Consider the following 55,933-nt stretch of genomic DNA (forward strand, 5'->3'; position numbering starts at 1 on the left):
GCTGTTGACCCCCCTCGGCGCGGGCGGCGGGGCCCCCTTAAAGCTCGACGACTCCCCCCGGCCCCGGGGCCCCCGGCCCCGGGGGGGCCCGGTCGGAGCGCCCCCCCGGCGGGGGCCCCCCCCCGGGGGGGCCCCCGGGACGGGGGCCCCGGCTCACCGGCCGGTGAGCCACTCCAGGAGCAGGCGCACGCCGTACCCGGTGGCGCCCTTGGCGAAGAGGCCCTCGTCGGCGGTGCTGCGCCCGACGCCGGCGATGTCCAGGTGCGCCCAGGGGCGCTTGCCGGTGAACTCGCGCAGGAACAGCGCCGCGGTGATGGAGCCCGCGCCGTAGGTGGATCCGGCCTCGACGTTGGTCAGGTCGGCCACGGACGACTCCAGGGCCGGCGCGTAGTCGTCGATCAGCGGCATCCGCCACAGCCGCTCGCCGGAGGTCTCGCCCGCCGCGGTCAGGCCGGCGGCCAGGGCGTCGTCGGAGGCGAAGACGGCCCCCAGCCCCTTGCCGAGGGCGATGCCGATGGCCCCGGTCAGCGTGGCGATGTCCACCATGACGTCGGGGTCGAGCTCGGCGTCGGCGTAGGCCAGCGCGTCGGCCATCACCAGGCGCCCCTCGGCGTCGGTGTTGAGCACCTCGACGGTCCGCCCGCCGTACTGGGTGATCACGTCGGAGGGGCGCTGGGCCGAGCCGGAGAAGGAGTTCTCGGCCGCGGCGATCAGCCCGGTGACGCGGACCCGCGCGCCGAGGGCGGCCAGCGCGCCCAGCACCGCGATGACGACGGCGCCGCCCGCCATGTCGGTCTTCATGAACTTCATGCCCTCGGTGGGCTTGAGCGACAGGCCGCCGCTGTCGTAGGTGATGCCCTTGCCGACCAGCACCACGTGCTCGGTGGCTCCCTCCGGCTCGTACGACAGCTGAATGAGGCGCGGCGGGTTGGGCGAGCCCTGGCCGACCGCGAGGATGCCGCCGAAGCCCTCGGCGCGCAACGCCTCGGCGTCCCACACCTTCGCGGTGACCCCCTGCTCCAGGGCGCGCTCGGCGAGCCAGGCGGGGGACTTCACCGACGACGGGGTGTTGGCGAGGTCCCTGGCGAGCGCGACCGCACGGGCGACCGTCTCGCCCCGTTCCACGGCGGCCTCGGCCCCCTCGCCGACGAACTCGATCCGCCCCACCGGGCCGGGCTTCTGCGGCTCGCCCATGCGGAAGGTGTAGGTCGCCAGCAGCGCGCCCTCCACGAACGCCGCGACCGGCCCCTCGGGCAGTACGGCCCGCAGCCCGTCGCGTCCCCTGCCGCGCCGGGCCACGGCGGCGCCCGCCTTGCGCAGCGCGTCGGCCGAGCCGTCGCCGACGCCGTACAGCAGCACCCGGCCGACGGAGTCGCCGTCGGCGACGGGCACCTCGACGATCTCCCCGGCGTCGCCCTTGGCCCGGTGGTGGGCCAGCAGCGCGGCCACGGGCACCGGCAGCGCGACCCCGGCGGCGGCTTCCTGGAGGGCGAGGTCCGGGCCGAACGGCACGGCCAGCAGCCCGGCGTCCCCTGCGGCCCGCTCACCCCCGTCGGCGGGCGCGCCGGCCGGTCCGGCGGCGGGCAGGCCGAGGCCCTCCGCGGGCCGGGAGACGAGTGAGCACGGGGAGATGGGCATGAGAACACTCCAGTCGGATCAGCCGGGACAACACCGCGGCCCCGGCGCGAGCCGCCTCTTCGGGCGGCCCGGCGGCCAGGGCCGTGGTCATGTATTCATCGGTCGCGGTCGCGCGGGTCGTGGCGGGTGTCATGCTCCGCGGGGAGCGTTCAGGAAGACCCGGCGGCACCGCCGTATCGGATCGGGATCAGCCGACGATCTTCTTCAGTTCCTCGCCGAGGGAGACAGCCTCGTCCGCCGAGAGCTCGACGACGAGCCGGCCGCCGCCTTCGAGGGGAACACGCATGACGATCCCCCTGCCTTCCTTGACGACCTCCAGCGGACCATCGCCGGTCCTCGGCTTCATAGCCGCCATGCGTGTATCCCTTCCTGCTTCGGGCTCCGGATCTTCCGTCAGACCCGAGGGTGGCCGACGCATTCACGTCTTCTGTGATGTCCTATTATCCCGCCTCCGCGCTCGGAATGGTAACGATCAGCCTCCGCTTCGGCTCATCCGGCAATGGGCACCGTTGTCCGTGACCCCGTCCGGCGACCAGACTTGTCCCCGTGAACGCCCGCGCCGCACTGTTCGATCTGTACGGGGACCACCTGCGGCCCCGGGGCGGCCGCGCGTCCGTGGCGGCCCTCGTCCGGCTGCTCGCACCCTTGGACATCGCCGGTCCCGCCGTCCGCACGGCCGTCTCCCGGATGGTCCGGCAGGGCTGGCTCGCCCCGGCCAGACTGCCCCAGGGACCCGGCTACGAGGCCACCGGCAAGTGCGTGCGCCGCCTCGACGAGACGGCCGCGAGAATTTACCGAGTTGAGACGATCACCTGGAACGGCCGGTGGCACATCCTCGTGGTGGAACCGGTGCGCGAGCGGCCCCGGCGGGAGCGGCTCCGGGCCGACCTCTCCTTCATCGGGTACGCCCCCCTGACGGAGAGCACCTGGATCGGGCCCCGCCCCTCCCCCGAACTGGACGGGGTCCTCGCCGCCGAGGGCGCGCGGGCCGACCGGTTCGAGGCCGTGCTGGACGGCGACCCCGCGGCGCTGGCCGCCCGCGCCTGGGACCTGGACGGCGTCGGGGCGGCCTACGAGGAGTGGCTGTCCCGGGCGGTCGACCTCGTCGGCGGGCTGCCCGCGGACGCCTCCGACGACCGGGTGTTCGCCACCCGCAGCAGGCTCGTGCACGGCTGGCGCAACTTCCTGTTCCGCGATCCCGGGCTGCCCGCCGGTCTGCTGCCGTCCGGCTGGCCCGGGGAGAAGGCGCGGGCCTACTTCGAGCGGGAGGCCGCCCGGCTCCTGCCCGCCGCCGCCGCGTTCGTCGACCGCCACCTCACCCTCGCCGAGCAACCGCAGGCCGCCGGTCGTCCTCCGGCCGAACCTCAGGAAGCCAAGGAAGCCAAGGAGCCAGCTTCATGAACGACGTGAACGACGTCCTCTACTCCGTCGGCGACGGCGTCGCCGCCATCACCCTCAACCGGCCGGAGGCGATGAACTCGCTGACCCTGCGGGCCAAGGCCGCCCTGCTGGACGCGCTGACCCGGGCCGCGGAGGACCCCGTCGTGCGGGCGGTGCTGCTGACGGGCGCGGGCCGGGCGTTCTGCGCGGGCCAGGACCTCGCCGAGCACGCCGCCTCCCTGGACGCGGGGCAGGGGCTGAACGACACCGTGCGCTCCCACTACAACCCGATCGTCCGGACGATCACCGAGATGAACAAGCCGGTCGTCGCCGCGGTGAACGGCGTCGCCGCCGGGGCGGGCGCCTCCCTGGCCTTCGCCTGCGACCTGCGGATCGCCTCCGAGAAGGCGAAGTTCGCCATGGCCTTCACCGGCATCGGCCTGGCCCCCGACTCCGGGGCCTCGTGGACCCTGCAACGCCTGGTCGGCCCGGCCCGCGCGGCCGAGCTCCTGCTGCTCGGCGAGCCGCTCGACGCGGCCCGCGCGCTGGAGCTGGGGGTCGTCTCCAGGGTCGTCCCGGCTGACGGGCTGGGCGCCGCCGCCCGGGAGCTGGCCGTACGGCTGGCACAGGGCCCGACGAGCGCGTACGGGGCCACGAAGCGGGCCCTGGTGTTCGCCGCGGGCGCCTCCCTGCCGGACGCCCTGGACCAGGAGGCCCTCCTCCAGGACGAGTGCGCGAGGACCGACGACCACGTCAACGCCACCCGCGCCTTCCTCAGGAAGGAGCGGCCCGTCTTCGAGGGTCACTAGTCGAGGACAAAACCAATCCAATAAGGATGGTCCACAACAAAACTATCTGTTAGCGTCTCTCCTGTTGCCCCACGGAACAGGAGACGACCGTGTCGTTCGCATCCCCTCCCAGATCCCTGGCCCTCGGCGTGCTGTCCGCCGCGGGACTGATGACGATCCTGGACGGCAGCATCGTCACCGTGGCGATGCCGGCCATCCAGAAGGACCTGGACTTCTCGCCCGCCGGCCTCAGCTGGATCGTCAACGCCTACCTCGTCGCGTTCGGCGGGCTGCTCCTGCTGGCCGGGCGGCTGGGCGACCTGATCGGCCGCAGGACGATGTTCCTGGCCGGGAACGCGGTGTTCACCGCGGCCTCCGTGCTGGCGGGGACCGCGGACGGCCAGGGCATGCTGATCGCGGCGCGGTTCGGCCAGGGCGTCGGCAGCGCGATGGCCTCGTCCGTCGTGCTCGGCATCCTGGTGACGCTGTTCACCGGGGAACGGGAGCGCGGGAGGGCGATCGCGGTCTTCGCCTTCACCGGGGCGGCGGGCGCCTCGCTCGGGCAGGTGCTGGGCGGGGTGCTCACCGACCTGCTCGACTGGCACTGGATCTTCCTGATCAACCTGCCGATCGGGCTGCTCACCATCGCGCTGGCGATCCCGGCGCTGCCGCGCGACCGCGGGCTCGGGCTCGCCGCCGGGGCGGACGTCGCGGGCGCCGTGCTGGTCACCTCCGGCCTGATGCTCGGGATCTACACGGTGGTCGGGATCGAGGAGCACGGCTGGCTCTCGGCCCGCACGCTCGGCCTCGGCGCCGTCTCGCTCGCCCTGCTCGCCGGGTTCGTCATCCGCCAGGCCACCGCGCGGACCCCGCTCATGCCGCTGCGCGTCCTGCGCTCGCGCAACGTCGCGGGAGGCAACCTCGTCCAGATGCTCACGCTGTCGGCGATGTTCGCCTTCCAGATCATCGTCGCCCTCTACATGCAGAAGGTCCTCGGGTACGGCGCCCTCGAAACCGGCCTGGCGATGCTCCCGGCCGCGGTGTCCATCGGCGCCGTCTCGCTCTTCGTCTCCGCGCGGCTCAGCGCCCGGTTCGGCGCGCGCTCCGTCCTGCTGGGCGGCCTGCTCCTGCTGCTGGCCGCCATGCTGTGGCTGACCCGCGTCCCGGTGGACGCGCGCTACACGATCGACCTGCTGCCGGTGATGGTGCTGATCGCGGGCGGCGGCCTGGTCCTCCCGGCGCTGACCACGCTCGGCATGTCCGGCGCGAGCGAGGACGACGCGGGCCTGGCCTCCGGCCTCTTCAACACCACCCAGCAGATCGGCATGGCCCTCGGCGTCGCGGTCCTGTCCACGCTGGCCGCGTCCCGCACCGAGGAACTGCTCGGGAACGGCGAGAGCCGGGCCGCCGCGCTCACCGGCGGTTACCACCTGGCCTTCGCCACCTCCGCCGGCCTGCTCGTGGCGGCCGTCCTGGTGGCGCTGACCGTGCTGCACCGGCCCGGGGGCACGCGGGCCGAGGCGACCGGGCACGACGGCGGGGTCCCCCTCACCGTCTGACCGCCGCGCCCGGCGGACCGGCTCCTGGAACCACCCGATCACGGAAAGAACGGATCCCGATGAGCGAGAACGAGTACGGCCCCGGCCAGGGCCCCGGCGCCCGCCCCCTCACCGAGGAGGAGGTGACCCGGATCCTCGGCGGACAGCGGTTCGGCGTGCTGGCGACCGTCAAACGCGACGGCCGCCCGCACCTGGCATCGATGGTCTTCGGCTGGGACGCCGAGGAGCGGGTCATCCGCTTCTCCTCGGCCGAGGGACGCATCAAGGTGACGCACCTGCGACGTGATCCGCGCGCGACCCTGCACGCCCAGGGTGAGAACGTCTTGTCCTACGCCGTCGCGGAGGGCGAGGCGGAGGTGTCGGAGGCGAGCACGGAGCCCGGTGACGCGATCGGGCGGGAACTGCTGGCGATGGCCGGCGGCTTCGGCGATCCGGCGGACGAGACCGCGTTCCTCGAACAGATGGTGAAGGACCGGCGCGTGGTGATCAGGCTCAGGGTGTCCCGCCTGTACGGAACGGCCCTGGACGCGCCCGCGCGGAACTGATCCCCGCGGGATCCCGTCCGGGAAGGCTCACCGGGGCGGCGCCCGGCGGCGTGACCGGGCGGGACCGGAGGTCAGCGGCAGGCGTCGCGGACCCAGCAGTCGGCCAGGTGGTCGTTGACCAGGCCGATGGTCTGCATGAGGGCGTAAGCGGTGGTGGGGCCGACGAAGCGGAACCCGCGCGCCCGGAGCTCCTTGGCGAGCGCCTTGGAACCGGGCGTCTGGGCGGGCACGTCGGCCAGGGTCTTCGGGACCGGGGAGCCGGGGTCGGCGTACCGCCAGACCAGCTCGGACAGGCCCACGTCGAGCGCGACCCGCGCGTTGGCGACCGCGGCCTCGATCTTGGCCCGGTTGCGGACGATGCCCGCGTCGCCCATCAGGCGCTCCACGTCGGCCGGGCCGAACCCCGCCACGGCGGGGATGGAGAACCCGGCGAAGGCGGCCCGGAAGTTCTCCCGCTTGCGCAGGATCGTGATCCACGACAGCCCGGACTGGAACGCCTCCAGGGTCAGCCGCTCGAACACCCGGTCGTCGCCCTCGACCCTGCGGCCCCACTCGTCGTCGTGGTAGGCGATGTACTCGGGGGCCGAACCGGCCCAGCCGCAGCGCACCGGCTCGGTCATCGTGCCTCTCGCATCTTCCGGTCGCCCGTCTCCCGGTCGCCCGCTTCTCTGCCGTCCGTCTCCCTGCCGCCGCGTGCGGGGCCGTCGCCGGGCTCCGGGGCCGCGCCGCCGTCGTCGCCGTCCTCACCGCCGCCGCCGTCGTCGCCCCCGCCGTCCTCTCCGGCCGCGGCGGCCTCCTCCGGGCCACCCCGAGCCGGAAGGCCGGGCTCATCCCGGTCCGGGAAGGCGGACCCGTCCTGGGGCGGGAGATCGGACTCGTCCTGATCCGAGAGGACGGGCCCGGCGCCGCTCGCGGCCATCCGGTCGCCGTACGGCACGGCGGAGGCGTCCGGGGAGCCGTTGGAGACCGCGAGCGTCTCCGGACCGGCCTCCAGCAGCTCCGTGGCGCCCCACGGCGCCTCGGGCTCGTGCTCGGTGCGCGGGCCGCCCAGCGGCCTGGCGTAGGCCTCCTGGCGGGCCTTGAGCCGACCGGCCAGCAGCTCCGACACCCGCTGCTCCAGCACCGCGATCCGGGTGTCGCGCTCGCTCAGCGCGGCGGCGACCCGGTTCAGCGTCTCGTCCACACTCTCGGTGTGGTAGCCGACGAGGCTCACCGGCAGGTGCAGCGCCATGAGATCCACCGCACCGAGCTGCCCGGCTTCGGGCAGGCCGAGCGGCGGGATGTCCGGGATGAATTCCCCCAGCTCATCACCCCGTCCCGTGGCGATCGCCCAGACACCGGCGAGTATGGCGATGGCGGCGAGCGCGAGCGCGAGTACGACCAGCACATACGAATCGTGCCACAACTCCCCTGATCTAAGGTTGGGGTCATGGCAGCTCTTGTTGTGATCGGTCCCGGAGACCCGGGCGATCCCGGCTGGGTCGAGGCCCGCTCCGTCGCCGAGATCGCCGAGCTGACCCGTGCCGGGCACACCGTGTCCGTGACCCCCGCGGCCCTGGCCGGGACCACCGGAGCGACCGGGATGGCCGGGACCGGACAGGCCGCCGGGGCCGAGGAGGCCACCGCCGGGACGTCCGGGAGTGGAGACGCCGGGGAGCCCGGGGCCGGGGACGCCGGGAGCGCCGGGGAGGCCGCGGAGCTGGCCGTGACCGCGGTCTGCGTCTGGGCCGGGGCGCGGGTCCTGCGCACGACCCGCCCGGGCCCGGTACGGCAGGCCGCCGAGATGGCCGACGCCCTCGCCGGACGGCGCCCGCCCGCGCTGACCCGCCGCGGCCTGGCCTGAGACCCGCCACGACCCGCAACGGCCCGTCCTCCGGGCCCGGCCGCCCTGCCGCCGCGCCGTACGGCGGGGTGCCCGCCTCGCCGGCGGCGAAGGGTCCCCGACCGCGGGGCGGCTACGGCGTGGACTCGCCGATCTCCTCGGGGCTCGGCACCAGGTGCCGCGTCCGCCTCTCCAGGTGCTGGAACGCCTCCTCGACCGTGGTGGTCCAGGAGATCGCGTCGAAGACGTTCGGCCGGGTGAAGCCCGCCTCGTGCAGGTCGTCCACGAGCTGCCGCAGCGGCGCGTAGAGCCCCCAGGGGTCGAGGATCACGAGCGGCTTGTCGTGCAGGCCCAGTGTGCGGGCCGTCCAGATCTCGAACAGCTCCTCCAGCGTCCCGATGCCGCCGGGCAGCACCAGGAACGCGTCGGACCGGGCGTCCATGACGCCCTTGCGCTCCCGCATGTCGGTGGTGACGATCATCTCGTCGGAGTCCTCGTCGGCGACCTCGATGTCGACCAGGGCCTGGGGGATGATCCCGACGGTGCGGCCGCCGCCCGCGCGGGTGGCGCGGGCCACCGCGCCCATGCAGGAGACCCGGGCGCCGCCGCTGACGAGCGTGTGCCCCCGCCGGGCGATCTCGGCCCCCACCTCCTCCGCCAGCGTCAGGTACTTAGGGTCGATCTTCTGGCTCGACGCCAGGAACACGCATACGAACACGATGAGACCCTACGGCGCGCCTTCCACCGGCTTCCACCGGATTCCGGCTCCGCCGCGCGACGGCCCCCACCGTGCGAGGCCCCCATCGTGCGAGGCCCCCATCGTGCGAGGCCCCCACCGCGCGGGGGCTCCTCCGGGCGACGGCTTCACTGCGCGTCGCCGACCATCTCCGCGGCCGCCCGCTCCTCCTCCTGAAGCCGCCGCGACCGGTTCCGGTCGGCGTCGGTGATGATCCGTACGGCCTCGTCCACGTCGTCGGTGACGTGGATCAGGTCGACGTCGGCCGGGGAGATCTTGCCGGAGCCCACCAGGGTGGTCCTCATCCAGTCGAGCAGGCCGCCCCAGTACTCGGTGCCCAGGAGCACCACGGGGAAGGAGGTCACCTTGCGGGTCTGCACCAGGGTCAGCGCCTCGAACAGCTCGTCCAGCGTGCCGAAGCCGCCGGGGAGCGTCACGAACCCGCACGCGTACTTCACGAACATGGTCTTGCGGACGAAGAAGTAGCGGAACTCGATGCCGAGGTCGACGTACTCGTTCATCTGCTGTTCGAAGGGGAGCTCGATGCCCAGGCCCACGGAGACGCCGCCCGCCTCCCTGGCGCCCCGGTTGGCCGCCTCCATGCAGCCGGGCCCGCCCCCGGTGATCACGGCGTAGCCGGCCTCGGAGAGCTTGCGGCCGAGCTCGATGCCCATCTCGTACTCGGGCGTGCCCTCCTTGGTCCGCGCGGACCCGAAGACGGTGACCGCCTGGGGCAGCTCGGCGAGCTGGCCGAAGCCCTCCACGAACTCCGCCTGGATGCGCATCACCCGCCAGGGGTCCATGTGCAGCCAGTCCGCCGGCCCCCTGCGGTCGAGGAGCCTCTGGTCATGGGTGGAGTCGGAAACGAGGGCGCCGCGCATCAGGGAGGGACCCTGCCGGCGTTCCGGGCGTGTCTTCTTCATGCCGAACACGCTAGCCCGTTCAACAAAAATCTTGAAAAATCTCCCGGCGAACACGGAACCGGATTTCGCCGAACGCGCGTCTAACCGCCGAGGGTGCTGCTCGGGACTGAAAGTGGCTTTCCCCGTCAAATGGCCGACGAGGAAAGCCACTTTCATTTGGGCCCCGGCCCGTCCGGCTCGCCGGGCGGGCCGTCGGCCCGGACGACCGGGCACGCGGACCGCCGGGCGTGCCGGCCGTCAGCCCAGCCAGTCGAGCATTCTGCGCTCGCACTCGACGATCTTCTCCAGCGTGACATACTCCCCCCGCTGGTGCGCGAGATTGGGATCTCCGGGCCCGTAGTTCACCGCCGGGACACCGAGACCGGAGAAGAGCGAGACGTCGGTCCAGCCGAGTTTGGCCCGCGGCTCACCGCCGACGGCCGACAGGAAGGCCGCGGCCACCGGATGGGACAGGCCGGGCCGCGCGCCGGGTGCCCCGTCGGTGAAACGGACCTCGAACCCGTCGAACACCTCGAGCACGTGGTCCCGGGCCGCCTCCAGCGACAGGTCCGGGGCGAAGCGGTAGTTGACGGTCACCACGCACTCGTCGGGGATCACGTTGCCGGCGACGCCGCCGTTGATCGCGACCGCGTTCAGGCCCTCGTGGTACTCCAGCCCGTCCACGACGGGCCGCCTGGCGCGGTAGCCGTCGAGGATCGCCAGGACCGGCCCGGCCGCGTGGACGGCGTTGACCCCGAACCAGGACCGGGCGCTGTGCGCGCGCTTGCCGCGGGTGACGACCTGCGCCCGCAGCGTGCCCTGGCAGCCGCCCTCGACCACGCCGTCGGTGGGCTCCATGAGCACCGCGAAGTCCCCGGCGAGCCAGTCGGGACACCGGCGGCTGAGCCGGAGCAGGCCGTTGCGCTCGGCCTCGATCTCCTCGCAGTCGTAGAAGACGTACGTGACGTCCCGGCCTGGCTCCGGCAGCGCGGCGGCCAGCCGCAGCGCGACCGCCACGCCGGACTTCATGTCGGAGGTGCCGCAGCCGTACAGCAGGCCGTCCTCGACCCGGCTCGGCAGGTTGCCGGCGACCGGCACGGTGTCGATGTGCCCGGCGATCACCACCCGCTCGCCGCGGCCCAGTCCGGTGCGGGCGACGACCGCGTCGCCGTCGCGGTGCACCGTCAGGTGCGGCAGCGCCCGCAGCGCCTCCTCGACCGCGTCGGCCAGCGCCTTCTCGTGGCCGCTGACCGACTCGACGTCCACGATCCGCGCGGTGAGCGCGCCGACGTCCTGTGTGAGATCCAGACGCGTACTCATGCCCGCGACCCTACCGGCCCGGCCACGGCCCTCCCGAGGGCACGTGACCGTACGGCGGGCCGCCACGGCCGGTTCCGCGGGGAGGGCTCCGTACGACGGACCCCGTACCACGGACCCCGTACCACGGACCCCGGCACGGCGGGCTCCGGCACGGCGGGCTCCGCGTGGGCGCCCGGCCGGTCGGCGGGCCCGCCACGACCGGGTGGACCGGCCCGGGAACGGATCTCCGCACCTCGCCGGACCGGTAGGTTCTTCAGGGTGCGACGGCGCTTCTCCAAAGGGGTCATCGCGATCATCGTGATCGTGGTCGTGCTCGCGGTGGCCATCACCGTGGGCGTCTTCAAGCTGCTCCACCGGGTCCCCACCCTCGCCGGGCCCGGCGAGGGCTGCCGGGTCAAGACCCCGCAGGGCACCCGCGACCTGGACATCGAGCAGGCCCAGGTCGCCGCGGTCATCGCGGCGGTGGCGGCCCGCAGGAAGCTGCCCGAGCGGGCCGTGGTCATCGCCTACGCCACCGGCATCCAGGAGTCCAAGCTCTACAACCTCACCTACGGCGACCGCGACTCGGTGGGGGTGTTCCAGCAGCGGCCCTCCCAGGGCTGGGGCAGGCCCGAGCAGCTCGTGGACCCCGTCTACGCCACGGGGAAGTTCTTCTCGGCGCTGGTGAAGGTCAAGAACTACCGCAGGCTGCCGCTCCACGAGGCGGCCCAGCGGGTGCAGCGTTCGGCCGACGGGTCGGCCTACGCCCAGCACGAGGACGACGGGAAGATCCTGGCCGCGGCGTTCACCGGACGGGTGCCGGGGGCCGTGCACTGCTGGTTCCCCCCGAAGCCGAGCAAGAGCCCCACGGCCGCCCGCGCCACGGCGGCGGCGAGCGCGACACCGCTGCCCGCGGACGAGCGGGCCAGGCGGCGGCTGGCCCGCGCCCTGGGGCCGGGCGCCACGCTCGACACCGACTCGCGCAGGCGTGGCTGGCTGGTGGCCTCCTGGTCGGTGGCGCACGCCCAGGAGTTCGGGCTGCGCCGGATCCGCTACGACGGCCGGGCCTGGACGTCGGCGAAGGGCGAGGACGGCTGGCGTCCGGACGCCGCGGCGTCGGCGGGGCGGGTCGAGATCTCCTGACGGGCCGGGCCCGTCAGGTGAGGTCGGCGCGCCGGTGGAAGGTGATCGACCCGGGCGGCAGCGGCTGGGCGTGGAAGGACCTCCAGCGGTGACCCTGGAGCCGTTCGAAGCTGAGCAGGCGGCCGTCGGCGGCGCGGTATTCGGCGAAGTCGAGCAGTCCCCGCTCGGGCATGCTGACGCCCTCCCCGCGGAAGGCCGCCGTGCCGCGCTCCACCGGGAAGAACTCGACCCCCTCGACGGTCAGCGTGGTCTTCGCGGGGATCATGCCCTGGGTGGGCACCCGCGTCCACAGCAGAACCTCTAGGTGGAGCGCGCCGTCGGAGCCGGGACGCGTCTCGATCGACAGCCACCGGTCGCGGCGGGAGCCGTCGTCGAGGAGGTACTCGACCCACTGGTCGCCCTGCCACGACAGGTACAGGGCGCCCATGACGCGGCTCCGCGCGCCCTGGCACTCGATGGTGTCGCCCACCTTGATGGCGCGGGGGTCCGGGTAGTCGACGCCGGCGTGGCCCGCCTCCGGCCCGGACGGCGACGGCGTGAACGGTAGCGCGGCCCCGGGGGACGGCGGCGCGGCCCCGGTCCCGGTCTCGGCCCCGGGGGGCACGGCTCGCGCGGGGGGTCCGGGGGAACGGCGCGCGGAGCGCCGCCCGCCCCGCCGGGCGGCCACCAGGAGCACACCGGCCAGCAGGACGAGGGCGACCACGCCCAGTCCGACTGCCACGGCGGCCCCAGAGGTCATGCCGCCGGATCCTACTGGAGGCGTCGCACCGCCGCACTTATCCGCTCATCCGTCGCAGTCACCGCGATCCGGACATGCGACGCGCCGGCCGGGCCGTAGAAGTCGCCGGGGGCCACCAGGACGCCCTTCTCCGCCAGCTCCCGGACCTGCGCCCAGCAGTCGGCGCCGTTGGACGCCCAGAGGTACAGCCCGGCGGCGGAGTGGTCGATCTTCCAGCCGGCCGCCTCCAGGGCGGGACGCAGCACCGCGCGCCGGGCGGCGTAGCGGGCACGCTGCTCCTCGGCGTGCCCGTCGTCGTCCAGGGCGGCGGCGGCCGCCGCCTGCACCGGCCCCGGCACGATCATGCCGGCGTGCTTGCGGACCTCCAGCAGCCGCCGGACCAGCGCGGGGTCGCCCGTGACGAACCCGGCGCGGTATCCCGCCAGGTTGGAACGCTTGGACAGCGAGTGCACCGCGAGCAGGCCCTCGTGCGAGCCGCCGCACACGTCCGGGTGCAGGATCGAGATCGGCTGTTCCTCCCAGCCCAGCTCGATGTAGCACTCGTCGGAGGCGATGACGGCCCCGCGCTCGCGCGCCCAGGCGACGACCTTCCGCAGGTGCTCGGCCGGCAGGACCCTGCCGGTCGGGTTGGACGGGGAGTTGACCCAGACCAGCGGCACCCGCTCCGGGCCGAGCGAGAGCAGCCCGTCGGTGGCGTACGGCTCGGCGCCCGCGAGGCGGGCCCCGACGTCGTAGGTCGGGTAGGCCAGCTCGGGGAGGACGACCCGCTGCCCGGGTCCGACGCCGAGCAGCGTGGGCAGCCAGGCCACCAGCTCCTTGGAGCCGATCAGCGGAAGCACGTCCGCCTGGTCGACGGTCACCCCGTGCCTGCGCCGCAGCCAGCCGGCCGCGGCGGCGCGGAGCCGCTCGGTGCCGTGGGTGAGCGGGTAGCCGGGGCTGTCGGAGGCGTCCGACAGGGCCTGCCGTACCAGGGCGGGGACCGGATCGACGGGGGTGCCCACCGACAGGTCGACGATCCCCTCGGGATGCGACCCCGCGAGCTTCTTCAGCGGCGTGAGCCGGTCCCATGGGAAGTCAGGCAGATCGATCACGGCTCTCCCCCGCTGGAGGTCTCCCCCGCCGGCGCGGGAGACGGCTTGTCATCGGTGCGGCCCCGCACGGCGGGGCCGGGCGGCCCCGCCGTGGAGGGCGGAACCTCGCCGGGCGGGGCGGCCAGGGGCCGCCGCCGCCCGCCGGCGTTCGCTCAGTGGTCCTCGGCCTGCGGGGGCAGGACCGAGACGACCGGGTGGTCCTTTTCGATCTTGCCGACCTTGGAGGCGCCGCCGGGCGACCCGAGCTCCTCGAAGAACTCCACGTTGGCCTTGTAGAAGTCCTTCCACTGCTCGGGAAGGTCGTCCTCGTAGAAGATGGCCTCGACGGGGCAGACGGGTTCGCACGCACCGCAGTCCACGCACTCGTCGGGGTGGATGTAGAGCATGCGCTCACCCTCGTAGATGCAATCGACGGGGCACTCCTCGATGCACGCCTTGTCAAGGACGTCCACGCAAGGCTGCGCGATGACGTAGGTCACCTGGGGCTCCTTCTTCCTTTACGCACCTGGGCGCGACTTCGACCGCGGGGTTGCTACGCCCTAGTATTGCCGTGCCCGTCACATGTCCGAAACGGGAGGGGGCAAAAACAGTGGCCCCAGGCCTCGGCGCTCGCCTCGTCATCACCATAACCCCATCCGACGTGGGAAAAAGGGTAACCACGCGACGACGGGTCCCCGAAGGCTTCCGGGACGCGGTGGGCGTGCTGGAGTTCTGGCACGGCGGCACGCTGGGCGTGCGCAGGCGCGACGGCTCCCTGGTGGAGATCGCCGAGGACACGCTCGCGGCGGCCAGGGTGGTGCCGGAACGCCGGGGTTAGGCCCGCTCCCCGAGGCCCGCGTCCGCGCACCGGCGGCACGTCCGCGGGACACCGGGACCCTTTCCGGCGTAACCCCTTTCCCAAGAACGGTCGCGCCTCCTCGACCGCCCCGCGCGTCGCGGCGAGTATCCGGTGGGTGACCGTACGCATCAGCGCCGCCGCCGTGGCCCTCGTCGCCACGATCGCCGGGTGTGGCGCCCCGGCTACCGAGACCAGGCCGCTTCCACCGGTCAAGGTGGACGCCGCCTCCATGCGGGAGGGGTTCTCGACCATGGACCGCCTGGTCGAGGCGGCCCGCAAGGAGGGCACGCTCACCGTGATCGGGCTGCCGCGCGACTGGATCAACTACGGCGAGATCATCGACACCTTCTCCCGGGAGTACGGGATCAAGGTCGAGCAGCTCGAACCCGGCGCGAGCAGCCAGCGGGAGATCCAGGCCGCGGGCCGGCTCAAGCCCGACGTGTTCGACCTGAGCCTGGAGGTCGCCGCCGCCCACGCGGGCTCCTTCGCCCCCTATCGGGTGCAGGGCTGGCTGGACGTCCCCGACCGCGTCAAGGATCCCGCGGGGCGCTGGTACGCCGCGTACGGCGGCTACATGTCCATCGCCTACGACTCCTCGAAGGTCGCGGCCCCGTCGTCCTACGCCGACCTGCTGCGGCCCGGCTACCGCGTCGCGCTGCCCGGCGACCCCCGGCAGTCCGCGGCGGCCTTCGGCGGGGTGATGGCGGTCTCCCTCGGCGACGGCGGCGCCGAGGTGGAGCGGGGCGTGGAGTTCTTCGACCGCCTGCGCAAGGCGGGCAACCTCGCGCCCGGGGAGCGGACGGCCAACGCCGTCATCGACTGGGACTACCAGAACGCCACGCGGGCCGCCGCGGCGGCCGGGGCGGGCCGGCCCGGCTGGAAGGTCGTCGTCCCGGGCGGCACCGCGCTCGCGGGCTACTACGTGCAGGCGATCAGCAGGAACGCGCCGCACCCGGCCGCCGCGCGGCTGTGGGAGGAGTTCCTGTTCTCCGACCGGGGCCAGAACCTCATGATGAAGGGCTACGCCCGCCCGGCGCGGATGGAGGCCCTGCGGATGCGCGACGCCCTGGACGGAGCGCTGGCGGCGAAGCTGCCCGCGACCAGGGCCGATCCCGTCTACCTCACCGTGTCGGAGATCGACGCGGCCAAGGGCTATCTCCGGCACCGCTGGGACGGCAGGAAGACCGGCTGACCCGCGGTTCCGTCGTGCGGAACCTTTCGCCCGCCGCGGTCGTGCAGGCGGCCCCTCACCACGGCGAAGATCCGCGGAGTGGAACCCTGGGGACTCGCGGGACGTCCGCCGGCCGGAGGGGCTCACGGGACTGACATGTCGGGGCATCTCCGAGGCTCTAAAGTGTCCGGAGAGCACCGGCAAGAGGCCCGTGGTGTTCGGAAGAGAGCTGACGTCTTGCTACACGACACCCCCGGCATGACGAGGTGGAGCGCCCACGACACCGGCTTCGGATACGTCTCCGCGTACGGCGCGCCCCTGGTCGACCTGCTGGACCCGCGGCCGGGCGAGCGGGTCGTCGACCTCGGCTGCGGCATCGGGGTGCTGAGCGCCGAGATCGCCGCCCGGGGCGCCCGCGTCCTGGGGATCGACGGTTCGACGGCGATGATCGAGAAGGCCCTGGCGCGGTATCCCGGGATCGACTTCATCGTCGGCGACGGCGGCGACTTCACGGTCGCCCAGCCGTACGACGCGGTCTTCTCCAACGCCGCGCTGCACTGGATGGGCCGCGATCCGGACGCGGTGATCGCCAGTGTGCGGGAGGCGCTGACCCCGGGCGGGCGGTTCGTCGCCGAGATGGGCGGCGCGGGCAACTGCGCCGCGCTGACGGCGGCGATGTCCACCGCCTGGCGGGAGCACGGGCTGCCCGAGCCCGACCTGCCGTGGTACTTCCCGACCCCGGCCGAGTACGCCGCGCGGCTGGAGCGGGGCGGGTTCGTCGTCCGGCTGCTGGAGTACTTCGACCGGCCGACCCCCATGGACGAGTGCCCCGACGGGGCGGCCGGCTGGGTGCGGATGTTCGCCGGGTCACTGCTCCGCACGCTCCCCGCCGGGATGGTCGATTCGCTGCTGCGCCGGGTCAACGAGCTGGCCGCTCCCGCGCTGCGCCGGGAGACCGGTTGGATGGCGGATTACGTGCGGCTCAGATTCGCGGCCGTACGCCGCTGAACCGGCCCGATGCGCCGGGGTGATTTGCCAGACTATGGTCTGTTCCATAAGTCTCGTTCCCCGGCGACGTGAAGCGGATCGGGCGGCTGGAGGGGCTGGAAGGGGAGCGGATGAACTTCTGTCTGAGTGACCTCGTGCCGCCGCTGCGCTGGAGCGACGCGGGCACGATCCCGGAGCTGGCCGACCAGCCCGATCTGCCGGACGCCTGGTGGCGCAGCCTGCCGCTGCACCGGGTGCTGGCCGTGCTGGGCCCGGACCGGCTCGCGGAGCTGCTGGCCCGGATCGCCCTGGACCACTGGCCGGCCGCCGCCGTGGGCGACGTGCTGCCCGCGCTGTACGTCCTGGACCCCGACGAGGCGGACGAGCCGTGCACCGCCATCGCCCTCGACCGCACCGGCTCCTGGGCGGGCCTGCTCGCCCTCACCGGCCGCGAGCTGCGCGACCAGCCCTTCATTCAGGCGTTCCCCGTGGTGCACGTGCTGTTCGGCGCGGTGCTCGACCGCTTCGCCCATCCCGGGCGGACCGGAGCCGGACCGGTCTCCGGCGCCGGGCCCGAGCCGCTTCCGGAATCCGTCCCGCAACCCGCCCGCGCGGCCGGACCCGAGCCGGCCGCCGCCCCGGTGTCCGGCCCCGAACGTGAACCGGCCGCCGAACCCGAGCCCGCGCCGGCATCCGAGGCCGTTCCCGACGCCGGACCGGCCGTCAGACCGGCCGCCGCACCCGAGCCCGGCGCCGAACCCGGACCCGCCGCCGGTCCCGCCGCCGAGTCCGAACCGGACCCCGTGGCCGAGCCGGCTTCCGAACCCGAGCCGATTTCCGGACCCGAGCCGACCGCCGAATCCGAGCCGGCCTCCGTGGCCGGGGCCGAGCCGGACCCCGCGGTGCCACCGGCCGTGGCGTCGCCGGCCGCCGCGCCGCCGGTCACCGCGTCACCGGTCGCCGCGGACGCCGGAGCCCCGGCCGGGGACGCCGCGGACCAGGCCGGGGACGCCGCGGACCAGGCCGGGCCCGCCGGAGAGCCCGCGTCCCCCGACCTCCCCGCCCTGCTGGACGCGGCCTTCGCCGACCTGGACGACCGGAGCTGGGCCGTCGCGCAGAACAGGGTGTTCAGCGACGACCCCGCGGCGGTGGAGGCGCTGGCCAAGCTCTTCGCGGTGCCGCCCGCCGCCATCGCAGAGGCGGAGGCGGACCTGCGGCGGCGGCTCGCCGAGTGGCTCGCCTCGCCGGAGGCGGCGCCGTACCGGGAGCATCTGGCGGAGGTCAGGCGGACCCTCGGCAAGGCGGCTCCGAAGTCGCGCCTGGTCTCGGCCGCCGGCTGGCACCGGCGGGAGCTGCCCTCCCTCGACGTGCCGGCCTGGCAGTTCGTGCTGGCCACCCTGGACGGCTACCACCTGGTCGACGAGTGGCTGGTGGAGGGCGACATCGTGGAGCTGCGCCACCACACCCGCGACGTGATCAGCCAGGCGAAGCCGCCGCTGACCATGACCAAGGCGCTGTCACTGGTCGCCTCGCTGGGCATCCACCCCGACGTGTCCAAGGAGTGGCTGGAGAACGTCCCCCAGCTCCGCATCCTCAGCGCCGGGCAGAAGACCCCCCAGCGTCAGGGCGGCGGATCCCAGACCGGGCGCTCCAAGGAGGCCAGGGGGCCGAAGGACTCCAGGGGCCCCAAGGAACCGAAGGGGGCCGGGGACAAAAGCGGGGACAAAAGCGGGGACAAAGCCAACGCGAAGGCCGGGGACAGAGCCGGAGCCCCCGTGCCGCGGGCCTCGGCGGAGAACGCGGGCCGGGAGCCGGACACCCCCTCCGGGGAGGCGGACCGGCCGCCCGGCGGGACCGGAGGACGGCCCGGCGCGGCGGGGCAGGCGGGCCGGTCGCCGTTCCGCCCGCTGAAGGACGTCGCGGTGACCCGGCGCTGCTTCCGGCAGCCGGACGGCCGCTGGTGGCTGCGGGTCGACATCGCCGCCGAGCACCTGCGGGGCGACGACTGCCCGCTGCCCAGCGGTTTCGCCGCCTACCTGGGCATGTCGCCCGGCGCGGCCCGTACGGTCGACAGCGCGGTGGGCGAGGTCACGCTGAGCTGGCGCGAGGGGCCCGTCCTCTCGTCGCTGGGGCCGCTCCTCGCCGACGTGGGCGCCAAGGAGGGGAGCCACCTGTTCCTGACGCTGTCGGACGAGGGGGTGCTGCGCGCCAGGCACCTGCCCGCGGCGGACCCGGGTGACGAGCCGCTCTCCCGGGCGCTCCGGCTGGTCGGCTACACCGCCCTGGGCGGCACCCCCGAGCAGGCCGTACGGGTCATCGCCACCCGGGTCGGCATGACGGGACCGATCAGCTCGCCCGACCTGCTCAGCCGGCTGCGAGAGCGCGGGGACCGCGACCTGCTGTCCCTGATGGCGTAGCCGATGCCGCGGCTCGCCATCTCCCCGGAGTTCCCCCTGGAACTCGGCGCCCTGGCCCAGCCGGCGCGCCGGGACGTCGTCGTCGCGGTGCGCCGGTTCATGCAGGGCGTGGCGGGCGCGCCGCACCCGGAGCGGATCAGGGGGGCCGGCGACCCCAGGGTCGCCACCCTCCGGCTGGCCGAGGGGCACCGCGGCGTCGTGGTCAGGCAGCGCGACGTCCACTGGCTGCTGACCGTGCTGCCCGACGCCGAGGCGTGGGCCTACGGCCGTCGCCACCGGTTCGGGGTCAACACCGCCCTGGGCGTGGTCGAGACGTGGGACGCCGAGGCGCTCGGCCGGGCCGAGCCCGCGCTGCGCCGGGCCGCGTCCGCCACCTCCGCGCGGCTGTTCGCCGACAACTGCGACACCGACCTGGCCGAGCTGGGCGTCGACCGGCGGTTGCTGCCGCTGGTCCGGCTGATCACCGACGACCTCGCCCTGGAGGCGCTGGAGCCGCTGCTGCCCCCGACGCAGTACCAGCCGCTCGCCGCGCTGGCCCGGGGCGAGTCGCTGGCCGGGGCGTGGCGGGAGCTGGACGCCTGCCGCGCGGTCCCCCCGGACGGACGCCCGATCGATCCGGACGACCTCGCCGCCGCGCTCCTGCGCAGCCCGGACCGGGCCGTCTTCGTCGGCAGCCCGCACGAGCTGAACCACGTGCTCGACGCCCCGGACTGGTGCGTGTTCCTGCACCCGCCGCAGCATCGGCTGGCCTACCACGGGCCGTACGAGCGGCCGGTGCTGGTCACCGGCGGCGCGGGCACCGGCAAGACCCTCGTGGCCCTGCACCGGGCCGCCTTCCTGGCCCGGCGCGGCGCGGGCCCGGTGCTGCTGGTCACGTTCTCGCAGAAGCTGAGCGCCGAGTTGTCCGCCCGGCTGGACCTGCTGGTCGAGGACGAGGAGGTCCGGGAGCGGATCGAGGTCGGCAACGTCGACCGCCTGGCGCACCGGGTCGTCTCCGGGGTCGAGGGGCGCGCGCCCGCGCTGGCCGACTCCGCCGACCTGGCCGCGCTCTGGGAGGAGAGCGGCGGCGGCCACAGCCCGGCGTTCCTGCTGCGCGAGTGGGAGCAGGTGGTGCTGGCGCAGAACCTGCGGACGATGGAGGAGTATCTCGCCGCGCCCCGTCCGGGCCGCGGCGTGGACCTCGGGCCCGAGGAGCGGGAGTCCGTGTGGCGGGCCGTCGAGCACGTCACCGGGCGGCTGCGGGAGCGGGGCAAGCGCACCCTGCTCCAGCTCGCGGCGGAGGCGTCGCTGCTGCTCGGCCGGACGACCGGCGACCTGCTGGGCGACGAGGCGCCGGTCCGCGAGCCGTACCGGCACATCGTGGTGGACGAGGCGCAGGACCTGCATCCGGCGCAGTGGCGGCTGCTGCGCGCGGCGGTGCCGTACGCCCCCGACGACCTGTTCATCGTCGGCGACCCCCACCAGCGCGTCCTCGACACGCGGGTGCCGCTGGGCTCGGTGGGCATCGACGCGGTGACGACGCGGCTGCGGGTGTCGCACCGGCTGCCGCAGGAGATCCTCGCCTGGGCGGTGCGGCTGCGCGGCGGCGGGCCCGCCGACGGCCTGGTGGCCGGCGTCCAGGAGATGTACGGTTTCCGCTCGCCCGGCCACGGGCCCCGCCCGATGGTGCGGGCCTACGATTCGCCGGAGGAAGAACTGACCGGTCTGGTGGTCCAGGTGAGAGAGTGGGTCCGGGACGGCGTGCCGCCGCGGGAGATCGGGGTGGCCGCCAGGACCGCCGGTCTGGTGCGCGACGCCCGGGCCGCGCTGCGCGATCTGGGGGTGGGAGTGACGACACTGCACGGAATGAAGGGTCTGGAGTTCCGGCGGGTCGCCGTGATCGGCGTGGCCGACGGGATCGTGCCCGCCCCCGGAGCGCTCACCCCCGCCGCGGAGGATCCCGCCGCGCGGGCGCACGATCTGCAGCGCGAACGCGGCCTGCTCTACGTGGCCTGCACCCGGGCCAGAGAGCTGCTCTACGTGTCTCACACGGGACGCGCCAGTCCCTTCCTTCCCACCTGACTACCTATTCTGGACTGCGGATATCTTCCCCTTTTGCGGTTGGACCCCAATGAACCTCAGCCTGAGCGACATCGTGCCACCCCTGCGCTGGACCTCCCCCGGCCAGGTGGCGCCGATCGCAACCGATCCCCGTCTCCCCGAGGCGTGGTGGCAGGCGCTACCGCTCGACCGGGCATGCGCCGCCATCGGGACCTCCGAGGTCTCAGGACGCCTGGCCGATCTCGCTTTGACGTGCTGGGGGCATCTGACGCTCGGTGACGTCCTGCCGTTGCTCAGGTTCGCCGATCCGGCCGCCAGCGTCCGCATGTCCGAGGGGCTCGGCCGCGAGGCGGTGCACGGGCTGTTCACCGAGGTGCTGGAACGGCTGCTCGAACCGGTCACCCCGGAGAGCGCCGCGGCCCGGCAGCGTCCCGCCCGGCAGGACCGGCCGCTGCCGGAGCTGATCGACGAGGTGTTCGCCGACCTGGACGAGCGGCAGCGCGCCATCGCCAGGGACCGCCTCTACGCCTCCCAGCGCGCCACGCTCGACGACCTGGCCCAGCGGTTCTCGGTGACCCGGGAGCGCATCCGGCAGATCGAGCGGGACCTGCGCGACCACGTCGAGGCGTGGCTGGCCGGCGAGGGCGCCGCGCCGTTGATGGCCCACGTGTCGTGGCTGCGGGGCCGGCTGGGTTCGGCCGTGCCCGCCGACGACCTCGCCGCGGCGGTGCCGTGGCACCGCACCGACCTCGCCACGCTGGGCATCCCGGCCTGGCGGTTCGTGCGGACCCTGCTGACCGGCTACGAGCAGGTGGACGGCTGGCTGGTCGCGGGCGGGGCCGACGAGCTGCGTGAGAAGACCCGGCAGCTGTTCGCCGACGGCCCCCGTCCGCTGGACGAGGCCGTCACGCTGGTCAGCCAGCTCGGCATCCGCGAGGACGTGGCCGAGCGCTGGCTCGTCTCCGTGCCGCAGCTCCGGGTCTTCGAGAACCACGTGGTGCCGTGGCCGCGCAGCGTCAACGACAAGGCCGAGGCCGTGCTCGCGGTGGCGGGCAGCGCGCTGACGCCCGAGGAGATCCAGGAGCGCATCGGCGAGGACTACAGCCTCGTCGGCATCCGCAACCAGCTCACCGCCGACGACCGGTTCCTGCGGCTCGACCGCAACAGGTACGGCCTGGCCCGCTGGGGCGGCGACCAGTACCTCGGCATCCGGGAGATGATCGCCCGGGAGATCGAGCGGGCGGGCGGCGAGGAGTCGGTCAACACGATCGTGGCGAACCTCACCTCCCGCTACGACGTGAGCGAGAGCTCGGTCCGCGCCTACGCGGGCGGCCCCGGCTTCGAGCGCACCCAGCGCGGATGGATCCGGGTGGCCGGCGCCGAGCAGACCGACTACCAGCCGCGCCGTGACGTCTCGGCGACCCGGCGCTGCTTCCGCAGCCGCGACGGGCGCTGGTGGCACCGGGTGGACATCAACGCCGAGCACCTGCGCGGCTCGGGTTCCCCGCTGCCCACCGGGTTCGCCGCCCACCTGGGCATGGCCCCCGGCGGTCAGCTCACCGCCGCCACCCCCTCGGGCGACGTGGTGATCAGCTGGCACAACCAGCCGACGATGGGGTCGATCCGCCCGATCCTGGTGGCGGCCAACGCCTCCGAGGGTGACCACGTCTTCCTGACCGTCTCCGACGGCGGCGAGCTGCTGACCCGCTTCCTGCCGGCCGCCCCGTCGACCCTGCCGTCGCTGAACCGGGCGCTCCACCTGATCGGTTACACCGCCCCGGTCGCCTCCGAGGCCGAGGGCGTCCGGCTGATCGGCGCCCGGATCGGCCTGCCGGAGGGCTCGGGCCGCGACGAGGTCCTGGCGCGGCTGCGCGAGCGCGGCGACCGGGAGATCCTGGCCCTGCTGGACGGCACGGCCGCCTGAGCCCGGTTCGCGGTCCTTCCGCCCGGCCCCGCCCGCGGGCGGGACCGTACCCGCGGGCGGCGCCGTACCCGCGGGTGGCGCCGTACGGTCCCGGGCGGGTGGGCCGCCGCGCGCGGGCGGCGGTTAGGCTCGGGGCATGTTGCGGCTGTACGACACGCGGAACCGCCGGGTCGAGCCGGTCCTCGCCGAGGGGGCCCGCTCGATGCGCATGTACACCTGCGGGCCGACCGTCTACCGTCACGCGCACCTGGGCAACCTGCGGTCCTACCTGCTGTCGGACCTCATCCGCCGGGTCTGCGAGCGGCGCGGGGTCAGGGTGGTCGTCTGCCGGAACATCACCGACGTCGGGCACCTGGTGGACGACGCCGAGATCGACCCGACCGGCGAGGACAAGGTCCTGGCCCGGGCGCGGGCCGAGGGCCGCTCCGCCCTCGAACTCGCGCGGTCCTACGAGGAGGCGTTCGGCGCCGACACCCTCGCCCTGAACATCCGGCCGCCGGAGCACTCCCCCCGCGCCTCCGAGACGATCGAGGCGATGATCGAGCTGATCGCGAAGCTGATCGAGAAGGGACACGCCTACGCCACGCCCGACGGGTCGGTCTTCTTCGACGCCGCTTCCTTCCCCTCCTACGGCGAGATCTCCGGCAACCGGCTGGACCGGCTGCGGCCAGGCCACCGGGTGGCGGGCGTCGACGAGCGCAAGCGCTTCCACGCCGACTGGGCGCTGTGGAAGCCCGCCGACCGGGAGCTGACCTGGGAGTCGCCCTGGGGGCGCGGCTTCCCCGGCTGGCACGTCGAGTGCTCGGCCATGTCGCTGCGCTTCCTCGGCGAGCGCGTCGACGTGCACACCGGCGGGATCGACCTGCGCTTCCCCCACCACGAGGACGAGCGCGCCCAGTCCGACGCGGCCGCCGGCCGCGAGGTGGTCGCCCACTGGGTCCACGGCGAGCACCTGCTCTTCGAGGGCCGCAAGATGGCCAAATCGACGGGGAACGCCGTCCTGCTCTCCGACGTCACCGAGGCGGGTCTCGATCCGCTGGCCGTACGGCTGGCGATGCTGGAGCACCCCTACCGCCGTCAGATGAACCTCACCTGGGACGTCCTGCGGGCCGCGGACCGCACCCTGCGGCGCTGGCGCTCCCGGGTGGCCGGGTGGTCGGAGTCGCCGAGCCGGCCGATGCCCGCCGAGCGGGTCTCGGCGATCGAGGACGCCTTCGACGACGACCTGGACACCCCGCTGGCCCTGCGGCTCCTGCGCGAGCTGGAGCGCGACGAGTCGATCGCGCCGGGCTCGCGGCTGGAGGCGTTCCTCCACCTCGACCGGATCCTCGCCCTGGACCTCGCGTCCGAGATCGGCCGGGCCCCGAGCCTGCCCGCGGGCGCCGCCGAGCTGCTGGACCGGCGGGAGCGGGCGCGGGAGGCCGGGGACTGGCCCGCCTCCGACCGTCTCCGCGACGAGCTGGCCGCCCTGGGCGTACGGGTGGCCGACACCCCGCAGGGCCAGATCTGGTCCTGAGGGCCGGACCGCTCGCGCTCCACCCGGTTCCCGAAGGGCCCGTGAGGGCCGGACAGAGGTCCCGCACGCCGGGTGCCAGGGCGTTCGTCGCGGTGAGGTCCCGGACCGCGCTGCCGGCCGGCCTGTGAACGGCTCTCCCGGCGGGCTCGGAAGCGGCGCTCCCGCTCCAGGGTGCTGCCAAACTTGTTCGAGCACGTCGCATAGGAGGTCTTTGTGAGGTTCCGGCCGTATGCCTGGATGCCCCGGCCGCTCAGGTGGCTGGCTCGGGCGTTCACCGTCGTGGTGGTACTCGCGGTCGTCATCGCCGGGGTGGGCGTATGGGCCGTTCGCTCGTCCTTCCCCCAGCTCTCCGGCGATCTGAAGGTGGACGGCCTGTCGGGAAAGGTCACCGTCTACCGCGACAAGTCAGGTATCCCCCAGATATACGCCGACTCCGCCGAGGACCTCCTCCTCGCCCAGGGCTACGTGCACGCGCAGGACCGCTTCTTCGAGATGGACTTCCGCCGGCACGTGACCGCCGGGCGGCTGTCGGAGATGTTCGGCTCGGCGACCCTGCCCGAGGACAAGGCCATCCGCACCATGGGCTGGCGCAGGGTGGCCGAGAAGGAGCTGCCGCTGCTCGACGAGCGGACCCGGCGCTACCTCGACGCCTACGCCAAGGGCGTGAACTCCTGGATGGAGCGCAACCGGGGCTTCGCCGACCGGAGCCTGGAGTACGCGGTCCTCAAGCTCACCAACTTCGGCTACAAGCCCGAGCCCTGGACCCCGGTGGACTCCCTCGCCTGGCTCAAGGCCATGGCCTGGGACCTGCGCTCCAACATGGACTCCGAGATCGGCCGGGCGATCGCGGCGAGCAGGCTGTCCGCCGACCGGGTCGGGCAGCTCTGGCCCGGCTACCCCTTCGGCGCCCACCAGCCGATCGTCACCCGCGGCACGGTCACCGACCGTGAGTTCGACCAGAACCGGGAGCCCGGCGACAAGGACGCCGCCACGCGGTCCGGCGCCGGGACGGACACCGGCACGGGCGCGGGCGCGCCGCCCGGCATCGGAACGGCTCCGGGCGCCCCGGCCGACGCGGGCACGGGTGCCGGCACGCCGGCCGACGCCGCGGGCACGGGTGCGCCGGCCGGTACCGGGGTGGAGGCGCTGGCCCGCGCCTCGCGGGTACTGCGGGCGGTGCCGAACCTGATGGGCGACAGCGCCGACCCGAGCGGCATCGGCTCCAACTCCTGGGTGGTCGGCGGCTCGCACACCGGGTCCGGCAAGCCGCTGCTGGCCAATGACCCCCACCTGTCGGCCAACATGCCCTCGGTGTGGTACCAGGCCGGACTGCACTGCCGTACGGTGAACGCCGGGTGCCCGTTCGACGTCACCGGGTTCACCTTCTCCGGCGTGCCCGGCGTGATCATCGGCCACAACGACCGGATCGCCTGGGGCTTCACCAACCTCGGGCCCGACGTCGCCGACCTGTACCTGGAGCGGACCAAGGACGACACCTACCAGTACATGGGCGCCTGGAAGCCGCTGACCACGAGGACCGAGACGATCCGGGTGGCGGGCGGCGACCCGGTCCGCCTCAAGGTCCGCGAGACCATGCACGGGCCGATCGTGTCCGACGTCATGGACGACGTGAAGGACACCATGACCGGCGCCGACTCCGCCTTCGGGGAGAAGGCCGACGCCGTGGCGCTGAAGTGGACGGCGCTCGAACCCGGCCGGACCGCCGACGCGATCTTCGAGCTGAACACCGCCCGCAACTGGCAGCAGTTCCGCGCCGCGGCGAGCAGGTTCGAGGTGCCCGCGCAGAACCTCGTCTACGCCGACGTCGACGGCAACATCGGCTACCAGGCGCCCGGCCGCATCCCGGTGCGCAGCCGGGGCGACGGCACCTGGCCGGTGCCGGGCTGGACCGGGGAGTACTCCTGGAAGGGCGTCATCCCGTTCGACGAGCTGCCCAGCGCCTACAACCCGCCCGAGGGCTACATCGTGACGGCCAACAACGCCGTCATCGACCCCGAGCGCTACCCGAACCTGCTCACCAAGGACTGGTCGTACGGCTACCGCTCCCAGCGCATCGCCGACCGGCTGAAGGACGAGCTGAAGAAGGGCAAGGTGGACGCCTCGACGATGGGCGAGATCCAGAAGGACAGCCGCAACGGCTTCGCCCCCGTCCTGGTGCCCAGACTGCTGGACGTGAAGGTGGCCGGCGGCGCCGCGGACGCCCGCGAGCTGCTGAGCGACTGGGACTACTCCCAGGGCGCCGACTCCGGGCCCGCGATGTACTTCAACGCCGTCTGGCGGCACCTGCTCATCGAGACGTTCAACGACGACCTGCCCGAGGGCGCCCGGCCGACCGGCGGGGACCGCTGGTTCGAGGTGGTCCGCCTCATGCTGGAGACGCCCGACGACCCGTTCTGGGACGACTCCCGCACCAAGGGCGTCGAGACCCGCGACGACATGCTGCGGAGCGCCATGGCCCTGGCCTACGACGAGCTGCGCGACCGCCTCGGCCCGGACGTCAGGGCCTGGCGCTGGGGCGACCTGCACACGCTGACGCTCACCAACCAGACCTTCGGCACCTCGGGGATCGCCCCGATCGAGTGGCTGTTCAACCGGGGGCCGTTCGCGGTGGGCGGCAGCAAGGACGCGGTCGACGCGGCCGGGTGGGACGCCCAGAAGGACTACTCGGTGCAGACGGTGCCCTCCATGCGCATGGTGGTCGACCTGTCGGACCTGGACAGGTCGCAGTGGATCAACCTCACCGGGGCGTCGGGGCACGCCTTCCACGACAACTACGCCGACCAGGCGCCGCTGTGGGCCGACGGGAGGACCGTCCCGATGCCCTTCCACGAGGAGGCGGTGAAGAAGGCGGCCACCCACACCCTGACGCTCAACCCCTGACGGATCCCGGCCGGTCCCGCGGCGGGCGGGACCGGCGCCAGCGCGGCGGGCGGCGGGGGTAGCCGCCGTCCTCCAGGCCGGCCAGCCGCTCGAAGACGTTCCAGGCCGCCTGGTGGCCGCTGAGCAGCAGGGACACCACGGCCGCGACGCCGTACGCCGGGAGCATGGGCAGGCCCAGGCAGGCCGCGTACTGCGAGGTGTGCCGGGCCTCGTGCCGGAGCAGCGCCCCGGTGAGGTAGCCCTCGTCGTGCCTGGTCAGCACCACGTTGCCGACGGTGAACGCGCCCGCGATCGGCAACGGCAGGCGGTAGCCGTGGGCGAGGACCAGCCCGCCGGGGCCCGGCGCGGTCCTGGCCCGGCCCGCCCGCGCCACCAGCAGCCCCAGCGGCGTGGACAGGTTCGCGTAGTTGACCGCCCGCCGTACCCGATACAACCGCCGCATACCGCACATTGTGCGCCCCCTCCGAATCCCCGTCACGGCCCGTCCGGTATGGCCCCGGCAACCGGGAGACGGCGGCCCGGAAATGGGCTCCGCGGGACGCCCGACGGCGGTCGGTCAGGAACCGGTGCCGCGCTCCCCCGGGGCCCGTCCGGCCGGGCCGGCGCCGAGGGAGCGCTGGGTGAGCAGCCACGAGCCGCCGCGGGTCGACGGGGTGAGCAGGACCGCGACCAGCGCCGCGAGCAGGCCGCCGTAGAGGTAGACGTAGCTCGACAGGTCGTCCGCGATGACGACGTCGCCCTCGGGCCGCCGGCCCATCCAGATCATCGTGACCACCAGCCAGGCCGCCGCGGGCGTCAGCGCCCCCAGCTTCCCGCCCGTCATCCGCCCGCCGACGTGACAGGCGGCGAACAGCACGGCGACGCAGCCGACGGCCGAGATCGGGACGGGCCAGAGATACCACGAGTGCTGGAAGGCGCCCACGACCCCGGAGACGAGCCCGAACAGGACGAGCACGCCGTACGACGCCGCAGTGACCGTCGCCTCCGACGGCCCCCGCCGGGCCGGGTTCCGCTCCTGCGCGTCCTGCGCGGGCATGGGGTCCATGGGGATCGAGGCTAGTCGATGCCGGCGAACAGGTCGTCCTCCAGCTTGTACGGCTCCCCCAGGCCACCGGCCTCGACCGGCAGCGAGGGCGTCGCCGGGCCCGAGGCCCCGGCCCGCAGCACGAAGTGCTCCACCCTCGCCACCTCCTGGCAGACGTCGTTGGACAGGGCGAACCAGGGGGCGTCCACGGTGATCTGGGTGGCGTGCGCCCGCATCGCGGCGAGCTTGTGCCCGAAGTACGCGCGGACGTCGACCTCGGTGGTGATCTCCTCGTCCGCGCGGCCGGGTGCCGAGTCCGCGTCCTCGACGCGGAACCGCGTCCCGGTCGCCCGCATCGCCTCGACCGCCCGGCGCGTCGTGGAGCGGGCGACCGCCGTCAGGTAGAACTTGGCGATCCGCCAGGGCTCGCCCTCGCCGAACGCCGGGTCGGCGGCCAGCTCGAAGGCCCGCCAGGAGACGCGGTGGGCCTGGATGTGGTCGGGATGGCCGTAGAAGCCGTCCTCGTCGTAGGTGACGAGCACCTGGGGCCGCACCTCGCGGATGACCTTCACCAGCTCCCCGGCGGCCTCGTCGAGACCGGCCCGCCAGAAGGCCCCGGGACGGTCGTTGGAGGGGACGCCCATCATCCCGGAGTCGCGCCAGCGTCCCCGGCCGCCCAGGAAGCGGTGGTCGGCGACCCCCAGCTCCCGGCAGGCGGCGGCCAGTTCCCCGGCGCGGTGCCCGCCGAGGGCGTCGTCGCGGTCGGCCGCCAGGTGCGCGAGCTCCGGCGGGATGACCTCGCCCTCCTCGCCGAGCGTGCAGGTCACCAGCGTGACGTGTGCGCCTTCGGCGGCGTACCTGGCCATGACGCCTCCGGTGCCGATCGACTCGTCGTCGGGGTGGGCGTGTACGAGCAGCAGGCGCCGGTCAGTCATGGCTCAGAGGTTATCCGGCGCCCGATCCCCGCCCGGCACCGACACGGCCGCTCCCGGCGGCCTCCCCGGATCCCGCCCGCCGGGTCCCGCCGGTCCTCGCGGACGCGCGCCGGTCCTCGAGGTACGCCCGGACGTCCGGCGGCACCTCCGCCCCGGGAAGGCGGAGCTGGCAAGATGGCTCACATGAGTGAGAGCTTTCCTCGTCTTCACGCCAGGACCCGCCGGTTCACCCTCGGGGCGCCGCGCGGTTTCACCATCGCCCCCGGCGGGGATCGCGTCGTCTTCCTGCGGTCCAAGGGCGGATCCGACCCGGTCACCTGCCTGTGGGAGTACGACGTCGCCGGCGGCCGGGAGCGGCTGATCGCCGACCCGCGCGCCCTGGCGGGCGGCGAGGAGGACCTGCCGCCCGAGGAGCGGGCCCGCCGGGAGCGCAGCCGGGAGCAGGCGGGCGGCATCGTCGGCTACAGCACCGACGCCGCGGTGACCACGGCGGCCTTCGCGCTCTCCGGGAGCCTGTACGCCGCCGACCTGAGGACCGGCGGGGTGCGCCGGCTGAAGACCGCCGGGCCGGTGATCGACCCGCGGGTGTCGCCCGACGGCGGTTACGTCGCCTACGTCACCGGCGGCGCGCTGCACGTCCAGGACCTGGAGGACGAGGTCGACCACGTGCTGGCCCGGCCGGAGGCGCCCGAGGTGACGTACGGCCTGGCGGAGTTCATCGCCGCCGAGGAGATGAACCGCATGCGGGGCTACTGGTGGTCCCCCGCCGGTGACGCGCTGCTGGTCGAGCGGGCCGACGTCTCACCGGTCGAGCTGTGGCACATCGCCGACCCGGCCAACCCGTCCCGCCCGGCCGTCGAGCAGCGCTACCCGTCGGCGGGCACGCCGAACGCGAAGGTCGAGCTGTTCGTGCTGTCCCTGGACGGCTCGCGGGTCGCCGTGCCGTTCACCGACGAGTACCTCGTCAACGCCGTCTGGGACGCCCACGGCCCCATGATCGTCACCATGCCGCGCGACCAGCGGTCCAAGCGGCTGTTCGCCGTCGATCCGGCCACCGGCGCCACCACCCCGCTGCGGGAGGACACCGACCCGGCCTGGGTGGAGGTCTACACCGGCGTGCCCGGCCGTCTCACCGACGGGTCCGTGGTCTGGGTCGCCGCCTCCGAGGGCGGCCACCGCCTGTTCGTCGGCGACGAGCCGGTCACCCCCGCCACGCTCCAGGTCCGCGAGGTCCTCGACATCGAGGGCGACACCGTGCTGTTCCGGGCGAGCGGCGAGCCCACCGAGATCGCCCTGTGGGCCTACCGGGACGGCCGAATCACCCTGGTCAGCCCGGCCGGGAGCGGCGTCTACAGCGGCCACACCGCGGGCGGCACCCTCGTGCTCACCGCCCAGGCGATGGACCTCGAAGGCGCGATGACGACCGTCCTGCACCACGGCAGGCAGTGCGGCCACATCCCCTCCTATGCCGAGCGGCCCGGCCTGGACCTGCGGGTCTCCCTGATCCGGGCGGGCGAGCGCGACCTGTCCACCGCCGTGATCTTCCCGACCGGGCACGAGCCCGGCTCGGCGAGGCTGCCGGTCCTGATGGACCCGTACGGCGGGCCGCACGCCCAGCGCGTGCTGGCCGCCTCCGGTGCCTACCTGACCAGCCAGTGGTTCGCCGACCAGGGTTTCGCCGTGGTCGTGGCCGACGGCCGGGGCACCCCGGGCCGCGGGCCCGACTTCGAGCGGGCCATCCTCAACGACCTGGCCACCGCGCCCCTTGAGGACCAGGTGGACGCCCTGCACGGCGCCGCCGCCCGGTTCCCCGACGACCTCGACCTGTCGCGGGTCGCCATCCGCGGCTGGTCCTTCGGCGGCTTCCTGGCGGCGCTGGCGGTGCTGCGCCGCCCGGACGTGTTCCACGCGGCGGTGGCCGGCGCCCCGGTGACCGACTGGCGGCTGTACGACACCTGCTACACCGAGCGTTACCTCGGTCAGCCGGGCGACGGGCACTACGAGGCGTCGTCGCTGTTCGCCGACGCCGAGAAGCTGGAGCGTCCGCTGCTGCTGATCCACGGCCTGGCCGACGACAACGTGGTGGCCGCGCACACGCTGCGGCTGTCGTCCGCCCTGCTGGCGGCCGGCCGCCCGCACACCGTGCTGCCGCTGTCGGGCGTCACCCACATGACGCCCCAGGAGGTCGTGGCGGAGAACCTCCTGCTCCTCCAGGTCGACTTCCTCAAGAAGGCCCTGGGCTAACGGCCCGGCGAGGAACCCGCCGGCCCCTCCGCGACGGACGGGACCGGCGGGTCCTCTTCCGCCTTCTCCCGGCGTGCCGCGTACTCCCGGACCTCGGCCAGGAGTTCCCGCTTCCCGGCTCGGACGGCCTCCTCACCGCCGGCCCGCCGTACATGCTCGGCCCGGACGTCCTTCCACCGCACGTATCCACCCACGCGGCGCTCCTCCTGGCGTGTTCCTCTGGAGCGGACAGGCTATGGCCCGCCTCGAACCCGCTGCTCAACCGGTCGAATGCTTCCAGGTCCCGGATCGAGGGAACCTGCGCGCCTCCCCCGCCCCTGCGGACCGCCGGTGTCTCCGGGGAAGGCCGGTCCCGTCTACGGGGAACGCGCGGAGCGGTGACCGACGGGGGCGACGGACACCGCTCCCGAGACCGGTCGTGAGACTGCGCGGTCCGCATGGGCGGGGGAGGCCGAGGGCCGGGAGCCGTGTGGGACGGCTCCCGGCAGGCGGGGCGGCGAGATCCCTCCTTTCCCGCCGCCCCGCCCGTCTTTCAGCAGGCGTGCCCGGACAGCACCGCCGTCCAGACCGCCTGAGCCTCGATGATCGTCTTGGGCGCGGTCTCCTGGACGTGGGGTGCGCCGGTGAGCTGGACCGCCCGGCGTAGGAACGCCCGCCCACCGCCGAGGCACAGTTCATAGACCGTCGCCCGGCAGGGGCAGGTCCAGGCCACCGGCCGTACCCGTACCAGCGATCGGTACGGCGCCCGCCACACCAGTCGCTCGCAGCCGTGCTGTGGCCGTGCCACGTGGGGGCTTAAACAGTGGCTCACCGCGGGCATGCGCCGCGCTCCTCCGGCTCCGTCGGGTGCTCGCGGCGCAGGTCGGCATAGCGCCGGGCGACCCGCCGGGCGGCCTTGGCGGGCTCCAGCGCCGAATGCCCGGCGTAGACGGGACAGCGCTGGCGGGCGTTCCATTCGGTGCGCCACCAGAACCACCGCCCGTCGCACCAGACGAGCAGGTCCACCCACACCGACACCACCGCCAGGCCGTACCCGTCGTGAACGTCGGCGGTGATCTCATGCTCGGCCAGAGCGGCGCGGAGCGCCTCAGCGGCATCCACCGGTTCAATCTCACCGAGGGAGAAAGCGGTCACCATTGTCCCTGTCGGGGTGTCCCGTGCGGGAATCATCTGCTCTTCGTGGCGGCCACATCCACATTGAGCCGTCTGGCCTGCTCCGTAGGGCAGGGCGTTGGTTCCTGAAGTGTCATGGCCCACTCCTCAAGACGAGGTCACGTCTCATCGAATGTGGCTACATACGTACGTACCTGCAACCGTAACTACGTACACTGCTACGTAACTTCGATGCCATGGCCATCGACCCCAGCGCCGACCGCCCGGTCTACAAGCAGCTCGCCGACCTGATCCGGGCACGCATCGAAGAGGGAAGGCTCCGCCCGGGGCAGAGGCTCCCCGCGGAGAGCGACTACGTGGCCGAGTTCGGCATCTCCCGCGACTCCGTCCGCAGGGCCATGGCCGTACTCAGAGGAGAAGGACTGATCGTGACCGAGCTACGAGGCTCACGGGTCCGCGATGCCGGCGAGGCCGTCATCGTTCAGCTGGCCCCGGGCGCTCAGGTCACCGCCCGCATGCCGACCGAGCCGGAACGCAAGCAGCTCGGCGTGGCCGAAGGCGTACCCGTCCTGGTCATCACCGAGCCGGACGGAGAGACCCGCCTCCTTCCCGGGGACCGGACCATCCTCAAAATCGACGCCCAGAGCTAAGCCCACGCACACCACGATCACCGGCAAAAAGCATCAGGAGCCACTTGAGACCAATGCCTACCGGATGAGAATTCCTCATTTCGAGCATCGCACCTGACGTGGAGGTCGCCGAGATCACCTCACCGGCGCGGGGTGCCGTGCCAGCTGCTCCACAGGGCGGCGTACGAGCCGCCCGCCGCGACCAGCTCGTCGTGGGAGCCCAGTTCGCTGATCCGGCCGTCCTCGACCACCGCGACCCGGTCGGCGTCGTGCGCCGTGTAGAGGCGGTGGGCGATGGCGATCACCGTACGCCCGTCGAGGACGGCGGCCAGCGACCGCTCCAGGTGGCGGGCGGCCCTGGGGTCGATCAGCGAGGTCGCCTCGTCCAGGACCAGCGTGTGCGGGTCCGCCAGGACCAGCCGGGCGAGGGCGATCTGCTGGGCGTGGGCGGGCGGGACCGCGTGGCCGCCGGAGCCGACGACCGTGTCCAGGCCGTCGGGCAGGGCCGCGACCCACTCGGCGGCGTCCACCGCGGCGAGCGCCGCGTGGACGGCGTCGTCGTCGGCGTCCGGACGGGCGATCAGCAGGTTGTCGCGCAGGGTGCCCCGGAAGACGTGGTGCTCCTGGGTCACCAGGGCGACGTGGCCGCGCAGGCCGTCCAGCGGCAGCTCGACCAGCGGGACGCCGCCGACGGTGACCTCGCCGTCGCGCGGGCCGTGGACGCCCGCGAGCAGCCGGCCCAGCGTGGACTTGCCCGCGCCGGAGGGGCCGACCATGGCCAGCCGCTCCCCCGGCCGGACCACCAGGTCGATGCCGTGCAGGACGTCGTGGCCCTCGCGGTAGGCGTAGCGGACGCCGTCGGCCCGCATCTCCTCGCCGTCCGGGACGCGCGCGCCGGGCGCGCGGTCGTCGGGCACCTCGGCGACGCCCAGCAGGCGGGCCATGGAGGCGCCGCCGACCTGGAGTTCGTCGATCCACATGAGCAGCCGGTCCAGCGGGTCGATGAGCTGCTGGACGTAGAGGGTCGCGGTGGTGACCTGGGCCAGCGTGACCCAGCCGTTCGTGTGGAACAGGCCGCCGATGACCAGGGTCGCCGCGATCGGGATGACGTAGCCCATCTCCACCGCGGGGAACCAGACCGTGCGCAGGCCCAGGGTGTAGCGCTCGGCCGCCCAGGAGCGGGCGATGTCGTCGTCGGTACGGCGGTGCCTGCGCTCCTGCAGGCCGAGGGCCTCCACGGCGCGGGCGCCGTTGACCGTCTCGGCCAGGCCGTCGGTCATGTCCGCGTAGGCGGCGCTCTCACGGAGGTAGCCGTCGCGCGCCCGCTTGAGGTACCACCGGGTGGTGAACCACAGGACCGGTACGGCCAGCAGCGAGGGCAGCACCAGCAGCGGCCCGGCGACCAGCAGCGCGCCGATGGTGATCACGCAGGTGACCAGCGCGATCAGTGTCTCGGGCACGGCGCGCCGTACGGTGCGCGACAGCGAGTCGACGTCGCGGGAGATGCGGGAGATCAGGTCTCCCGAGCCGGCCCGCTCGACGGTGGACAGCGGCAGGTCGAGCACCCGGCCGACGAACTCCTCGCGCAGCTCGGCGAGGACCTTCTCGCCGAGCGCGGAGGAGGCGTAGACGGCGTACCTGATCAGCACCGCCTGGGCGGCCAGGAACGCGGCGATGCCGAGCGCGACCGCCGTGACGTTCACCCCGGTGCCGTCCTGCACGTCCTGGACCAGCCGGCCCAGCAGCCACGGCACGGCCAGGCCCGCGACGGCGGCCAGCGCGTGCAGGCCGAGCGCCAGCGACAGGGCGCGCGGGTACTTCAGGGTGAGCCGGCGGGCGTAGGCGCGGACCTGCGCCTCCCCCGCGACCGGGAGGATTTTTTTACTCACGATTCTCCTCGGGTCACGACGGCGGCGTAAGCAGGGGTGGTGGCGAGGAGGTCGCGGTGGGTGCCCTGGGCGCGCACCACGCCGCCCTCGACGTAGATCACGTGGTCGGTGCGGTCGAGCACCAGCGGGCTGGTCGTGCAGACCAGCGTGGTACGGCCCGCCCGCGCCTTGGCCAGCCGGTCGGCGACGCGGGCCTCGGTGTGGGCGTCCACCGCGCTGGTGGGCTCGACGAGGATCAGCACCTCCGGGTCGGCGAGCAGCGCCCGGACCAGACGGAGCCGCTGCCGCTGGCCGCCGGAGAACTCCCGGCCCGACTCGGCGACGTGCCCGTCGAGGCCGTCGGGCAGCGCGTCGACGATGTCGGTGGCGCACGCGGCGTACAGCGCGTCGGCGAGGTCGTCGTCGGAGGCCGTGCCGGCGATGTCCAGCTCGTCGCGGAGGGTTCCGGCGAAGAGCGCGGCGTCGTTGTCGGCGACCAGGATGCGGCGGCGCACCTCGGCGATCGGCAGGGTGTCGAGCCGCACGTCGCCGAAGTCCACGTCGCCGTCGCGGTAGCGGCCGAGCCGGTCGGCGATCACGGCGGCCTCCTCGGGCGTGGGGGCGGCGATGGCGGTGAACGTGCCGGGCCGTACGGCGACGCCGGAGGCCACGTCGCGCAGCAGTCCGCCCGGGGAGGTCGCGGCGCCGCCGTCCACCTCGGGTTCGAGAGAGAGGATGCGCACCACCCGGCGGGCGGCGACGTGTCCCTTGGTGAACTTGTCGGCCGCCTCGATGAGCGTCCGCAGGGGGGTGATCAGGAAGGCGGCGTAGCCGTAGAAGGCGACGAGCTGGCCGACGGTGATCTCGCCCCGCGTCGCGAAGGTCGCGCCCAGCCAGGTGACCGCGGCGATCAGCAGGCCGGGCAGCAGGATCTGCGCGCCCTCCAGCAGCGACTCGACCGAGGCGACCCGCACGCCGGCCCGCCGTACCCGCTGGGACTCGGTGACGTAGCGGTCGGCGAAGACCTGCTCGCCGCCGATGCCGCGCAGCACCCGCAGGCCGGCGACGATGTCGGCGGCGCGGGTGGACAGCTCGCCCGTCAGGTCGCGATGGGCGTGCTGACGCCGGTTCAGCGGGCGCAGCAGCGGCGTGACGGCGAGGGCCATGGCCGGGACGCCGACGAGCACGGTCAGGCCGAGCGGCAGCGAGGTGCCGATCAGGATGACCGTCACCGCGACGACGGCGACGACCGAGCCGCTGCCGCGCAGCAGGATGTCCATCGCGTTGCCGATGTGGGCGATGTCGGAGTTGCCGACGCTGACGACCTCGCCGGTGGACATGCGCTTGGGCAGGGTCGCGCCCAGCCGGGTGGCCTGCCGTACGGTGACCTGGACGGTGCGGTAGGCCCCGGCCAGCCAGTTGTAGACGGCCATCCGGTGGCGCAGGATCCCGGCGGCCGACTGGAGGGCGCCGAGGCCCAGCAGCACGAGGCCCCAGGTGAGCAGGGCGGAGGTGTCCCGGATCCGGACGGCGTCGATGCCCCTGCCCATCACCATGGGCACGAACGCCATCGCCAGCCACCACAGGGTGGAGTACCCGGCGCCGATGAGCAGGGGGCCGGCCTGGTTGCGGGCGACCCAGCACAGGTACCGGAACGGACTGCGGGCGTCAGGAGTGCCGGGATCGGCGACAGGTAAGGAGCGCATGGCTCTCATAGCCTGACAAGATCCCCTCTCACCAGGCAAATCATTTTCCGGCAAACGATCACGTCAACTCTGGTTGACACAATCACCGCGTCAACCTAAATTGACAGACATGAGCGACACGGCACAGCTGGCCTCCGACGCCGGCAGCCGCGACCCCGCCGTCGGCCTCCGGGCCGTGCGGGCGCTGCGGATGCTCGTCGACCGACTGGAGGCCCTACAGGTGGACAACGCCCGCGAGCAGGGCTGGTCCTGGCAGGAGATCGCGCACTGCCTGGAGGTCAGCCGGCAGGCGGTGCACAAGAAGTACGCGGGCGGCCGCGGGCTGCTGAGGAGGGAGAGGTAGATGTTCGAACGGTTCCAGGGGGACGCCCGGCAGGCGGTTGTCGGCGCCCAGGAGAACGCCCGCAGGCTGAACCATCGCGTCATCGGTCCCGAGCACATCCTGCTCGGCCTGCTCGACCGGCCCCAGAGCCTCGCCGCGCGGGTCCTCGCCCGCCACGGGCTCGACCACGACCGTGCCTACCGGGAGGTCGCCCGCCTGGCCCCGCCGCCGGGCGGCGGCCTCGACGCCGAGGCGCTGGAGACCATCGGCATCGACCTCTCGGCCGTCCGGGAACGGGTCGAGGCCGTCTTCGGCCCCGGGGCCCTGGACCGCGGATCCGCGCGGGGCCGGCGGCCCGGCGGGCACATCCCGTTCAGCCCCCGGGCGAAGAAGACGCTGGAGCTGTCACTGCGCGAGGCCGTACGCCTCAAGCACGGACACATCTCCGACGGCCACGTCCTGCTGGGGATCCTGCGCGAGGGCCAGGGCGTGGGCGCGCGCGTCATCACCGGCGCGGGCATCGACACCGAGACCCTCCGCCGGGAGATCACCGCCGAACTCGACTGACGGGCCGCTTTCCAGCCCACGCCAAAGCCATAATTGGTATTCTCCATTTATGGTCTCGAAGATCACGATCAGCATCCCCGACGAGTTGCACGAGCAGGTCAAGGTGTGGGCCGAGGCGTCCGGGGGCACCGTCTCCGGATTCTTCGCCGAGTTGGCCCAGCAGCGCCTGGACGCCGATCGGACCTCCCGTGAACGTCTCGCCGCGATGATCGCGCAGGACCGGGCCGCCGACCCCGAGACCTATGACAGGCGCAGGGCCGAGCTCCGCACGCGCATGCACGCCGCGCGGGAGGCCGCCGCACACGGGAAGGCCACGACAGAGGAGAGCTCCGCCGCGTGATCGCCGGTTACGTGGCGGATCTCACCGCCGTTCTCCGCATCCTGGCCGACGACGGGCGAGGAGCCGACATCCGCGCCGCGATGGACCTGCTGACCGTCGACGGCGACACCCTACTGATCCCGGTGACCGCCCTCGTCCAGGCGACGATCATCGCGGACCCCGACCCCGAGAAGCTCATGTGGCTCCTGGGCTTCCGGGCCTGCGAGGTCGCCGGGCTGACGGACCAGGAGGTGTTCCGGGTGGCCCGGCAGGCGCGGCACGCCGCGCGCCCTCACGACGTGGCTCTCCACCACGCCCATACGGCCTACCTTGCCATGACGCGCGCCTGGCCCGTCTTCACCGCCGATCCCGCCGGATGGACCGGTTACCGGCATCTGGAGCTCATCCCCATCTGAAGGCCGCACCGCCGCGAGCCCGTCCCGGCCCGAAGGGTGGGCCGCCGTACGGACCCGTCGTCCCGGGGCGGCCCCCGGAGCCGAAGCGGCGGCCGGGACCGTCACCTCAGCCGCGCGTCCGCCGGCCCAGGGCGGCCTCGAAGGCGCGCATCGTCCGCACGATCGTGGCGCGCTCGGCCGGCGTGAGCTCGGCCAGGACCTCGGCCCACGCCAGCGCGGTGCCTGCCAGCCACTCGCGGATCGGCTCGGCGTACTCCGGCGCGATCGCGACGAGCCGCCGCCGCCGGTCGGCGTCGTCCTCCTCCCGCGTCAGCACGCCGCGGCGGGACAGGTCGCCCACCATGAGGCTGACGGTCGTCGGAGCGACCTCCAGCCTCTCCGCCAGCCGGCCCACCGTGAGGGGGCCGTCGTGCTGCAGGTAGGCCAGCAGCGACAGGTGACGGGGCGCGAGATCGAGGGTCCGCAGCACCTCCGGGACGGGCAGCCGCTTGGTCCGCCCGACGAGCCTGGGCATCAGCAGCAGCATGGCCCGCACCGCCTGGTCGGTGGTCATGCCGTCCCCGTCGTTGACCATCTGGCACCTCACCGAATACCTTTGGAAACAAAGATGATTTGAGAGCAAACAGGAGAATCACGATGCCGCATCTGACGGTCCGGGTACTGGAACCGCAGCTCCAGGGCAACGAATCGGCCCTCATCGCCGCGCTGACCGAGGCGGTGGTCGGCGTGTACGGCGAATGGGCGCGCGACGTCGCCGTCATCCACCTCGACGGCGTACCCGCCGGCCGATGGGGCCTGCGGGGTGAGCCCGCCGACGAGGCCGCGCCCGCGGTCGTCTTCGGCATCCGCGAGGCGGCGTTCACCCGTCCCGACAGCGGCGAGATCATCGCCAGGCTCGCACGGAACGTCACCGACGCCGTCGCCGGCGTCCTCGGAGCACACCTGCGAGACACCGTCACGGTGGAGTTCGCCGCCGTCCCGGCCGGCCGCACCGCGGTCGGAGGCGTGATCGTCGACGACTAGGCGGCCGGCCCTGCTTCTCCACACGCCGAGATGATCGCAGGTCTCCGGCCCGTCGTGGCGGGACCGCCGCCGGACCGGCGGCGGGTCCGGCCGGAGAAGCGGGACGGCTCCCGGCCGTGGCCGGGAGCCGTCCACTCGGCGCGCGGGCCCGCGGGCTCGCGCGGGGACCTACTTCGAGGCCCGCAGGTAGTCGCGGTTCATCCGGGCGATGGTGTCCAGCGGGATGCCCTTGGGGCAGACCGCGGTGCACTCGCCGGTGTTGGTGCAGCCGCCGAAGCCCTCGGCGTCCATCTGCTCGACCATGGCCTTGGCGCGGGACTCGCGCTCGGGCTGGCCCTGCGGCAGGAGGCTGAGGTGGGTGATCTTGGCGGCGGTGAAGAGGGATGCCGAGCCGTTCGGGCAGGCCGCCACGCACGCGCCGCAGGCGATGCAGGTGGCCGCGTCGAAGGCGTCGTCGGCGTCCTCCTTCTTCACCGGGACGCTGTGCGCGTCGGGCGCGGACCCCGCCGGGACGGAGATGAAGCCGCCGGCCTGGATGATCCGGTCGAACGACGAGCGGTCCACGACCAGGTCCTTGATCACCGGGAACGGCGCGGCCCGCCACGGCTCGATGGTGATGACCGCGTCGTCCTCGAAGTGCCGCATGTGGAGCTGGCAGGTGGTGGTGGCCACCTGCTCGCCGTGCGCGACACCGTTGATGACCATGCCGCACATGCCGCAGATGCCCTCGCGGCAGTCGTGGTCGAAGGCGACCGGCTCGTCGCCCTCCAGGATGAGACGCTCGTTGAGCACGTCGAGCATCTCCAGGAAGGACATGTCCGGGGAGACGTCCTCCACCCGGTAGGTGACCATGCGGCCCTTGTCCTGGGCGTCCTTCTGGCGCCAGATCTTCAGGGTGAGGTTCATGCCCGCGGCTCCTCGTTTTCGCTCACTCGCCCGGCGCGGGCGTGGACGACGTCGCCGTGCTCGCCGGCCCGCCGAATCACTTGTAGCTCCGCTGGGTCATCTTGACGTACTCGTACTCGAGGGCCTCCCTGTGCAGGATCGGCCCCTCCTCGCCGTGCTCCCAGGCCGCGACGTAGGCGAAGTTCTCGTCGTCGCGCAGCGCCTCGCCGTCGGCGTCCTGCGACTCGGCGCGGAAGTGGCCGCCGCACGACTCGGTGCGGTGCAGGGCGTCGAGGCACATCAGCTCGGCCAGGTCGAAGAAGTCGGCCACCCGGCCGGCCCGCTCCAGCGCCTGGTTGAGCTCCTCGGCGGTGCCGGAGACCTTGACGTTCTTCCAGAACTCCTCGCGCAGCTCGGGGATCCGCTCCAGCGCCTTGCGCAGCGACTCCTCGGTGCGCTCCATGCCGCAGTAGTCCCACATGAGCTTGCCCAGCTCGCGGTGGTAGGAGTCGGCCGTACGGGTGCCGTCGTTGGTCAGCAGCCGCTCGATCTTCCGGCGCACCGCGGTCTCGGCCTCCGCCACCGCGTCCTCGTCGACCTCCCCGTAGGGGCCGTTCGCGAGGTAGTCGCCGATGGTCGTCGGCAGCACGAAGTAGCCGTCGGCCAGGCCCTGCATCAGCGCCGAGGCGCCCAGGCGGTTGGCGCCGTGGTCGGAGAAGTTGGCCTCGCCGATCACGAACAGGCCCGGGATGGTGGACTGCAGGTCGTAGTCCACCCACAGGCCGCCCATGGTGTAGTGCACGGCCGGGTAGATGCGCATCGGCTGGGTGTACGGGTCCTCGCCGGTGATGCGCTCGTACATCTCGAAGAGGTTGCCGTACTTCTTCTCCACCGCGTCGCGGCCGAGCCGCCTGATCGCGTCGGCGAAGTCGAGGTAGACGCCCAGCCCGCCGGGGCCGACGCCGCGGCCCTCGTCGCAGACGTTCTTGGCCGCGCGGGAGGCGATGTCACGCGGGACCAGGTTGCCGAACGCCGGGTAGATGCGCTCCAGGTAGTAGTCGCGCTCGTCCTCGGGGATCTCCGAGGCCGGCCGGGCGTCGCCCTTCTGGAGCGGCACCCACACGCGTCCGTCGTTGCGCAGCGACTCCGACATCAGCGTCAGCTTGGACTGGTAGTCGCCGCTGACCGGGATGCAGGTCGGGTGGATCTGGGTGTAGCACGGGTTGGCGAAGTAGGCGCCGCGCCGGTGCGCCCGCCAGATCGCCGTGGTGTTGCAGCCCTTGGCGTTGGTGGACAGGAAGAACACGTTGCCGTAGCCGCCGCTGGCCAGCACGACCGCGTCGGCGGTGTGCCGCTCGATCTCGCCGGTCACCATGTCGCGGACGATCACGCCGCGTGCCCGGCCGTCGGCGACGATCAGGTCGAGCATCTCGTGGCGGGTGTGCATCTTGACGGTGCCGGCCGCGATCTGCCGCTCCAGCGCCTGGTAGGCGCCGAGCAGGAGCTGCTGGCCCGTCTGGCCGCGGGCGTAGAAGGTGCGCGACACCTGGGCGCCACCGAAGGAGCGGGTGTCCAGCAGGCCGCCGTACTCGCGGGCGAACGGCACGCCCTGGGCCACGGCCTGGTCGATGATGTTCACGCTGACCTGGGCCAGGCGGTAGACGTTCGACTCGCGGGCGCGGAAGTCGCCGCCCTTGACCGTGTCGTAGAACAGCCGGTAGATCGAGTCGCCGTCGCCGCGGTAGTTCTTGGCCGCGTTGATGCCGCCCTGCGCCGCGATGGAGTGCGCCCGCCGGGGCGAGTCCTGGTAGCAGAACGACGTGACGTTGTAGCCGAGCTCGCCGAGCGTCGCGGCGGCCGAGCCGCCCGCGAGGCCGGTGCCGACCACGATGACGTGCAGCTTGCGCTTGTTGGCCGGATTGACCAGCTTGGCGCTGAACTTCCGCTTCTCCCAGCGGTCCTCGATGGGACCCTCGGGAGCCTTGGTGTCGCGGATCGGCGCGCCCTCGGTGTAGTTCATGGTCATCTCTCGCTCACCGTTCCTCGTTCACCGCGCTGGGGACAGTCCTGCCGTGCGGCCCGCGCCGCGCCCGCCGTACGGGTCCCGCTCACTTGACGATCCCGGCCATGACGCCGGCGGGGACCGCGAGGAAGCCGAGGACCATCACCACGGCGATCGTGACGGCGACCGCGTTCAGCGTCCGGTAGCTGCGGCGACCGGCCCGTCCGAGGGTCTGGAAGGCGCTCCACAGGCCGTGGCGCAGGTGCTGGCCGACCGCGAGGACGGCGAGCACGTAGAACAGCGTCACCCACCAGCGCGAGGGGGCGAAGCCCTCCACCAGCCGCTCGAACGGCGTGCCCGCGCCGCCGGCCGGGTTGACCGTGCCGAAGGTGAGGTCCAGCAGGTGCCAGATCAGGAAGAAGAAGATCGCGGCGCCGCCGTAGCGCATGAAGTGGATGGCGTAGCCGCCGGCCTGGGACCTCCGCCGGACCGCGTACTTGACCGGGCGGGCCCGGCCCGCGCGCCGCGCCAGGGAGACCGCCGCCCACACGTGCAGCGCCAGCGCGACGACCAGCACGACCTCCAGCCCGGTCAGCAGGACGCGGTGCGGGAGGATCGGCTCGCCGAGGGTCCGCAGGGAGGCGGCGTAGGAGTTGAACTCCTCGGCGCCGAGGAAGCTCTTGAGGTTCCCGATCATGTGGACGACGAGGAAGAGCACCATGACGGCGCCCGTGACGGCCATCACGGCTTTCTTGCCGTTGGAGGAGCTCAGGAACCCGCCGCGCCTCCTGGCCGTCTTCTTGGCGGCGGCGTCGCCGGGGGGATTGATCGACGCGGTGGCGGAACCGCGCTCAATGGTGGCAGTCACGGATGCGACGCTAGGCACGGGGCCTTTCCGCCGTCCAAGTCATCGTGAGCCTCGTTTCCATAGCCCGCGGCTATCGGCTCTGCGTCGGCGCAGGTTGAGAGCGCGCGTCCGGCGGCGGGGTGCGAGTAATCTCACATCGTCCCCCTCCCAGGGGGCCACCCCGGATCCGCCCCCGGGGCATCCGTACGCTAAATGCGTGCAGCTCCAGCAACTCGCCTACTTCGTGGCGGTCGCCGAGGCACGGCACTTCACCCACGCCGCCGAGCGGATGCGCGTCGCCCAGCCCTCGCTGAGCAAGCAGATCAAGGCGCTGGAGGCCGACCTCGGGGCGCCGCTGTTCAGCCGTGCCCGGGGGAACGTCACGCTCACCGCCGCGGGCGAGGCCCTGCTGCCGCTGGCCCGGCGGATACTGGCCGACGCCGACACCGCGCGGCGGGAGGTCGCCGAGCTGGCGGGGCTGCGCCGGGGGAGGGTACGGCTCGGCGCCACGCCCTCGCTGTGCGCCGGGCTGATGGCCGACGCCCTGGCGCGGTTCCACCGCGACTACCCCGGCATCGAACTGCTGGTGGAGGAGGGCGGCTCCCGCGATCTGGTCCGTGCCCTGGCCCGCGGCCAGCTCGACCTGGCGCTGATCATCATGCCGCTGCAGAGCGACGACCCGGCGCTGGCCACCGAGGAGGTGCTGCGGGAGAACCTCGTCGTCGTCTCCCCCACCGACGCGCCGGTGCGCCGGCCGTACCTGCGGATGGAGGAGCTGCGCGGGCGGCCGATGGTGATGTTCCGCCGCGGCTACGACCTGCGGGAGGCCACGCTCAGCGCGTGCCGCCAGGCCGGGTTCGAGCCGCGGCTGTCGGTGGAGGGCGGCGAGATGGACGCCGTGCTGCGGTTCGTGGAGGCCGGGCTGGGCATCGCGCTGGTCCCGTCGATGGTCCTGGACGGCCGTCCCGGGCTGACCGGCACCCCGCTGGCGCCCCCGGGGCTGCAGCGCACCATCGCCATCGCCCACCGCAAGGACGTCGAGCCCACCCGGGCGGCCCGCGCCTTCCACGACACGCTGCTGTTCTTCCTCGCCGAGGCCGCGCACGACGGCAGCCTGCCCGAGGGGCTGGAGCTGATCACCACCGGCTGAGCGGCCCGGCGCGGTCCGGCACGGTCGGTCCGGCACGACCCGGCGCGGCCCCGGAGCCCTCCCGGGCGCGGGATCGGCGCGGCGCCGCCCCTGCCGGGAACCGGCGCGGCCCCTTCCGAGGCGCCGTCACCCCGGCCGGCGCAACGGAAGTCTCACAACGGCGCAACGGTTTCCCGATCGGCGCGCGCGAGGCGGGCGGGCCGTACAGGATGGGATCCAGGCAGGATGGATGCGGGGCGACGACGGGCGCGCCGGATCGCCGCCGCCCGGCCGGACCGTGAGGGGGCCACCGGGCGGTTGCGAGAGGGCCGCGAGGCCGCGGGCCTGATCATCACACGTTGAGTCCTGGTGTCACACTATTCTTCATACGTTGACAAGGTGCCCCCAATCCATGAAGAGGCGTCCGTGACCGCCCCCTCCAACGACACGCTCACGATCCTCCTCATCGAGGACGACGCGGGCGACGCCTTCCTCGTGGAGGAGCTGCTCGGCGAGTCGGAGAACCCTCATAAGATCATTTGGGCGCGCAGCCTGGCCGAGACCAGGGAGCGGCTCACCCCCGACGTCCAGTGCGTGCTCGTGGACCTCTCCCTGCCCGACGCCAGCGGCCTGGAGGCGCTGGAGCAGGTGCTGTCGATGGCGCCCGACACCGCGGTGCTCGTGCTGACCGGCCTCAACGACACCCACGTCGGCGTCGAGGCCGTCGCCGCGGGCGCCCAGGACTACCTCGTCAAGCAGGACGTGGAGGCCAGGCTGCTGGCCCGCGCGATCAGCTACGCGATGGAGCGCAAGCGCGCCGACCTGGCGCAGCGCAGCCTCGTCGAGGCCCAGCTGACGGCCAAGGAGAACGCCCGCCTCGAACGCAGGCTGCTGCCGGTCCCGCTGCTGGAGTCCGACGGCCTGGACCACCAGGCCCGATACCTCCCCGGCCGCCGCCGCGCCCTGCTCGCCGGCGACTTCTGGGACACCGTTCAGGGGCCCGACGGCGCCGTGCACGTGGTCGTCGGCGACGTGTGCGGGCACGGCCCGGACGAGGCGGCCCTGGGCGTGGCGCTGCGGATCGCCTGGCGGACCCTGGTCCTGGCCGGGCACACCGGCAACGAGCTGCTGCGCACCCTCGACTCGGTGCTGCGCCTCGAACGCAAGTCCCCGGAGATCTTCACGACGCTCTGCATCGCCACGATCGACGCATCCCTGGACCGCGCCCGGATGCACGTGGTCGGCCACCCCCCGCCCCTGCTGATCCGCGACGGAGCGATCGGCGTGCTGCAGGGCACCCCCTCCGGTCCCCCGCTGGGGATCTTCCAGGGCGTCGACTGGTCGGAGATCGAGGTGCCGCTGGGCGACGAGTGGTCGATGCTCCTCTACACCGACGGCCTGATCGAGGCCACCGTGGGCGGCGGCCCCGACCTGCTCGGCACCGAGGGGCTGCTCCGGCTGGTCCACGAGCAGGGCGGCATCCACCTCGACCGGCTCATCGAGCGGGTGATCGAGCTGAACCGCGACGCGCTCAGCGACGACCTGGCCACCGTCCTCATCTCCCGGCCCGGCGGAGTCCCCCGGCCCGGCGGGCAGGAGCGGGAGGAGGCGTGATGAGCGACCGCGGGCGCCTGCGCCCGCTGCCCGTCCCCGAGCCCGCGACGGGCTTCGGCAAGCTCCGGGTCGGCCAGTGGTTCCTGCTCACCGGCGTGCTGATCGCGGTGGCCCTGGCGATCACCGGCCTCTTCGCGGTCGCCTCGATGAAGGACTTCACCCGGCTGCGGGGCGCCGTGGTCGACGTCGTCGACCCCGCGGCGCTGCGCACCCTGGAGATCTCCAACGCGCTGTCCGCGCAGGAGAGCGCCGCGCGGACGTACGGCAGGACGAACGAGGAGCGCTCCCTGCTGGCCTACCGCTCCGCCGTCGCCGACGAGCGCAGGGCGATGGCCGAGCTCGAACGGCTCATGCCCCGCATCCCGGAGAGCGACGCGGTCCGCGCCGAGGTCCAGCGGCTCAAGGACACCGGGGACGCCTGGCGGCGCGACTACGCCGAGCCGCTCATCGCCTCGGTGCCGACCTACAAGACCGAGTCCGCCCAGCGGATGGCGCCGGTCAACGGTGAGCGGTTCACCGAGGTCCGCCGATCGCTGTCCACCCTCCAGACGCATCTGAACCGGCTGCACGACGAGGGGAGCGCCCGGCTGAACCAGGGCTGGTCCGCGCTCTACGTGGCGCTCGGCGTGATCGTCGCCGTCCTGGCCCTGGCCGGGGTCGGCGCGGTGCTGATCGTGCGCTTCGCCGTACTGCGCCCGCTGGCCGAGCTGACCGAGCAGGTCCGCGCGGTCGGCCAGGGAGACTTCGACCACCGCCTCAAGGTCGAGCGGCCGTCGGAGCTGTCGGAGCTGTCCGGGCACGTCGACGCCATGCGCCGCCGCATGCTGGCGGAGTGGCGGCGCGCCTCCGAGGCGCAGGCCAAGCTGGAGGAACAGACCGCCGAGCTGCGGCGATCCAACAGCGAGCTGGAGCAGTTCGCCTACGTCGCCAGCCACGACCTGCAGGAACCGCTGCGCAAGGTGGCCAGCTTCACCCAGATGCTCGACCAGCGCTACGGCGACCAGCTCGACGCCCGCGCCAAGCAGTACATCACCTTCGCCGTGGACGGCGCCAAGCGCATGCAGCTCCTCATCAACGACCTGCTCGACTTCTCCCGGGTGGGCAGGATCGGCGGGGAGATGACCACGCTCGACGCCGACGTGCCCCTGCAGGCCGCGCTGAAGAACCTCGCCGCGCCCATCGAGGAGGCCGGCGCGACCGTGACCTGCGACGAGCTGCCCGTGGTGCACGGCAACCGGTCCCAGCTCACCCAGCTCTTCCAGAACCTCATCGGCAACGCGGTGAAGTTCCGCTCGGAGGAGCCGCCGAAGGTCCGCATCGGCGTGCGGCGCGACGGGGAGATGTGGGAGTTCTTCTGCGCCGACAACGGCATAGGCATCGACGGCAAATACACTGAACGCATCTTCCTGATCTTCCAGCGCCTGCACGGCCGGGACGCCTACGCCGGCACCGGCATCGGGCTGGCCCTGTGCAAGAAGATCGTCGAGTACCACGGCGGCCGGATCTGGGTGGAACAGCCGGAGCCCGGCACGACGGGGACGACCTTCAAGTGGACCCTTCCTACTGGAGAGACCGATGAATGACCTGCGCTGGATCGACGTGCTCCTGGTCGAGGACGACCCGGGTGACGTCCTGCTGACCAAGGAGGCGTTCGAGCTCAACAAGGTCCGGAACAAGCTGCACGTCGTCAACGACGGCGAGCAGGCCATGGCGTTCCTGCGCCAGGAGGGCGAGTACGCCGACGCCCCCCGGCCCGACCTGATCCTGCTCGACCTCAACCTCCCCCGCAAGGACGGCCGGGAGGTGCTGCAGGACATAAAGTCCGACGAGAAGCTGCGGGGCATCCCCGTGGTCGTGCTGACGACGTCGGAGTCCGAGGAGGACATCCTGCGCAGCTACAACCTGCACGCCAACGCCTACGTCTCCAAGCCCGTCGACTTCGACCAGTTCATCAGCGTGGTCCGGCGCATCGACGACTTCTTCGTGACCGTGGTCAAGCTGCCCGGCAGCAACCAGCGGTACTGACCTCTCTCCTCTCTGCCTCTGTCGCGCCCGGCCGGCGCGGGGCCGCCGCGCGTCGCGGCCCCGCGGCCCGCCCGCCGTCCTCCCGGGCGGCCCTCCCGTACGGCCTTCCGGGTGCCGCCTCCCGTGCCCCCGCGCGGCCTTCCGGCGCCGCCTCCGGTCCGCTTCCGGCGCCGCCTCCCGTGCCCCTCCGGCCCCTCCTCCGGACGCCCACCTGCTGATCTTCACCGGTCCCGCTCCGCCGCTCTGCGGGCCTCTCAGCCGCCGTCCGCCGTGACCGACGATCTCCCCACGTCCCGCCTTCGCGGGCGGTCTTGACTGGCCGGTGACTCCTTCCTGACCAACGTGACAGGAATCACACCGAGAGTGGGAAAATGTGAGTGACCTTTCTCACACAACCCCCGGGCCGCGTCGTAACGTATCCCCCACCAATACGCGCGCGCACGCTGAGCCGGCGCGACGACGACCCGCGGTGCGCCGCACAACTTAGATCACCCGGACCCCCGGCAGCAGGGTTCGCGGGAGGTGGAAGGTCGACGATGACCCAGACAACGGCCGAGAACACGGCCAGAAGGCAACGTGCGCAGATCAAGGAACGCACCCTGCGGACGGACCGGTGGTGGCGCTACCCACTGGTCACCTTCATCATCTTCATGGCGTTCCTGATCTACGCCACATGGGCGATCTTCGATAAGAGCTTCTTCGTCTCCCCGTACCACGCGCCGTTCGCCTCCCCGTGCCTGGCGCAGGCGACCTGCCCGGAGGAGGCGCGGCTGTTCGGCTTCGCGCCGTTCGGCGACTGGTACACCCTGCCGCCGGGCCTGCTGATCCTCGGCCTGCCCGCCGGGTTCCGCTTCACCTGCTACTACTACCGCAAGGCCTACTACCGCGGCTTCTGGCTCTCGCCCCCGGCGTGCGCGGTGGGCGAGCCGCACGGCCGCTACACCGGCGAGTCCCGCTTCCCGCTGATCCTGCAGAACATCCACCGCTACTTCTTCTACGCGGCGATCGTGATCGGCCTGATCCTCGCCATCGACGCGGTGAAGGCCCTCATCGGCAAGCCGTTCGGGCTCGGCACCTGGATCCTGATCATCAACGCGGTCTTCATCAACCTGTACACGCTGTCGTGCCACTCCTGCCGGCACATCACGGCGGGCCGCCTGAACCACTTCTCCCGGCACCCGCTCCGCTACCGCGCCTGGGGCTTCGTCTCCAAGCTCAACGCCAAGCACCAGGAGCTGGCGCTGATCTCGATGTTCACGGTCATGGGAGCCGACCTGTACGTCCGGCTGGTCGCCAAGGGCATCGTCAACTTCCCGTTCGCATAAGGATCTGCTGTGGAAATCGAGCGTCACGAATACGACGTCGTCGTCATCGGCGCCGGCGGTGCGGGACTGCGGGCGGCCATCGAGGCCCGCCAGCAGGGCAAGCGGACCGCGATCATCTGCAAGTCGTTGTTCGGCAAGGCGCACACCGTCATGGCCGAGGGCGGCGCCGCCGCCGCCATGGGCAACGTCAACAGCGACGACAACTGGATGGTGCACTTCCGCGACACCATGCGCGGCGGCAAGTTCCTCAACAACTGGAGGATGGCCGAGCTGCACGCCAAGGAGGCCCCGGACCGGGTCTGGGAGCTGGAGGCATGGGGCGCGCTGTTCGACCGCACCAAGGACGGCAAGATCAGCCAGCGTAACTTCGGCGGGCACGAGTACCCCCGGCTGGCCCACGTCGGTGACCGTACCGGCCTGGAGATGATCCGCACCCTGCAGCAGCGGGTCGTCGCCCTCCAGCAGGAGGACGAGCGGCGGCACGGGGACGCCGAGGCGTACATCAAGGTCTTCGCCGAGTGCACGGTGACCCGTCTGCTCAAGGACGGCGACGCGATCTCCGGCGCCTTCGGCTACTGGCGGGAGAACGGCAGGTTCGTCCTCTTCGACGCCCCGGCGGTCGTGCTGGCCACCGGCGGCATCGGCAAGTCCTACGTGGTGACCTCCAACTCCTGGGAGTACACCGGGGACGGCCACGCGCTGGCGCTGCTGGCCGGGGCCAAGCTGATCAACATGGAGTTCATCCAGTTCCACCCCACCGGGATGGTCTGGCCTCCGTCGGTCCGCGGCATCCTCGTCACCGAGTCCGTCCGCGGTGACGGCGGGGTGCTGAGGAACTCCGAGGGCAAGCGCTTCATGTTCGACTACATCCCCGAGGTGTTCAAGGACAAGTACGCCACCACCGAGGAGGAGGCCGACCGCTGGTACGGCGACCAGGCGAACAACCGCCGTCCCCCGGAGCTGCTGCCCCGTGACGAGGTGGCCCGCGCCATCAACTCCGAGGTCAAGGCCGGTCGCGGATCGCCCCAGGGCGGCGTCTTCCTGGACGTCTCCAGCCGGCTGCCCGCCGCCGAGATCACCCGGCGGCTGCCGTCGATGCACCACCAGTTCAAGGAGCTGGCCGACGTCGACATCACGAAGGAGCCCATGCAGGTCGGCCCGACCTGTCACTACATCATGGGCGGCGTCGAGGTGGACGCCGACACCGGCCAGGCGTCCGTCCCCGGTCTCTTCGCGGCCGGCGAGGTCTCCGGCGGCATGCACGGCTCCAACCGGCTCGGCGGCAACTCGCTGTCCGACCTGCTGGTGTTCGGCCGCCGCGCGGGCGCCGGGGCCGCCGCCTACGTCGACGGCCTCCGGACGCGGCCCAAGGTCGCCGAAGACGCGGTGGAGGCGGCCAGGACCGAGGCGCTGGAGCCGCTGGAGCGGTCGGGGGAGAACCCCTACGTGGTCCACCAGGAGCTGCAGCGGACGATGAACGAGCTGGTCGGCATCATCCGCAAGTCCGAGGAGATCACCGAGGCGCTGGAGGCGGTGGGCAAGCTCAAGGAGCGGGCCCAGCACGTCGGGGCGACCGGGAGCCGGATCTACAACCCCGGCTGGCACCTCGCCCTCGACCTGCGCAACATGCTGCTGGTCTCCGAGTGCGTGGCCAAGGCGGCCCTGCTCCGCGAGGAGAGCCGCGGCGGCCACACCCGTGACGACTTCCCGGGCATGTCGGCGGAGTGGCGCCGCAGGCTCCTGTCCTGCGCCCTGGCCCCGGACGGCTCGGTCACGGTGGAGGAGAAGGTCCAGCCGTCCATGCGCGACGACCTGATCAGGCTCTTCGAGCTCGACGAGCTGAAGAAGTACATGACGGACGAAGAGCTGGCCGGTCTCGACACGTCGGTCAAGGAGTGACATGAGCTACAAGGCGAAGTTCCGCGTGTGGCGGGGCGAGGGCGGCGAGGGACGGCTGGAGGACTTCACCGTCGAGGTGAACGAGGGCGAGGTCGTCCTCGACATCATCCACCGGCTCCAGGCCACCCAGGCGCCCGACCTCGCGGTCCGGTGGAACTGCAAGGCCGGCAAGTGCGGCTCCTGCTCCATGGAGATCAACGGCAAGCCCAAGCTCGGCTGCATGACCCGGATGTCCACCTTCACGGAGGACGAGACGATCACCGTGACGCCCATGCGGACGTTCCCGGTGATCAAGGACCTGGTCACCGACGTCTCGTTCAACTACCAGAAGGCCCGGGAGATCCCGTCCTTCACCCCGCCTGCGGACGTGAAGCCGGGCGAGTACCGCATGCAGCAGATCGACGTCGAGCGGTCCCAGGAGTTCCGCAAGTGCATCGAGTGCTTCATGTGCAACAACGTCTGCCACGTGATCCGCGACCACGAGGAGAACAAGCCGGCCTTCGCCGGTCCGCGCTTCCTCATGCGGATCGCCGAGCTGGACATGCACCCCTACGACGTGGCGGACCGCAAGGACTCCGCGCAGGAGGAGCACGGCCTCGGCTACTGCAACATCACCAAGTGCTGCACCGAGGTCTGCCCGGAGCACATCAAGATCACCGACAACGCGCTGATCCCGATGAAGGAACGCGTCGTCGACCGGAAGTACGACCCGCTGGTCTGGCTCGGCAACAAGATCTTCCGGCGTTCCGACACGAAGCGGTGACCGCCTCCCCCGGCGGATGACCGCTGACGGCGGTGTCCGCTGACGGCGCCGGCCACGCCCCCGCGTGGCCGGCGCCGCCGCTTTTTCACCGGGAGGAGACCGTACGGCCGGCGTGCGCGCCGGGTCCCGTCAGTGAGCCGTCTCCGGCAGGTCGTCCGTCCACTCGGCCTTCTCCGTGCGGATCGCGCCGTCCTTCCCCGGCTTCGTGGAAGCCGGGGTGAAGGCCGACTCGCGTAGCCGCGCCGCCTCGACGTCCACCACCAGCTTGATCTCACCGTCCGAAACCTTGAGCAGCAGGCTCTCTCCCCCGTCGGCGGTCCCGAGGCTCCGGACGTCGGGCAGCGCGGCGAGCGCCCGGAAGGCGGCCTCGCGGACCTCCGGCGGTGCGGGCATGCGGGACAGGACATCGAGCAGCGGGACGTAACGGGCGGCCTCCTCGTTGAGCACCCCCGTCGCGTGCTCGGTGAGCCACGCCACCAGGTCGTCCGGACCCGTGGGGAGCCCCTGGATCTGCTCATAGCTCAGCCTGGTGCCCTCCAGGTCGAACCCGTCGGTCCAGTGCCCGTGGCCGCCGTCGTTCTTCTCGACCTCGCCCTTCCCGCTCCGCCGGACCCAGGACCTGCCGTCACGCGCGGTCCAGGTCTCCACGGACGACGTCGCCGGTTCCTGCCCGGGCACGGTGTCCGTGTTCACGGTCTTGACGTACCAGTAGGCACCCGGTTCCTCGGGAGCGGCCGCCGCGGCGGTCGCCGCGGCGAGCAGGATCTGCCGCCCCGACCTCTGCACGACGGTCGTCGGGCCGGCGGAGACGGCGGAGGTGACGGCGGGCGCCCCCGCGGGCCCGGCGACCACGACCGTGACCGCCGCGGCGCCCGCGGCCAGGGCCGCCGACGCGGCCAGCAGTATGCGTGTCCTCGACGGCAGGAACCGGCGGTCGCGCCGCGCCGGCGCGGCCGGAGAGGCGACGGCATGCCGTACCAGGGCCTCGCGGGCGGCGGTGTGGGCGGCGTGGGAGGGAGCGGCAGGCCGGGGCCTGGCCTCGTGCAGCATCTCGAGGTCGTCCATTCTCAAAGCTCCTTCTCTGTGGTGGCCGGTCCGATGTGGTCCAGTGCGGCGCGGATCCTCTTGCGGGCCCGGTGCAGCCGGGTGCGAACGCCGGCGGAGGTGATGCCGAGCGCCTCGGCCGCCTCCTCGTGGCTCAGTCCGGCCCACGCGACCAGCAGCAGCGCGTCCCGGTGGGCTTTGGAGACCTTCGCCAGGGCCGCCATCAGCGGCTCACGGTGCGCCTGGGCGTCCAACCGGCCCGCGACCCGATCCGCGTGGTCGTCGTCGACGTCTCTGAGGTGCGTCCGGGAGAGCGCCCGGTAACGCCGGGCCTCCGCCCGGTGGTGCCGGGAGAGCAGATTGGTGACGATCCCGTACAGCCAGGGCCGGGCGTCGTCGCGGGACAGGTCATAGCGTTTCCGGCGGTCGAACGCGATCAGGAAGGTCTCCGCGGCCACGTCGTCGGCCAGGCTCGGACCCAGCCGCTGCGCGGCGAAGCCGTGGATCTGGAAGTAGTAGCGGTCGAAGACGACGGCGAAGCTTTCCGGGTCGTTCCAGGATCGTTCGATGATCACCGCGTCGCTGAGCCCTTCGGCGGTGGACACCTGGGGCGCCGCCGTCATGGTCGGCTCTCTCGTGTCATCGGCTGCCTTCCGTGGTTCGAGTGGTCGCGCTCCTTCGCCGATGCACGGAAAAGCGTTTCACCGGTGACCGCGGCGCCGCCGTCCACGCCGGGACGCGCCGGCGGAGAACGAGAGGCGACATCGGTGGTCGCCGATCCGCCGACCGATGAGGAGCCGACGGTCCCGCCGGCGTTCGCCGCCTACATCGTCGACACGCGGCCGGTACGCGCTCTCGGCACACGGTTCCGGGGCGTGGTTCCGGCACGCGGATTCGGCACGCGGACTCGGCACGCGGACTCGACGCACGGTCCCGGCGCGATCTCGGCACGCGGACTCGGCACGCGGACTCGGCACGCGGACTCGACGCACGGTCCCGGCGCGATCTCGGCACACGATTCCGGCACGCGGGCTCGGCGCAAGGTCTGGGGTACGAGGTTCCGGCGCGCGGTGTCGCCGCCACCGAGTCGCTCCTACGCGACGGCGACGCCCGGTCTCCCGGACGGCCCCGGCGGGACGCACGTGCCCGCCCGCACCGTCAGCGGACGTCTGGACGGGGACGCGTCAGGACGAGCGGCGGAAGAGCCCGCGCTTCTTCCTGCCCTCGGCCCCCTCCGGCAGGGGATGGGTCACCGTACCCGTGAGCCCGGTGTCGGAGGGTGTTCCGGGAACGGGCCCCTGGCCGACGGGAGCTCCGGGAAGGGCCTCATGGCCGGAAGGTGTTCCAGGAACGGGCTTCTGGCCGGAGGGAGCTCCGGGAACGGCCTCCTCGCCGGAGGGCGTCCCGGAAACGGCCTCGGGACCGGCGGCGGCCTCGGCGGAGCCGGGCTCCCGGGCCGGCTCGAAGAAACCCCGGGTCCGGTCGCCGGGCTCATCCTGCTCGGGGAAGGACGGCGTGCCGGCGTGATCGGCCCCGGACTCACCGATGGGGCCGGGGCGGTCGGCCGTCCCACGGAACAGGTCGTCGTCCGTCTCGCGCGGCAGGAGATCGCCGGGGCCGGCGGGCCGGGCGGCCGGGCCGGGGAAGTCGTCCTCGTCCAGGGCGTGGAAGGTGCCCGGCACGTCGGGCGCCATCGCCTCGTCGTGCACGCCGTACATCCCGTCGTGCCCCGCCGGACCGTACGGCTCAGCGTACGGCGGATATCCGGCGGATGCGTGCTGCTCGTGGCCCTGCGGCGGGTACCCGGCGGGTGCGTGCTCATGGCCCGGGTGGCCCGGCGGCAGGTAGGCCGTCTCGTACGGCTGCCCGCCGTACGGGTGCTCGTACGGCCGGCCGTACGCCTCGGGGGCGTAGCCCTCGGGGTACCCCTGCGGATACATGTGCATGGGCACCAGGCTGACGATCGGGGCGTAGGCCGTGCCGCCCTGGTAGGCCGGCGGGAAGCCCGGCGCGGCCGCGTAACCCGGACCGGCGGGATAGCCCGCGGGGCCGGCGGGATAGGCCACGGGGTCGATCGGGCCCCGGTAGTCCGCGGCGCGGGGACCCGCCCGGCGGACGGCCGCCGCGTGGGCGAGGCGGCGCAGCCTGCCCTCGAAGATCAGTACGGCGAACAGCACCAGCAGCACCAGGATCAGCGCCGGGATGGCGAGCTGGCCGCTCAGCGTGGCGCTGTCGAACTCCGAACCCGCGTTGCGGATCTCGTGGCGGACCGGCGCGGAGGCGGGCTCCTCGAACGGGGTCTCGCTCGGCGGCGGCGTGGCGGTGGGGACCGCGGTCGGCTGCGTCTGCGGCTGCGTCTCGGTGCTGGGGAAGGACGGATCCGGGTCGCTGCTCGGCGGCGCCACCGGATCGTTGGCGGGGGTGGTGGGAGGAGGCACGACGGGAGCCGCGGAGGTCTGCTGCGGAGGCGGCACCGTCACGGTCTCGTGCACGGTCTTCGTCGGCTTCGGCGTCTTGGGCTTCTTCGGGGGGACGATGACCGTGGTGTGCACCGTCCGGGGAGCCGGCTTCGGAGGAGCGGGGGGCTCCTCCTCGGGGGGCGCGGTGACCGTGACCGTGACGATCGGCGTGGGCTCGTCGGCGCACGGGGCGGAGGGGTCGGTGTCACACCCCGGGATCTCACCGGGGGTGTCGGCCACCAGCATGGTCGCCGGATCGGAAATCGGAGCGGTGAGCGGCGCGGCAGCCAGAAGCACCGCCCCGCTCAGTCCGAGAGACATGGCGACGGCAGATAAAGC

Annotated in this window: 53 protein-coding genes; 28 read left to right on the plus strand and 25 right to left on the minus strand. The window is 73.0% G+C overall.

Annotated elements, in window-relative coordinates; translation table 11 throughout:
* Positions 1-153 precede the first annotated feature (153 nt).
* Both ACZ6W9_RS26500 and ACZ6W9_RS26505 read right to left on the minus strand, forming a co-directional pair.
* Positions 154-1,638, minus strand: a complete 1,485-nt coding sequence (locus ACZ6W9_RS26500; RefSeq protein WP_389956530.1) for a leucyl aminopeptidase family protein — start codon at positions 1,636-1,638, stop codon at positions 154-156.
* A 187-nt stretch (positions 1,639-1,825) separates the two neighbouring features.
* Positions 1,826-1,993 (minus strand): DUF3117 domain-containing protein, encoded by a 168-nt coding sequence (locus ACZ6W9_RS26505; protein WP_362939188.1) that lies wholly within the window; start codon positions 1,991-1,993, stop codon positions 1,826-1,828.
* A 191-nt stretch (positions 1,994-2,184) separates the two neighbouring features.
* Here ACZ6W9_RS26505 and ACZ6W9_RS26510 point away from each other — a divergent pair, with 191 nt between their 5' ends.
* The 4 genes from ACZ6W9_RS26510 to ACZ6W9_RS26525 all read left to right on the plus strand — a co-directional run bounded on the left by ACZ6W9_RS26510 (position 2,185) and on the right by ACZ6W9_RS26525 (position 5,910).
* The gene (locus ACZ6W9_RS26510) at positions 2,185-3,039 is read left to right on the plus strand and encodes a PaaX family transcriptional regulator (protein WP_389956533.1); all 855 of its coding nucleotides are present in this window, start codon (positions 2,185-2,187) and stop codon (positions 3,037-3,039) included.
* Positions 3,036-3,827 (plus strand): enoyl-CoA hydratase-related protein, encoded by a 792-nt coding sequence (locus ACZ6W9_RS26515; RefSeq protein ID WP_389956535.1) that lies wholly within the window; start codon positions 3,036-3,038, stop codon positions 3,825-3,827. The genes ACZ6W9_RS26510 and ACZ6W9_RS26515 overlap by 4 nt, the downstream gene beginning before the upstream one ends.
* A gap of 89 nt (positions 3,828-3,916) precedes the next feature.
* Positions 3,917-5,365, plus strand: a complete 1,449-nt coding sequence (locus ACZ6W9_RS26520; RefSeq protein WP_389956538.1) for an MFS transporter — start codon at positions 3,917-3,919, stop codon at positions 5,363-5,365.
* Between the two features lie 59 nt (positions 5,366-5,424).
* Positions 5,425-5,910: a PPOX class F420-dependent oxidoreductase gene (locus ACZ6W9_RS26525; protein WP_389956541.1), complete on the plus strand. Its 486-nt coding sequence runs from the start codon at positions 5,425-5,427 to the stop codon at positions 5,908-5,910.
* Positions 5,911-5,981: 71 nt separating this feature from the next.
* Here ACZ6W9_RS26525 and ACZ6W9_RS26530 read toward each other — a convergent pair whose 3' ends face one another.
* On the minus strand, positions 5,982-6,530 hold the full coding sequence (locus ACZ6W9_RS26530) for a DNA-3-methyladenine glycosylase I (RefSeq protein ID WP_470120192.1): 549 nt from the start codon (positions 6,528-6,530) through the stop codon (positions 5,982-5,984).
* On the minus strand, positions 6,527-7,297 hold the full coding sequence (locus ACZ6W9_RS26535; protein ID WP_470120194.1) for a hypothetical protein: 771 nt from the start codon (positions 7,295-7,297) through the stop codon (positions 6,527-6,529). Before ACZ6W9_RS26535 ends, ACZ6W9_RS26530 begins: the two co-directional genes overlap by 4 nt.
* Before the next feature lie 42 nt (positions 7,298-7,339).
* Between ACZ6W9_RS26535 and ACZ6W9_RS26540 the strand changes: the two genes are divergently transcribed.
* On the plus strand, positions 7,340-7,753 hold the full coding sequence (locus tag ACZ6W9_RS26540) for a hypothetical protein (RefSeq protein ID WP_362939167.1): 414 nt from the start codon (positions 7,340-7,342) through the stop codon (positions 7,751-7,753).
* A gap of 112 nt (positions 7,754-7,865) precedes the next feature.
* Here the strand turns inward: ACZ6W9_RS26540 and ACZ6W9_RS26545 are convergent, their stop codons facing one another.
* The 3 genes from ACZ6W9_RS26545 to dapE all read right to left on the minus strand — a co-directional run bounded on the left by ACZ6W9_RS26545 (position 7,866) and on the right by dapE (position 10,690).
* Complete coding sequence (locus ACZ6W9_RS26545; protein ID WP_389956550.1) at positions 7,866-8,450, minus strand: LOG family protein; 585 nt, start codon at positions 8,448-8,450, stop codon at positions 7,866-7,868.
* Positions 8,451-8,596: 146 nt separating this feature from the next.
* On the minus strand, positions 8,597-9,391 hold the full coding sequence (locus ACZ6W9_RS26550; RefSeq protein WP_389956552.1) for an LOG family protein: 795 nt from the start codon (positions 9,389-9,391) through the stop codon (positions 8,597-8,599).
* A 237-nt stretch (positions 9,392-9,628) separates the two neighbouring features.
* On the minus strand, positions 9,629-10,690 hold the full coding sequence (gene dapE / locus ACZ6W9_RS26555; protein ID WP_470120196.1) for a succinyl-diaminopimelate desuccinylase: 1,062 nt from the start codon (positions 10,688-10,690) through the stop codon (positions 9,629-9,631).
* 258 nt (positions 10,691-10,948) lie between these two features.
* Between dapE and ACZ6W9_RS26560 the strand changes: the two genes are divergently transcribed.
* The gene (locus ACZ6W9_RS26560; RefSeq protein WP_389956558.1) at positions 10,949-11,812 is read left to right on the plus strand and encodes a hypothetical protein; all 864 of its coding nucleotides are present in this window, start codon (positions 10,949-10,951) and stop codon (positions 11,810-11,812) included.
* Between the two features lie 13 nt (positions 11,813-11,825).
* On the opposite strand, the gene ACZ6W9_RS26565 is transcribed toward ACZ6W9_RS26560, so the two are convergent.
* From ACZ6W9_RS26565 to fdxA, 3 genes are all read right to left on the minus strand, one after another.
* Positions 11,826-12,551: a DUF4178 domain-containing protein gene (locus tag ACZ6W9_RS26565; protein WP_389956561.1), complete on the minus strand. Its 726-nt coding sequence runs from the start codon at positions 12,549-12,551 to the stop codon at positions 11,826-11,828.
* Positions 12,552-12,562: 11 nt separating this feature from the next.
* Positions 12,563-13,642: a succinyldiaminopimelate transaminase gene (dapC, locus tag ACZ6W9_RS26570; protein ID WP_389956564.1), complete on the minus strand. Its 1,080-nt coding sequence runs from the start codon at positions 13,640-13,642 to the stop codon at positions 12,563-12,565.
* 152 nt (positions 13,643-13,794) lie between these two features.
* On the minus strand, positions 13,795-14,121 hold the full coding sequence (gene fdxA / locus ACZ6W9_RS26575; protein ID WP_389956567.1) for a ferredoxin: 327 nt from the start codon (positions 14,119-14,121) through the stop codon (positions 13,795-13,797).
* Between the two features lie 161 nt (positions 14,122-14,282).
* Between fdxA and ACZ6W9_RS26580 the strand changes: the two genes are divergently transcribed.
* The 8 genes from ACZ6W9_RS26580 to ACZ6W9_RS26615 all read left to right on the plus strand — a co-directional run bounded on the left by ACZ6W9_RS26580 (position 14,283) and on the right by ACZ6W9_RS26615 (position 27,436).
* Positions 14,283-14,459, plus strand: a complete 177-nt coding sequence (locus ACZ6W9_RS26580) for a putative acetyltransferase (protein WP_362946561.1) — start codon at positions 14,283-14,285, stop codon at positions 14,457-14,459.
* Between the two features lie 136 nt (positions 14,460-14,595).
* Complete coding sequence (locus ACZ6W9_RS26585; protein WP_470120200.1) at positions 14,596-15,672, plus strand: ABC transporter substrate-binding protein; 1,077 nt, start codon at positions 14,596-14,598, stop codon at positions 15,670-15,672.
* Positions 15,673-15,909: 237 nt separating this feature from the next.
* Positions 15,910-16,659, plus strand: coding sequence for a class I SAM-dependent methyltransferase (locus ACZ6W9_RS26590; RefSeq protein WP_389956574.1), 750 nt, complete (start codon positions 15,910-15,912; stop codon positions 16,657-16,659).
* A gap of 110 nt (positions 16,660-16,769) precedes the next feature.
* Positions 16,770-19,055: a hypothetical protein gene (locus ACZ6W9_RS26595; RefSeq protein WP_470120202.1), complete on the plus strand. Its 2,286-nt coding sequence runs from the start codon at positions 16,770-16,772 to the stop codon at positions 19,053-19,055.
* A gap of 3 nt (positions 19,056-19,058) precedes the next feature.
* The gene (locus ACZ6W9_RS26600; RefSeq protein ID WP_389956579.1) at positions 19,059-21,116 is read left to right on the plus strand and encodes a UvrD-helicase domain-containing protein; all 2,058 of its coding nucleotides are present in this window, start codon (positions 19,059-19,061) and stop codon (positions 21,114-21,116) included.
* Between the two features lie 49 nt (positions 21,117-21,165).
* Positions 21,166-23,019 (plus strand): sigma factor-like helix-turn-helix DNA-binding protein, encoded by a 1,854-nt coding sequence (locus ACZ6W9_RS26605; protein WP_470120204.1) that lies wholly within the window; start codon positions 21,166-21,168, stop codon positions 23,017-23,019.
* Between the two features lie 136 nt (positions 23,020-23,155).
* A complete protein-coding gene (cysS, locus tag ACZ6W9_RS26610) occupies positions 23,156-24,535 on the plus strand; it encodes a cysteine--tRNA ligase (RefSeq protein ID WP_470120206.1) in 1,380 nt (459 codons plus the stop codon).
* A gap of 237 nt (positions 24,536-24,772) precedes the next feature.
* The gene (locus ACZ6W9_RS26615; protein ID WP_389957924.1) at positions 24,773-27,436 is read left to right on the plus strand and encodes a penicillin acylase family protein; all 2,664 of its coding nucleotides are present in this window, start codon (positions 24,773-24,775) and stop codon (positions 27,434-27,436) included.
* On the opposite strand, the gene ACZ6W9_RS26620 is transcribed toward ACZ6W9_RS26615, so the two are convergent.
* The 3 genes from ACZ6W9_RS26620 to mshB form a co-directional block, all read right to left on the minus strand.
* Complete coding sequence (locus ACZ6W9_RS26620) at positions 27,426-27,878, minus strand: hypothetical protein (protein WP_389956588.1); 453 nt, start codon at positions 27,876-27,878, stop codon at positions 27,426-27,428. The genes ACZ6W9_RS26615 and ACZ6W9_RS26620 overlap by 11 nt on opposite strands.
* Positions 27,879-27,992: 114 nt before the next feature.
* A complete protein-coding gene (locus ACZ6W9_RS26625) occupies positions 27,993-28,481 on the minus strand; it encodes a DUF6113 family protein (RefSeq protein WP_389956591.1) in 489 nt (162 codons plus the stop codon).
* 11 nt (positions 28,482-28,492) lie between these two features.
* Positions 28,493-29,395, minus strand: a complete 903-nt coding sequence (gene mshB, locus ACZ6W9_RS26630; protein WP_389956593.1) for an N-acetyl-1-D-myo-inositol-2-amino-2-deoxy-alpha-D-glucopyranoside deacetylase — start codon at positions 29,393-29,395, stop codon at positions 28,493-28,495.
* A 183-nt stretch (positions 29,396-29,578) separates the two neighbouring features.
* Between mshB and ACZ6W9_RS26635 the strand changes: the two genes are divergently transcribed.
* A complete protein-coding gene (locus ACZ6W9_RS26635) occupies positions 29,579-31,639 on the plus strand; it encodes a S9 family peptidase (protein WP_470120209.1) in 2,061 nt (686 codons plus the stop codon).
* Here ACZ6W9_RS26635 and ACZ6W9_RS26640 read toward each other — a convergent pair.
* The 3 genes from ACZ6W9_RS26640 to ACZ6W9_RS26650 form a co-directional block, all read right to left on the minus strand.
* A complete protein-coding gene (locus tag ACZ6W9_RS26640) occupies positions 31,636-31,833 on the minus strand; it encodes a hypothetical protein (RefSeq protein WP_389956599.1) in 198 nt (65 codons plus the stop codon). The genes ACZ6W9_RS26635 and ACZ6W9_RS26640 overlap by 4 nt on opposite strands.
* A gap of 338 nt (positions 31,834-32,171) precedes the next feature.
* Positions 32,172-32,426 carry a hypothetical protein gene (locus tag ACZ6W9_RS26645; RefSeq protein ID WP_470120210.1) on the minus strand — a complete coding sequence of 85 codons (255 nt, stop codon included), beginning with the start codon at positions 32,424-32,426 and terminating at the stop codon, positions 32,172-32,174.
* A gap of 20 nt (positions 32,427-32,446) precedes the next feature.
* Positions 32,447-32,740: a hypothetical protein gene (locus ACZ6W9_RS26650; RefSeq protein ID WP_470120211.1), complete on the minus strand. Its 294-nt coding sequence runs from the start codon at positions 32,738-32,740 to the stop codon at positions 32,447-32,449.
* A gap of 248 nt (positions 32,741-32,988) precedes the next feature.
* Between ACZ6W9_RS26650 and ACZ6W9_RS26655 the strand changes: the two genes are divergently transcribed.
* Positions 32,989-33,402 carry a GntR family transcriptional regulator gene (locus ACZ6W9_RS26655; RefSeq protein ID WP_389956607.1) on the plus strand — a complete coding sequence of 138 codons (414 nt, stop codon included), beginning with the start codon at positions 32,989-32,991 and terminating at the stop codon, positions 33,400-33,402.
* 119 nt (positions 33,403-33,521) lie between these two features.
* Here the strand turns inward: ACZ6W9_RS26655 and ACZ6W9_RS26660 are convergent, their stop codons facing one another.
* Positions 33,522-35,270 carry an ABC transporter ATP-binding protein gene (locus ACZ6W9_RS26660; RefSeq protein ID WP_470120213.1) on the minus strand — a complete coding sequence of 583 codons (1,749 nt, stop codon included), beginning with the start codon at positions 35,268-35,270 and terminating at the stop codon, positions 33,522-33,524.
* Complete coding sequence (locus ACZ6W9_RS26665; protein WP_389956613.1) at positions 35,267-36,955, minus strand: ABC transporter ATP-binding protein; 1,689 nt, start codon at positions 36,953-36,955, stop codon at positions 35,267-35,269. The genes ACZ6W9_RS26660 and ACZ6W9_RS26665 overlap by 4 nt, the downstream gene beginning before the upstream one ends.
* 109 nt (positions 36,956-37,064) lie before the next feature.
* Between ACZ6W9_RS26665 and ACZ6W9_RS26670 the strand changes: the two genes are divergently transcribed.
* Genes ACZ6W9_RS26670 through ACZ6W9_RS26685 form a run of 4 tightly spaced genes read left to right on the plus strand, consistent with a single transcriptional unit; the run spans position 37,065 to position 38,579 of the window.
* Positions 37,065-37,298 (plus strand): RNA polymerase subunit sigma-70, encoded by a 234-nt coding sequence (locus ACZ6W9_RS26670; protein WP_362943850.1) that lies wholly within the window; start codon positions 37,065-37,067, stop codon positions 37,296-37,298.
* Positions 37,299-37,844, plus strand: a complete 546-nt coding sequence (locus tag ACZ6W9_RS26675) for a Clp protease N-terminal domain-containing protein (RefSeq protein ID WP_470120216.1) — start codon at positions 37,299-37,301, stop codon at positions 37,842-37,844.
* A gap of 49 nt (positions 37,845-37,893) precedes the next feature.
* On the plus strand, positions 37,894-38,184 hold the full coding sequence (locus ACZ6W9_RS26680; protein ID WP_470120217.1) for a ribbon-helix-helix domain-containing protein: 291 nt from the start codon (positions 37,894-37,896) through the stop codon (positions 38,182-38,184).
* Positions 38,181-38,579, plus strand: a complete 399-nt coding sequence (locus ACZ6W9_RS26685; protein WP_470120219.1) for a hypothetical protein — start codon at positions 38,181-38,183, stop codon at positions 38,577-38,579. Before ACZ6W9_RS26680 ends, ACZ6W9_RS26685 begins: the two co-directional genes overlap by 4 nt.
* 106 nt (positions 38,580-38,685) lie before the next feature.
* Here the strand turns inward: ACZ6W9_RS26685 and ACZ6W9_RS26690 are convergent, their stop codons facing one another.
* Positions 38,686-39,153 carry a MarR family winged helix-turn-helix transcriptional regulator gene (locus tag ACZ6W9_RS26690; protein ID WP_470120221.1) on the minus strand — a complete coding sequence of 156 codons (468 nt, stop codon included), beginning with the start codon at positions 39,151-39,153 and terminating at the stop codon, positions 38,686-38,688.
* Between the two features lie 62 nt (positions 39,154-39,215).
* On the opposite strand from ACZ6W9_RS26690, the gene ACZ6W9_RS26695 reads away from it, so the two are divergent.
* Positions 39,216-39,602, plus strand: coding sequence for a tautomerase family protein (locus tag ACZ6W9_RS26695; protein WP_470120222.1), 387 nt, complete (start codon positions 39,216-39,218; stop codon positions 39,600-39,602).
* 168 nt (positions 39,603-39,770) lie between these two features.
* Here the strand turns inward: ACZ6W9_RS26695 and ACZ6W9_RS26700 are convergent, their stop codons facing one another.
* The 3 genes from ACZ6W9_RS26700 to ACZ6W9_RS26710 form a co-directional block, all read right to left on the minus strand.
* A complete protein-coding gene (locus ACZ6W9_RS26700) occupies positions 39,771-40,508 on the minus strand; it encodes a succinate dehydrogenase/fumarate reductase iron-sulfur subunit (protein WP_362943854.1) in 738 nt (245 codons plus the stop codon).
* Between the two features lie 76 nt (positions 40,509-40,584).
* Positions 40,585-42,513 carry a fumarate reductase/succinate dehydrogenase flavoprotein subunit gene (locus ACZ6W9_RS26705; RefSeq protein WP_389956620.1) on the minus strand — a complete coding sequence of 643 codons (1,929 nt, stop codon included), beginning with the start codon at positions 42,511-42,513 and terminating at the stop codon, positions 40,585-40,587.
* Between the two features lie 82 nt (positions 42,514-42,595).
* Entirely contained in the window at positions 42,596-43,357 is a 762-nt protein-coding gene (locus ACZ6W9_RS26710) for a succinate dehydrogenase cytochrome b subunit (protein WP_389956622.1), read from the minus strand.
* Between the two features lie 196 nt (positions 43,358-43,553).
* Here ACZ6W9_RS26710 and ACZ6W9_RS26715 point away from each other — a divergent pair, with 196 nt between their 5' ends.
* The 7 genes from ACZ6W9_RS26715 (at position 43,554) to ACZ6W9_RS26745 (ending at position 52,091) form a co-directional block, all read left to right on the plus strand.
* Positions 43,554-44,486, plus strand: a complete 933-nt coding sequence (locus tag ACZ6W9_RS26715) for a LysR family transcriptional regulator (RefSeq protein WP_389956625.1) — start codon at positions 43,554-43,556, stop codon at positions 44,484-44,486.
* 378 nt (positions 44,487-44,864) lie between these two features.
* Positions 44,865-46,079 (plus strand): PP2C family protein-serine/threonine phosphatase, encoded by a 1,215-nt coding sequence (locus ACZ6W9_RS26720; RefSeq protein ID WP_389956627.1) that lies wholly within the window; start codon positions 44,865-44,867, stop codon positions 46,077-46,079.
* A complete protein-coding gene (locus ACZ6W9_RS26725; protein ID WP_389956629.1) occupies positions 46,079-47,662 on the plus strand; it encodes a sensor histidine kinase in 1,584 nt (527 codons plus the stop codon). Before ACZ6W9_RS26720 ends, ACZ6W9_RS26725 begins: the two co-directional genes overlap by 1 nt.
* On the plus strand, positions 47,655-48,104 hold the full coding sequence (locus ACZ6W9_RS26730; protein WP_362943864.1) for a response regulator: 450 nt from the start codon (positions 47,655-47,657) through the stop codon (positions 48,102-48,104). The genes ACZ6W9_RS26725 and ACZ6W9_RS26730 overlap by 8 nt, the downstream gene beginning before the upstream one ends.
* A gap of 536 nt (positions 48,105-48,640) precedes the next feature.
* Positions 48,641-49,429: a hypothetical protein gene (locus ACZ6W9_RS26735; RefSeq protein ID WP_389956632.1), complete on the plus strand. Its 789-nt coding sequence runs from the start codon at positions 48,641-48,643 to the stop codon at positions 49,427-49,429.
* A 9-nt stretch (positions 49,430-49,438) separates the two neighbouring features.
* A complete protein-coding gene (locus tag ACZ6W9_RS26740; protein ID WP_389956635.1) occupies positions 49,439-51,328 on the plus strand; it encodes a fumarate reductase/succinate dehydrogenase flavoprotein subunit in 1,890 nt (629 codons plus the stop codon).
* 1 nt (position 51,329) lies between these two features.
* Positions 51,330-52,091 (plus strand): succinate dehydrogenase/fumarate reductase iron-sulfur subunit, encoded by a 762-nt coding sequence (locus tag ACZ6W9_RS26745; protein WP_362943871.1) that lies wholly within the window; start codon positions 51,330-51,332, stop codon positions 52,089-52,091.
* Between the two features lie 129 nt (positions 52,092-52,220).
* On the opposite strand, the gene ACZ6W9_RS26750 is transcribed toward ACZ6W9_RS26745, so the two are convergent.
* The 3 genes from ACZ6W9_RS26750 to ACZ6W9_RS26760 form a co-directional block, all read right to left on the minus strand.
* Positions 52,221-53,156 carry a CU044_5270 family protein gene (locus tag ACZ6W9_RS26750; RefSeq protein WP_389956637.1) on the minus strand — a complete coding sequence of 312 codons (936 nt, stop codon included), beginning with the start codon at positions 53,154-53,156 and terminating at the stop codon, positions 52,221-52,223.
* Between the two features lie 2 nt (positions 53,157-53,158).
* Entirely contained in the window at positions 53,159-53,758 is a 600-nt protein-coding gene (locus tag ACZ6W9_RS26755) for an RNA polymerase sigma factor (protein WP_389956639.1), read from the minus strand.
* Positions 53,759-54,319: 561 nt separating this feature from the next.
* Positions 54,320-55,915, minus strand: coding sequence for a hypothetical protein (locus ACZ6W9_RS26760; protein WP_389956641.1), 1,596 nt, complete (start codon positions 55,913-55,915; stop codon positions 54,320-54,322).
* Between the last annotated feature and the right edge of the window lie 18 nt (positions 55,916-55,933).

The organism is Streptosporangium sp. NPDC053982, assembly GCF_055585205.1.

Excerpts from the sequence above, each read along its gene's own strand:
- mshB (WP_389956593.1), bottom strand. The coding sequence starts at position 29,395 with ATGACTGACCGGCGCCTGCTGCTCGTACACGCCCACCCCGACGACGAG.
- ACZ6W9_RS26695 (WP_470120222.1), top strand. The coding sequence starts at position 39,216 with ATGCCGCATCTGACGGTCCGGGTACTGGAACCGCAGCTCCAGGGCAAC.
- ACZ6W9_RS26590 (WP_389956574.1), top strand. The coding sequence starts at position 15,910 with ATGACGAGGTGGAGCGCCCACGACACCGGCTTCGGATACGTCTCCGCG.
- cysS (WP_470120206.1), top strand. The coding sequence starts at position 23,156 with ATGTTGCGGCTGTACGACACGCGGAACCGCCGGGTCGAGCCGGTCCTC.
- ACZ6W9_RS26505 (WP_362939188.1), bottom strand. The coding sequence starts at position 1,993 with ATGGCGGCTATGAAGCCGAGGACCGGCGATGGTCCGCTGGAGGTCGTC.
- ACZ6W9_RS26620 (WP_389956588.1), bottom strand. The coding sequence starts at position 27,878 with ATGCGGCGGTTGTATCGGGTACGGCGGGCGGTCAACTACGCGAACCTG.
- ACZ6W9_RS26625 (WP_389956591.1), bottom strand. The coding sequence starts at position 28,481 with ATGGACCCCATGCCCGCGCAGGACGCGCAGGAGCGGAACCCGGCCCGG.
- ACZ6W9_RS26550 (WP_389956552.1), bottom strand. The coding sequence starts at position 9,391 with ATGAAGAAGACACGCCCGGAACGCCGGCAGGGTCCCTCCCTGATGCGC.
- ACZ6W9_RS26665 (WP_389956613.1), bottom strand. The coding sequence starts at position 36,955 with ATGCGCTCCTTACCTGTCGCCGATCCCGGCACTCCTGACGCCCGCAGT.
- ACZ6W9_RS26670 (WP_362943850.1), top strand. The coding sequence starts at position 37,065 with ATGAGCGACACGGCACAGCTGGCCTCCGACGCCGGCAGCCGCGACCCC.
- ACZ6W9_RS26690 (WP_470120221.1), bottom strand. The coding sequence starts at position 39,153 with ATGGTCAACGACGGGGACGGCATGACCACCGACCAGGCGGTGCGGGCC.
- ACZ6W9_RS26635 (WP_470120209.1), top strand. The coding sequence starts at position 29,579 with ATGAGTGAGAGCTTTCCTCGTCTTCACGCCAGGACCCGCCGGTTCACC.
- ACZ6W9_RS26745 (WP_362943871.1), top strand. The coding sequence starts at position 51,330 with ATGAGCTACAAGGCGAAGTTCCGCGTGTGGCGGGGCGAGGGCGGCGAG.
- ACZ6W9_RS26655 (WP_389956607.1), top strand. The coding sequence starts at position 32,989 with ATGGCCATCGACCCCAGCGCCGACCGCCCGGTCTACAAGCAGCTCGCC.
- ACZ6W9_RS26675 (WP_470120216.1), top strand. The coding sequence starts at position 37,299 with ATGTTCGAACGGTTCCAGGGGGACGCCCGGCAGGCGGTTGTCGGCGCC.
- ACZ6W9_RS26750 (WP_389956637.1), bottom strand. The coding sequence starts at position 53,156 with ATGGACGACCTCGAGATGCTGCACGAGGCCAGGCCCCGGCCTGCCGCT.
- ACZ6W9_RS26605 (WP_470120204.1), top strand. The coding sequence starts at position 21,166 with ATGAACCTCAGCCTGAGCGACATCGTGCCACCCCTGCGCTGGACCTCC.
- ACZ6W9_RS26525 (WP_389956541.1), top strand. The coding sequence starts at position 5,425 with ATGAGCGAGAACGAGTACGGCCCCGGCCAGGGCCCCGGCGCCCGCCCC.
- ACZ6W9_RS26760 (WP_389956641.1), bottom strand. The coding sequence starts at position 55,915 with ATGTCTCTCGGACTGAGCGGGGCGGTGCTTCTGGCTGCCGCGCCGCTC.
- ACZ6W9_RS26730 (WP_362943864.1), top strand. The coding sequence starts at position 47,655 with ATGAATGACCTGCGCTGGATCGACGTGCTCCTGGTCGAGGACGACCCG.
- ACZ6W9_RS26600 (WP_389956579.1), top strand. The coding sequence starts at position 19,059 with ATGCCGCGGCTCGCCATCTCCCCGGAGTTCCCCCTGGAACTCGGCGCC.
- dapE (WP_470120196.1), bottom strand. The coding sequence starts at position 10,690 with ATGAGTACGCGTCTGGATCTCACACAGGACGTCGGCGCGCTCACCGCG.
- ACZ6W9_RS26615 (WP_389957924.1), top strand. The coding sequence starts at position 24,773 with ATGCCCCGGCCGCTCAGGTGGCTGGCTCGGGCGTTCACCGTCGTGGTG.
- ACZ6W9_RS26700 (WP_362943854.1), bottom strand. The coding sequence starts at position 40,508 with ATGAACCTCACCCTGAAGATCTGGCGCCAGAAGGACGCCCAGGACAAG.
- ACZ6W9_RS26680 (WP_470120217.1), top strand. The coding sequence starts at position 37,894 with ATGGTCTCGAAGATCACGATCAGCATCCCCGACGAGTTGCACGAGCAG.
- ACZ6W9_RS26705 (WP_389956620.1), bottom strand. The coding sequence starts at position 42,513 with ATGACCATGAACTACACCGAGGGCGCGCCGATCCGCGACACCAAGGCT.
- ACZ6W9_RS26735 (WP_389956632.1), top strand. The coding sequence starts at position 48,641 with ATGACCCAGACAACGGCCGAGAACACGGCCAGAAGGCAACGTGCGCAG.
- ACZ6W9_RS26530 (WP_470120192.1), bottom strand. The coding sequence starts at position 6,530 with ATGACCGAGCCGGTGCGCTGCGGCTGGGCCGGTTCGGCCCCCGAGTAC.
- ACZ6W9_RS26500 (WP_389956530.1), bottom strand. The coding sequence starts at position 1,638 with ATGCCCATCTCCCCGTGCTCACTCGTCTCCCGGCCCGCGGAGGGCCTC.
- ACZ6W9_RS26540 (WP_362939167.1), top strand. The coding sequence starts at position 7,340 with ATGGCAGCTCTTGTTGTGATCGGTCCCGGAGACCCGGGCGATCCCGGC.
- ACZ6W9_RS26595 (WP_470120202.1), top strand. The coding sequence starts at position 16,770 with ATGAACTTCTGTCTGAGTGACCTCGTGCCGCCGCTGCGCTGGAGCGAC.
- ACZ6W9_RS26755 (WP_389956639.1), bottom strand. The coding sequence starts at position 53,758 with ATGACGGCGGCGCCCCAGGTGTCCACCGCCGAAGGGCTCAGCGACGCG.
- ACZ6W9_RS26725 (WP_389956629.1), top strand. The coding sequence starts at position 46,079 with ATGAGCGACCGCGGGCGCCTGCGCCCGCTGCCCGTCCCCGAGCCCGCG.
- ACZ6W9_RS26515 (WP_389956535.1), top strand. The coding sequence starts at position 3,036 with ATGAACGACGTGAACGACGTCCTCTACTCCGTCGGCGACGGCGTCGCC.
- ACZ6W9_RS26565 (WP_389956561.1), bottom strand. The coding sequence starts at position 12,551 with ATGACCTCTGGGGCCGCCGTGGCAGTCGGACTGGGCGTGGTCGCCCTC.